This window comes from Pirellula sp. SH-Sr6A (assembly GCF_001610875.1).
Lineage (GTDB): Bacteria > Planctomycetota > Planctomycetia > Pirellulales > Pirellulaceae > JBKCUI01.
In genome coordinates this window covers 3,563,904-3,621,574 of record NZ_CP011272.1, presented here as the reverse complement: position 1 = coordinate 3,621,574, position 57,671 = coordinate 3,563,904, and the positions used below count along the sequence as shown (strand labels likewise).

General features: G+C 54.5%; 43 protein-coding genes, 1 tRNA gene and 1 rRNA gene (2 of these 45 cut by a window edge). 28 read left to right on the top strand and 17 right to left on the bottom strand.

Features of this window, described 5'->3' with window-relative positions; all coding sequences use genetic code 11:
* Both VN12_RS14015 and VN12_RS14010 read left to right on the top strand, forming a co-directional pair.
* Positions 1–1,907, top strand: the 3' portion of a protein-coding gene (locus VN12_RS14015; RefSeq protein ID WP_168164402.1) for a S9 family peptidase. It extends 373 nt beyond the left edge of the window; 1,907 of the gene's 2,280 nt are visible here — the last part of the coding sequence; the start codon falls outside the window, past its left edge; it ends in the stop codon at positions 1,905–1,907.
* Between the two features lie 453 nt (positions 1,908–2,360).
* Positions 2,361–2,546 (top strand): hypothetical protein, encoded by a 186-nt coding sequence (locus VN12_RS14010; protein WP_146677414.1) that lies wholly within the window; start codon positions 2,361–2,363, stop codon positions 2,544–2,546.
* Positions 2,547–2,759: 213 nt separating this feature from the next.
* On the opposite strand, the gene VN12_RS14005 is transcribed toward VN12_RS14010, so the two are convergent.
* Positions 2,760–4,604, bottom strand: a complete 1,845-nt coding sequence (locus tag VN12_RS14005) for an SHD1 domain-containing protein (RefSeq protein WP_146677413.1) — start codon at positions 4,602–4,604, stop codon at positions 2,760–2,762.
* Between the two features lie 611 nt (positions 4,605–5,215).
* Between VN12_RS14005 and VN12_RS14000 the strand changes: the two genes are divergently transcribed.
* The gene (locus VN12_RS14000; protein ID WP_205855044.1) at positions 5,216–5,998 is read left to right on the top strand and encodes a HesA/MoeB/ThiF family protein; all 783 of its coding nucleotides are present in this window, start codon (positions 5,216–5,218) and stop codon (positions 5,996–5,998) included.
* Between the two features lie 11 nt (positions 5,999–6,009).
* Entirely contained in the window at positions 6,010–6,303 is a 294-nt protein-coding gene (locus VN12_RS13995) for a MoaD/ThiS family protein (protein WP_146677412.1), read from the top strand.
* 43 nt (positions 6,304–6,346) lie between these two features.
* Here VN12_RS13995 and VN12_RS13990 read toward each other — a convergent pair whose 3' ends face one another.
* Both VN12_RS13990 and VN12_RS13985 read right to left on the bottom strand, forming a co-directional pair.
* Entirely contained in the window at positions 6,347–10,321 is a 3,975-nt protein-coding gene (locus tag VN12_RS13990) for a PQQ-binding-like beta-propeller repeat protein (protein WP_168164400.1), read from the bottom strand.
* Between the two features lies 1 nt (position 10,322).
* Positions 10,323–11,249 (bottom strand): hypothetical protein, encoded by a 927-nt coding sequence (locus VN12_RS13985; RefSeq protein WP_146677410.1) that lies wholly within the window; start codon positions 11,247–11,249, stop codon positions 10,323–10,325.
* Between VN12_RS13985 and VN12_RS25830 the strand changes: the two genes are divergently transcribed.
* The 5 genes from VN12_RS25830 to VN12_RS26210 all read left to right on the top strand — a co-directional run bounded on the left by VN12_RS25830 (position 11,248) and on the right by VN12_RS26210 (position 15,154).
* On the top strand, positions 11,248–11,400 hold the full coding sequence (locus VN12_RS25830) for a hypothetical protein (protein WP_168164399.1): 153 nt from the start codon (positions 11,248–11,250) through the stop codon (positions 11,398–11,400). The two genes, VN12_RS13985 and VN12_RS25830, sit on opposite strands and share 2 nt — an antisense overlap.
* A 246-nt stretch (positions 11,401–11,646) precedes the next feature.
* On the top strand, positions 11,647–13,245 hold the full coding sequence (gene modA, locus VN12_RS13980) for a molybdate ABC transporter substrate-binding protein (RefSeq protein WP_146677409.1): 1,599 nt from the start codon (positions 11,647–11,649) through the stop codon (positions 13,243–13,245).
* A gap of 126 nt (positions 13,246–13,371) precedes the next feature.
* The gene (locus VN12_RS13975; protein WP_240491148.1) at positions 13,372–14,223 is read left to right on the top strand and encodes an ABC transporter permease; all 852 of its coding nucleotides are present in this window, start codon (positions 13,372–13,374) and stop codon (positions 14,221–14,223) included.
* Positions 14,220–14,858, top strand: coding sequence for an ABC transporter ATP-binding protein (locus VN12_RS13970; protein ID WP_146677408.1), 639 nt, complete (start codon positions 14,220–14,222; stop codon positions 14,856–14,858). Before VN12_RS13975 ends, VN12_RS13970 begins: the two co-directional genes overlap by 4 nt.
* 62 nt (positions 14,859–14,920) lie before the next feature.
* Entirely contained in the window at positions 14,921–15,154 is a 234-nt protein-coding gene (locus tag VN12_RS26210; RefSeq protein ID WP_146677407.1) for a hypothetical protein, read from the top strand.
* A gap of 252 nt (positions 15,155–15,406) precedes the next feature.
* Here VN12_RS26210 and VN12_RS13960 read toward each other — a convergent pair whose 3' ends face one another.
* The 4 genes from VN12_RS13960 to VN12_RS13945 all read right to left on the bottom strand — a co-directional run bounded on the left by VN12_RS13960 (position 15,407) and on the right by VN12_RS13945 (position 20,754).
* Positions 15,407–15,658 carry a hypothetical protein gene (locus tag VN12_RS13960; RefSeq protein WP_146677406.1) on the bottom strand — a complete coding sequence of 84 codons (252 nt, stop codon included), beginning with the start codon at positions 15,656–15,658 and terminating at the stop codon, positions 15,407–15,409.
* A gap of 502 nt (positions 15,659–16,160) precedes the next feature.
* A tRNA-Arg gene (locus tag VN12_RS13955) sits at positions 16,161–16,234 on the bottom strand.
* Between the two features lie 1,236 nt (positions 16,235–17,470).
* A complete protein-coding gene (locus VN12_RS13950; protein WP_146677405.1) occupies positions 17,471–18,250 on the bottom strand; it encodes a sulfite exporter TauE/SafE family protein in 780 nt (259 codons plus the stop codon).
* Complete coding sequence (locus VN12_RS13945; protein WP_168164398.1) at positions 18,247–20,754, bottom strand: DUF1549 domain-containing protein; 2,508 nt, start codon at positions 20,752–20,754, stop codon at positions 18,247–18,249. Before VN12_RS13945 ends, VN12_RS13950 begins: the two co-directional genes overlap by 4 nt.
* A 248-nt stretch (positions 20,755–21,002) precedes the next feature.
* On the opposite strand from VN12_RS13945, the gene VN12_RS13940 reads away from it, so the two are divergent.
* From VN12_RS13940 to VN12_RS13920, 5 genes are all read left to right on the top strand, one after another.
* On the top strand, positions 21,003–22,142 hold the full coding sequence (locus VN12_RS13940) for an aldose epimerase family protein (protein WP_315850169.1): 1,140 nt from the start codon (positions 21,003–21,005) through the stop codon (positions 22,140–22,142).
* A 101-nt stretch (positions 22,143–22,243) separates the two neighbouring features.
* Entirely contained in the window at positions 22,244–22,519 is a 276-nt protein-coding gene (locus VN12_RS13935; RefSeq protein ID WP_146677403.1) for a WXG100 family type VII secretion target, read from the top strand.
* Positions 22,512–22,988, top strand: coding sequence for a hypothetical protein (locus tag VN12_RS13930; protein ID WP_146677402.1), 477 nt, complete (start codon positions 22,512–22,514; stop codon positions 22,986–22,988). Before VN12_RS13935 ends, VN12_RS13930 begins: the two co-directional genes overlap by 8 nt.
* A 196-nt stretch (positions 22,989–23,184) precedes the next feature.
* Positions 23,185–23,571 (top strand): HU family DNA-binding protein, encoded by a 387-nt coding sequence (locus tag VN12_RS13925; protein WP_146677401.1) that lies wholly within the window; start codon positions 23,185–23,187, stop codon positions 23,569–23,571.
* A gap of 54 nt (positions 23,572–23,625) precedes the next feature.
* On the top strand, positions 23,626–23,847 hold the full coding sequence (locus tag VN12_RS13920) for a hypothetical protein (protein WP_146677400.1): 222 nt from the start codon (positions 23,626–23,628) through the stop codon (positions 23,845–23,847).
* Positions 23,848–23,899: 52 nt separating this feature from the next.
* Here the strand turns inward: VN12_RS13920 and VN12_RS13915 are convergent, their stop codons facing one another.
* Complete coding sequence (locus VN12_RS13915) at positions 23,900–25,051, bottom strand: endonuclease/exonuclease/phosphatase family protein (protein ID WP_146677399.1); 1,152 nt, start codon at positions 25,049–25,051, stop codon at positions 23,900–23,902.
* Positions 25,052–25,199: 148 nt separating this feature from the next.
* Positions 25,200–25,667 carry a hypothetical protein gene (locus VN12_RS13910; RefSeq protein ID WP_146677398.1) on the bottom strand — a complete coding sequence of 156 codons (468 nt, stop codon included), beginning with the start codon at positions 25,665–25,667 and terminating at the stop codon, positions 25,200–25,202.
* Positions 25,668–25,728: 61 nt separating this feature from the next.
* Here VN12_RS13910 and VN12_RS13905 point away from each other — a divergent pair, with 61 nt between their 5' ends.
* A complete protein-coding gene (locus tag VN12_RS13905; protein ID WP_146677397.1) occupies positions 25,729–26,946 on the top strand; it encodes a glycosyltransferase family 4 protein in 1,218 nt (405 codons plus the stop codon).
* A gap of 431 nt (positions 26,947–27,377) precedes the next feature.
* The gene (locus VN12_RS13900; protein WP_146677396.1) at positions 27,378–28,844 is read left to right on the top strand and encodes a DUF2156 domain-containing protein; all 1,467 of its coding nucleotides are present in this window, start codon (positions 27,378–27,380) and stop codon (positions 28,842–28,844) included.
* Between the two features lie 475 nt (positions 28,845–29,319).
* On the opposite strand, the gene VN12_RS13895 is transcribed toward VN12_RS13900, so the two are convergent.
* Entirely contained in the window at positions 29,320–30,246 is a 927-nt protein-coding gene (locus VN12_RS13895; RefSeq protein ID WP_168164397.1) for a TraB/GumN family protein, read from the bottom strand.
* Between the two features lie 216 nt (positions 30,247–30,462).
* Between VN12_RS13895 and VN12_RS13890 the strand changes: the two genes are divergently transcribed.
* The 3 genes from VN12_RS13890 to VN12_RS13880 are packed head-to-tail and all read left to right on the top strand — an operon-like array spanning position 30,463 to position 35,523.
* Positions 30,463–31,179 (top strand): TetR/AcrR family transcriptional regulator, encoded by a 717-nt coding sequence (locus VN12_RS13890; protein WP_168164396.1) that lies wholly within the window; start codon positions 30,463–30,465, stop codon positions 31,177–31,179.
* Positions 31,176–32,309 (top strand): efflux RND transporter periplasmic adaptor subunit, encoded by a 1,134-nt coding sequence (locus tag VN12_RS13885; RefSeq protein WP_146677393.1) that lies wholly within the window; start codon positions 31,176–31,178, stop codon positions 32,307–32,309. The genes VN12_RS13890 and VN12_RS13885 overlap by 4 nt, the downstream gene beginning before the upstream one ends.
* Position 32,310: 1 nt before the next feature.
* On the top strand, positions 32,311–35,523 hold the full coding sequence (locus VN12_RS13880; RefSeq protein WP_205855043.1) for an efflux RND transporter permease subunit: 3,213 nt from the start codon (positions 32,311–32,313) through the stop codon (positions 35,521–35,523).
* Between the two features lie 1,213 nt (positions 35,524–36,736).
* Here the strand turns inward: VN12_RS13880 and VN12_RS13875 are convergent.
* Both VN12_RS13875 and VN12_RS13870 read right to left on the bottom strand, forming a co-directional pair.
* On the bottom strand, positions 36,737–37,246 hold the full coding sequence (locus tag VN12_RS13875; protein WP_146677392.1) for an FmdB family zinc ribbon protein: 510 nt from the start codon (positions 37,244–37,246) through the stop codon (positions 36,737–36,739).
* Between the two features lie 86 nt (positions 37,247–37,332).
* Positions 37,333–38,634 carry an MFS transporter gene (locus VN12_RS13870; protein WP_168164395.1) on the bottom strand — a complete coding sequence of 434 codons (1,302 nt, stop codon included), beginning with the start codon at positions 38,632–38,634 and terminating at the stop codon, positions 37,333–37,335.
* 299 nt (positions 38,635–38,933) lie between these two features.
* Between VN12_RS13870 and VN12_RS13865 the strand changes: the two genes are divergently transcribed.
* Positions 38,934–40,232: a PQQ-binding-like beta-propeller repeat protein gene (locus tag VN12_RS13865; protein ID WP_146677390.1), complete on the top strand. Its 1,299-nt coding sequence runs from the start codon at positions 38,934–38,936 to the stop codon at positions 40,230–40,232.
* Between the two features lie 970 nt (positions 40,233–41,202).
* On the opposite strand, the gene VN12_RS13860 is transcribed toward VN12_RS13865, so the two are convergent.
* Positions 41,203–42,703 (bottom strand): 16S ribosomal RNA (locus tag VN12_RS13860).
* 787 nt (positions 42,704–43,490) lie between these two features.
* Here VN12_RS13860 and VN12_RS13855 point away from each other — a divergent pair.
* Positions 43,491–45,032 carry an AAA family ATPase gene (locus VN12_RS13855; protein ID WP_240491147.1) on the top strand — a complete coding sequence of 514 codons (1,542 nt, stop codon included), beginning with the start codon at positions 43,491–43,493 and terminating at the stop codon, positions 45,030–45,032.
* A gap of 30 nt (positions 45,033–45,062) precedes the next feature.
* Here VN12_RS13855 and VN12_RS13850 read toward each other — a convergent pair whose 3' ends face one another.
* Entirely contained in the window at positions 45,063–45,917 is an 855-nt protein-coding gene (locus VN12_RS13850) for a deoxyribonuclease IV (protein WP_146677389.1), read from the bottom strand.
* A gap of 190 nt (positions 45,918–46,107) precedes the next feature.
* Between VN12_RS13850 and VN12_RS13845 the strand changes: the two genes are divergently transcribed.
* From VN12_RS13845 to VN12_RS13815, 7 genes are all read left to right on the top strand, one after another.
* The gene (locus VN12_RS13845) at positions 46,108–46,698 is read left to right on the top strand and encodes a hypothetical protein (protein ID WP_146677388.1); all 591 of its coding nucleotides are present in this window, start codon (positions 46,108–46,110) and stop codon (positions 46,696–46,698) included.
* A gap of 120 nt (positions 46,699–46,818) precedes the next feature.
* The gene (locus tag VN12_RS13840; RefSeq protein WP_146677387.1) at positions 46,819–48,825 is read left to right on the top strand and encodes a DUF4129 domain-containing protein; all 2,007 of its coding nucleotides are present in this window, start codon (positions 46,819–46,821) and stop codon (positions 48,823–48,825) included.
* An 11-nt stretch (positions 48,826–48,836) separates the two neighbouring features.
* On the top strand, positions 48,837–50,279 hold the full coding sequence (locus VN12_RS13835; protein ID WP_146677386.1) for a DUF4350 domain-containing protein: 1,443 nt from the start codon (positions 48,837–48,839) through the stop codon (positions 50,277–50,279).
* Positions 50,280–50,313: 34 nt separating this feature from the next.
* Positions 50,314–51,282, top strand: a complete 969-nt coding sequence (locus tag VN12_RS13830) for an AAA family ATPase (protein WP_240491146.1) — start codon at positions 50,314–50,316, stop codon at positions 51,280–51,282.
* A 42-nt stretch (positions 51,283–51,324) separates the two neighbouring features.
* Entirely contained in the window at positions 51,325–53,178 is a 1,854-nt protein-coding gene (locus VN12_RS13825; protein ID WP_146677385.1) for a DUF58 domain-containing protein, read from the top strand.
* Positions 53,175–53,981 (top strand): hypothetical protein, encoded by an 807-nt coding sequence (locus VN12_RS13820; RefSeq protein WP_146677384.1) that lies wholly within the window; start codon positions 53,175–53,177, stop codon positions 53,979–53,981. Before VN12_RS13825 ends, VN12_RS13820 begins: the two co-directional genes overlap by 4 nt.
* Before the next feature lies 1 nt (position 53,982).
* Entirely contained in the window at positions 53,983–54,207 is a 225-nt protein-coding gene (locus VN12_RS13815) for a hypothetical protein (protein ID WP_146677383.1), read from the top strand.
* A gap of 171 nt (positions 54,208–54,378) precedes the next feature.
* Here the strand turns inward: VN12_RS13815 and VN12_RS13810 are convergent, their stop codons facing one another.
* The 3 genes from VN12_RS13810 to VN12_RS13800 all read right to left on the bottom strand — a co-directional run.
* Complete coding sequence (locus tag VN12_RS13810; protein ID WP_146677382.1) at positions 54,379–54,837, bottom strand: carboxypeptidase-like regulatory domain-containing protein; 459 nt, start codon at positions 54,835–54,837, stop codon at positions 54,379–54,381.
* Positions 54,838–54,850: 13 nt separating this feature from the next.
* Complete coding sequence (locus VN12_RS13805; protein WP_146677381.1) at positions 54,851–55,813, bottom strand: DUF1559 domain-containing protein; 963 nt, start codon at positions 55,811–55,813, stop codon at positions 54,851–54,853.
* Positions 55,814–55,985: 172 nt separating this feature from the next.
* On the bottom strand, positions 55,986–57,671 hold the 3' portion of the coding sequence (locus VN12_RS13800; RefSeq protein ID WP_146677380.1) for a hypothetical protein. Its footprint extends 801 nt past the window's final position; only the last 1,686 of its 2,487 coding nucleotides appear in the window; the start codon falls outside the window, past its right edge; the stop codon is at positions 55,986–55,988.

The window sequence follows — 57,671 nt, the reverse complement described above, 5'->3', positions numbered from 1 at the left end:
TTATTTTTGCAAACACCCAGCGGGTCTGGCGATTGAACACACGCGGTGACTATTGGGTTCTGGATATGAATTCCAAATCGCTAATGCAAATTGGCGGTGATGCCGATGCAGCATCCCTTATGTTTGCCAAGTTCTCCCCGGACGCTAAGAGTGTAGCTTATGTTTACAAGAACGATCTCTACATTCAGAACTTGGATGACCGTTCGATCTCACGTTTAACCGATACGGGAAGCTCTACGACGATCAACGGGACCTTTGACTGGGCTTACGAAGAGGAGTTCTCGATTCGAGATGGTTTCCGTTTTAGCCCCGACGGGAAACACATCGCTTTTTGGGAAATCGATGCATCGGGGATAGAGTTGTTTCCGCTTGTTGACAACACCTCAACACTCTATCCCAAGATTCAGTACATCCCTTATCCCAAAGTGGGCACGACCAACCCCGCAGCGCGAATTGGCGTGATTCGACTGGCCAGTCGCGAAATATCTTGGGTACCGATTCCCGGTAACAAACGGGACAACTATTTGCCTCGCATGGAATGGGTCGATGAGTCTCGACTGGTTATCCAGCAACTGAATCGACTCCAAAACCAGCTTGTCGTCTATGAGGCGGATGTAAACCATGCGAAGGTCGATGCAATCCTGAAGGAAAGCGACGACGCGTGGATCGATGTGGAAGATACACTCTATTGGCTGCCGGATCGGTCGCAGTTCGCTTGGTTGAGTGAACGAGATGGCTGGCGACATATCTACCTCGCGTCCATCCAAGACAAATCACTCCAACCAGTAACGTCAGGTGATTTTGACGTGACGGGAATCCTTGGGGTCGATGGCGAATCGAAGTGGATCTATTTCTACGCATCGCCTTCCAACGCCACCCAGATCTATCTCTATCGTGTGAAGTTCGACGGCAGCGATCTGCAACGCGTTACCCCGGAGACCAAGACCGGTACGCATCGTTATGTCCTTTCTCCCGATTGTAAAAAGGCACTTGTTACGTCCTCCCAGTTCACTTCGCCCCCGATAACAGAGGTGGTACGTCTTACCGATCATGCAACCGAGTTCGTTGCTGAACCAAATTCGAAACTCCGTTCGCGTTTGGAAGGGATTTCGCTGCCTAAAAGCAAGTTCTTTCGCGTCGAGATAGGCGATGGCGTCGAACTGGACGCTTGGTGCATTCTCCCGCCTGATCACGATCCATCGAAGAAGTATCCACTGATCGTTTATGTCTATGGAGAACCCGCTGGACAGACCGTCGTCGACAAGTGGGGGGGAGATCAAATGTTATGGCATAGCATGCTCGCACAACAAGGATACGTCGTGATGAGTTTTGACAACCGAGGCACCCCTGCTCCGAGAGGACGCCAATGGCGAAAAAGTATCTATCGCCAAATCGGTGTGCTCGCGTCGGCCGATCAAGCGGCGGCAGTGAAATCGGTTCTCAAGAAGTTTGCATACCTGGATCCCGAGCGGGTCGGTGTTTGGGGATGGAGCGGTGGCGGATCGATGACCCTCAACGCATTGTTTCGAAACCCGGAGCTATATAAAGCTGGCGTTTCGATCGCTCCTGTCCCCAATCAACTCTACTACGACACTATCTATCAAGAGCGATACATGGGGTTGCCGAGCGACAATTCCGAGGGATACCGATTGGGTTCGCCGATCACTTATGCGAACCAGCTCAAAGGGGAGCTTTTACTGATCCATGGCACCGGCGATGACAATTGCCATTACCAAACGACGGAGTTGTTAATCAACGAGCTGATCAAGCATAATAAATCGTTCTCCATGTTCGCTTATCCGAATCGTACTCACGCGATTCGCGAAGGAGAGAATACGACACGGCACCTTTATCAAATGATCACCAACCACTTTCTGCGCGCGATCCCTCCCGGACCTCAACCTTGAACGGATAAAACGTCTTGCGAGCTTTGACGTTGATGATGTTGAACACAATCGAAAGATTTGGGAAAACTAATTACCACTAATCGAACACTAATATTCAAGGGCAGCATGGACGCGTGAATGCATCTGCGGAATCAGAACCAACGCAGAGGAATTCTCTGTCGTGTCTTGCCCTATTAGTGTTCGATTAGCGAAGATTAGTGTTCCCACTTGGCTTCCTTAGTTCTGGCATGCAGATCATCAACGACGAACCGCCATCTTGTTGGAACATCATAACACTGCACCGCAGAGTCGAAAGATTGGGAACACTAATTACCACTAATCGAACACTAATATTCAAGGGCAGCATGGAGGCGTGAAGGCATTTGCGGAATCAGAACCAACGCGGAGGAATTTGCTATCGAGGTGTCTTGGCTCACCGGCAAGTGGAATTTTCCACCTCTTAGCTAACGTAGTATGAACGCATCCTGCTTGGGGATTTCGCCGCATCGTGCGGCGATGGTTTATCGCATACCCTCAAAGTCGGAATGGATGGGAGCAGCCCATTGTGAAGAGCTGCTCCGCATTCCGACTTCGAACATCACGACGCTCGGGTTGAACCTCTGCAGAGCCCTATCCATCGTGAAGCTCACTTTGTTGTAATCGCCACGAAGAAGCTAGGCAACTTGCTTTGCTGCTGCTCGTTTTTCTTGGCGCAGTTTGCGACATGAATCCACCGTAATTGGTTGAGGTGCCTTCGCGTGCCATTAATAATGGGATGGAACAGGTACTCTCGCAATGGCGATACGAGCCTATCCGAGAACTATCGGCCGCTTTGACGCTGGCTGCGGTTTCCGATGGTTTTCGAAAAGTGTGTTAGGGTTTCGAAGTTGGCTCAAACGGATTGCCTAGACGTTGAGCTTCCTCTATCAGCGTGGCGACATAATGTTGATCGTCGGCGCTCAGTCGAGCCAACGGGACGGAAACCTCCTTGCCATCTTTACGTCGAAGCAACACTTGATCACCCTGTATACCAAGGTACAGAGCTTCCACACGAAACGTACCCGAAACATCGGACCAACTGCGGCTCTTGATGGTTGTTACAATGGTGACACTCGAGACCTGTGGAGCCTGTTCCGGGGCCGTGGCATCAGGTGCTACAGCGAGTGTATCCCTAGCAGCTGGGAGCCGCTGATCGACCTCCGGCGGCGCTAGCTGAATATCAGCACGTCTAAAGGTTCCGCGACGATTGCTTCCCCAACCGCGATAGATAATAGCCACATCCCCACTGTCCATGAGCTCTGCAATTTCTGCGGCAACCCAGCGACCGTGCTCACGGACTTGGATAATCTGGCCAATATAAAGTTTCGTAGACGAATCCACCTTCAAGCCCGTCGACGGTACGGGCGTGGATCGCGAGTACTCATGGTTGACTCGGAACTTCGGGTCATGTTGCAGCAGCAGCCGCTCCGCCAACATGCCGATGCCTCGATCACGATTCAGGAGTTTACGAGCCGCTAGGGCAATGTCGGGGTCAGGTTCCTTGGGTTGGCGTTGCATGAGCAGTATAAGTGTCGAATGCACCTTGAAATGATCGTCCGATGCCAAGGCTGTGAGAGTATCTTTCTTTTCCTGTTCGGTCAGCGGTTTCTCCGCTTCTGCCTTTCGCTTCTCGACTTGGGCTTTATGCTCCGCGGCCATCTTCGCCGACCTTTCTGCGGCATTCTTGCGCTCCACTTCCAATTGTGCAATCCGCTCGGGTGTAAGCAAGCTGAATTTGAGTTCAATAGGATAGGTCGTCGTCGTATTACGATCCTTGATAACCAGAGTGTATTTCATCTCGCTTGAATGTGGGAAGCGTTGCGGATTGCTGAAGTTCCAAGTCCCTTGGCCAGTCATGTGGAACGATTCTCGGTCGCCCGTATCGGGCATCGTCATTTCATAGGTTTTGCGGATAACAGTTAGCGAGTCATTCGATTTTTCACGTTGATAGCGAGTTACCTCAGAGGCCGCTTGTACACTCTCGTGATTGGATGTCCCCAAGGGCCACGAAGGAAAAAAGGGCAAGCGTGATGGTTCACCGCTTTTCGCAATGGAAACTCCTGAATTCGATGACCAATCGTTAGCATCATCAGCCGGTAGCGTTTCGAATGGAATCAACGAGACGTTACCAAGTAGGAAAGGGAGACGTGAACTTCCATCCAGTACCAGGACATATCCTTTACGATTCAAGGTGATTTGGTTCGTGGTTTGCGTTTTACCCAGCATATCCATACGTTCAAAAACCGACGTCGGGTGTGCACGGGACAGATCGCGGGGCCCAAACGGAATGGCTCCACTTTTTCTTGATTCATGAACCTTAATCGACTCAGTCAATCCACCATGGTAGGTCAAGCGGATGTACTGATCATTGACTTCAACGACCGTGTACTGCGTCGTTCCTTTGTAAAATGTCGTTTCATCGGCACCGTGAATGGCAATCTCAAATTCGTAGGAGTATATTTGCCCTGGTTTGGGATCGTAGGACAAGGAGTTAGGGGAAGTAGAATCAGCCGTGGTGGATTCTGAAGGGGGTTCTGCTATCGACTCCGGAGTGGGCGACAACGGTGCGGGAATTGTTTGTGCGCTCGGCTTGTCGCTTGGCGGCTGCGATAGAGAGACGGAATAGGAAAGGAAGAGCGTTGCCAGAGATACTAGTTTGGCCAATGAGCGATTGTGCATGAGTGAGTCTCACCAACCGAGTCGAAGAAGGAGGCTTTTGCGTGGGGATTCCAGTATACTATGGCCGTATCATTTTTGGAGTTACGTCTGTCCGAATGGCCTTCGCCGACTCAATCGAGCATCGCTTTTCGTTGAGTTCGGCCGGAACATTCGCCCCCGCTCGAAAGACCATCTCACCGGGTGCTTGCCCTTGAAAAGCAGAAAGCAACAAGCTTGCGAACCGAACTTGGTATTCGACGCGAAACTTCTCAAATTGATTTTTCCCAAATTGAAAGTCGTAGCATTACTGAGATCCCCGATCGACTCCTACCAAACCGCTGATGATCCCAGGGTCGAGCTTCCAACGAGTGTTCAGGGTTGGGAGGAATATTGCTCTCCCTCTTTCCCAAGCAAAACGCGTGAAGATAAACGCTGCGTCGCTTGTTCGCCCCGGTAAATTTGAGTTCATGTGCGATCGTCCTCGTTAGGTGCCAAACGATTCTAGATCGACTAGGTCGAGCAGCCACCAAAGCACTCTACACGCGTTCCAGTTGTACTCCCAGTCGTGTAGAATGGAGGTGCAACCAAGTTACTAACGTCAGTTTAGCTCTCTACCTAAGAGTTCCGTCGCTGTGAATCGATCCCCAGCCCCCCTCCCTGAGTTGACTGAGCTGGAAAGATCCATCTATGAATGGCAAATGTGGATCGCCGATTTCGGTGAACATGGACAGCGCAAGCTTAAAAATGCTTCCGTGTTGATCTCGAGAGCCGGTGGTGTTGGGGGATTGGTTGCGTTTCAGCTCGCCGCGGCGGGATTTGGTAGGCTCGTGATCGCGCATGCTGGAAATGTTCGACATAGCGACTTGAATCGACAACTGCTAATGACCGATGACGCCGTTGGCAAACCTAGAATTGAGTCGATTCAAAGGACATTGCGTGCGTTGAATCCACGAATGGATTTGGTGGCCGTTAACGCCAATATCGGTCCCGACAACGTCGAGGAACTGATTGCACAAGTTGACTTGGTTGTAGATTGCGCTCCGCTATTCCCTGAGCGATTCGCCATGAATGAACAATGTGTCGCGCAAAAGAAGCCACTCGTCGAGTGCGCGATGTATGAATTAGAAGCACAACTGACCACAATCATTCCGGGAGAGTCTCCCTGTTTAAGGTGCCTATACCCAGATCCACCGGCAAACTGGACTCGACAGTTTCCTGTATTCGGGGCGGTAGCTGGATCCATCGCTTGTCTAGCCGCAGTCGAGGCAATCAAAATAGTTGCAGGAATTGGCGATCCACTGGTCGGTAGAATGCTACGGTGCGACCTGCGGTCGATGGAATTTCGCACGCTACAGATAAAACGCCGCTCAGCCTGTGCTTGCTGCGGTCACTTGAAATCAAACAATGAGCGATAAATCTCGTAAACATGGAATCGAAAATAGCAATCACCTGGAGCATCCCGGCAATGCTCCGACGTCACACCGCTGGAGAATCGTCTCTTCGCGTAGAGCTCCAAGAGCCTGACTTCAAAAATGCGGTGCAAAGGCTTTTAGAGCGGTTCCCCGAGCTTGCGGAGCACTTTGATCTCAACGGAAATGCTCCGCGTGCCAATATGCCAATTTTTCTTAACCATGAACAAATCACGGATTTTTCTTCAATGGCAGTTGTTCTAAGAAATGGCGATGAACTGTTAATGGTCCCAGCATTGGCGGGGGGGTAGGCGAGATGAGCCTATCGTTTTTAGATGGTTGATTTGGCATTCGTTAGTTTTTGATGCGAGACCGCTTTAAGCGCATGCCGCAGAGTGTTGGAGTCCCCTCCGATGCTTTGACTCGCACCTTCAGTGCATCTCCAAAACTAACCCCCTCAAAGAAAGCACGACCATATATTGTTTTGTTTTCGAGGTGGGTAGGCATCAAGATTTTTTGCGTTGGCTCGTGCCCGTCAATGCTCACCTCGATGGAATACTCAGCGTCAGCTTTCGCTGGCTTTGGGGCCAAAAAAACAAGTTCGACATCGTATAATCCGTCGATGGTCAAATCGCTGCTTTGGGTTTTTATTCCTTCCTCGGATTTTGCGGACGAGTCCGTCGAAGCTTTATTCTCTTTTGATTGCGGCAACTGAAACTTCAGGGTCATCTCGGTAACGCCTGAGATTCCGGAGGAAAGAATCCAAGAGACGGGGGAATCCTCGTATCGCGACGAATGATGGCGATAGGTATTCGCTGAGTCGTTAAAGTCAACACTTAATGGGAGAGGCTCGCCTGATTCATTTGGATACTCGATCCAAAGAGTACCGTCAGGGTCGCGACGATCTCCTGGTGCACCGAAGTTGATGCCTAAAGAATCGAGTTGCCGAAGATCCGTTTTGGCGTTCACAATTGGATCCACACTCCAGAGTTCAACATCAGGGATATGAACCAAGGCGAGCGAGGTTTGATTTTGGTAGGAACAGCTGCAAGTTCGTGTGTAATCAGGCGCATTGAGGACACCGTTGGCCGCAACGAGATTCGAGGTACAGCCCGAACGGAAGCCACCAAAATTTCCTGTGCCCGATTCGCTTGCGAGATCGTAATAACCAGCCGCTCCAGATCGGAAGGTAAGCAGATTTTCACTGGCAATGATACTGTTGCAGCCGTAAGCGCGTGTCATCCTCCAGGGCTCTGGCCGTCCCGTAATCGGGTTCTTTGTCATCTTTTGTTGCCCGTTCCGTATGTTGAATGCACCGGCGGAGTCGCTATAAGAATTGGTGTTCGTGATAATGAGATCATTATGCAGTATGCACGGCCCTGAGTATTTCAGCGATTGCTTTTCCCATACGACTTTGCCCGTATCGGCATCGTACACAGCCATTCCCTGTCCTACCTCATCTGCGAGTCGATCGCTTGCGGCGGCCCCCGCCTGCAGCAGCATGTTGTGCTTCGAAGAATAGCCAAGCCATGTGCCGAAGACATTGTTCTTAGACTCCCAGATCGGCGAGCCGGATCGATAGTCCAAGGCTACGATCCGATAAGTATCGGGTGCCTCCAAACCACGGCGTTTCATAGCGTCTTCAACCCGCTTCGGGTTCTTGTCCAGACAATAAATCTTGTCCCCACCGGCCACGATTCCATTATGCCAAAAGCTATGTTTCGAGTCGAAACGCCAAAGCACTTCACCGGTGAACCGATTAAAGCCGACAAGTCCCAGACTGGCCGCGCGATCCAAGCTCTTTGAACCAAAACCTAACTTGGATGGTTTGAGTTCCTTTTCAGACTCAAACTCCAAGCCATGGCGATCGCGGTATTTGGCGAAACCTACTCCACCGATTAATAAGTCTTTATAGACGCCGATGAATCCCCATTCTGATGTCTCGCCGTTGGCGTTGGGAGGTAGACGGATTTCGCCCATATCTTCTCCCGTTTCGGGATTCAGCATTTTGCACGTGTCGCCAATTACCAAATAGATACGCTCCTCAGTGACCACATAATTTGTCCCACGACCATTGGCACCCGGTATATGAACTTGGTTGTATTTTGGGTCGAGCGGAGTGTTTTCGTACGTTTCGTCAAAGTAGACATCGTAGGTCCCCAGGTCTTGGAAGCTGCGTTTCCAAAGGATCCGACCCGTGTAGACATCACGCGCGCTGAGGCTATTGATTCCTTCGATGAATAGACGTCCACCTACAACTTGTTCAGGGGGTCCGTGACCATGGCGAGGTAGGACATCCATATTGCTGCTAGCGCCAAACCACAAAACACCAAGTGGTAGCTTTACTCGGCTATCATTGGATTTGATGCTGTTTGCGATATCACCATTTTGGTGTGTCCAATCGGCCGAACCCGGCAAGGCTCCTTTTCGGCAAACGACGACACCAAACGCCGCCGTTTTTACCTCCGCCTGCTCTAGCTGAAGATCGCTGACAGTTGCCGCCAAAGCAGTGGGATCCCCCTTCGCTAGCAACACCATGACTCCACCGTACGGACGTACGGTTTGGTAGATGCCTCGCAGTGAATCGGCAGGGGCTTTGGTCGAAATTTCCTCGGATACGACAACCAAGTTGCCTGTGAACTGAGGAGCTCGGAAATCGAGAGGGCTACTGGAGAAAACGGGGACTCGTTTGAGTTGCATCCGTTTGTCGATTTCAGAACGCAACTCATTCGCATTCGCCGTTGGGGGCAAGACGATGGACCATTGCTCAAATGGCGAAACCTCGCTGATCGCTGCTGCCTGTTCTGTGCTGCATTGGCCAAACCAGTAGGCATATCCCTGAGGATCGCAATGACCAAGCAATTGGTAGATCCGATGTTTCTCCGGAACGGACGCAGGGCTTACTCGCTCGATGTCTCGTCCCAACGCTAGAGAGGAAGAATCACTTGGTTCAGCGTTATCGTCGACTATGGCTGCATCGGTGAGAGATGCGTCGCTGCTCGGGCTATCCGATGAACCGATGGCCGTTACGCCGCCGAGTTCGTCGACAACAATAAGCGTCCTTTCCGCAACAAGGATCCTCGAAATGGGATATCGAATGGAGATCGTTCTCGTTACCTGTCCTTTGGTCGCTAAACCGGATTCATCGCGGTCCAGCTTCACAATGCTTACCGTATTCTGCCCTGCCGCGACCAAGTGGTCTTTGACGAGAATCAAATCGTGTGTACCGTCCGCCACAATCTCTCCGAGGATGTCCCGGGCCAAATTGGTCGGTTGATTGGATGCGTAAACTCGAATGAGTGCACGATCAGCATCACTCTCCGCAGAATAGATGAGCATATCCGTGATCACAGGTTCGTTAGGCGTAAAGGCTGTCTTCAAACCCGCTTCGAGATCGAAGGCCCTTGTTCCTTTCCGACGTGTATGAACAAAGAAGTGCACGTCGTCGGCAGCGACGAATGCCCCACCGGTTCCTTTCCCTCCGGCATTGAATTCAAAATATTTCTGCTGCCCGGTAGAACGGTCGAAAACAGCAGGGACGCTACGACCTCCGGGAACGACGAGATACTGACTTGTCGCCACCAAAAAGCCTTGCGGGGCCACCCCTGCAAATGCGGGTGCACTGTGAGGTTGTTTGATGTACTGCGAACCGGTGCTATCGTTGATCCATTCGGTTTTGCCCGACTCCGCATCCAGGGCACAAATAAAGGTACCCATGAACGGCCAAATACTGCTTGCAAAATAAACGGTATTGCCATGTACCGTTGGGCCTCCGCGGGCTGGCCATGCAGAGATAACCCGTTGATTTCCAAGAACCTTTTGGGTGCTCGGCGCTGGACTGAATTTCCACAAAACTTTTCCGCTATCGGCAGAGATCGCGTACAGAAAGCCATCATCGCTAACCACGAAAAGGCGATCATTCCATCCGACCGGGGCGAATCGAATCGGACCTTCCGCGTAGAAAGTCCATAATTCTCGGCCTGTTTGGATATCGTAGGCAACCAGCTTGCTGTCATCGTTAAAAGCCAAGAAGAGCGTGCCGTTGAGCACGATGGGTTCAAACTGCTTGTCGTAGCTCATCAAATCCAGGTTCAATGGATCATCCCAGACTTGCACTCGCGGCGCGTGTCGCCTTTCCCAAAGAATCGAGAACGCCTCGGGAAGGGAGTTTGCCGATGCCGCAGTACGCTTGGAATCAAAGCGCCACTGTGGCCAATTCTCCGCAGCAGAAAGTTGGTTTATGCAGGCCGCGACGATCAAAACGCACCGGATAGCAACGTGCATAGGCATGATCATTGCCTTCTCTCGCATAAGGGATTTTGGGGTCATTCTACTTCCTTCGTCCAGGCGGAATTTGCAAGAGCGTGGGTTGCGTTTCTTCAGCCGAGATCGCTTGGCTAATAAGGACATCTCCCAACGCGTCATCCCAGCTGCCTTCGAGCAACAGATCAAAGCCAGGATTCTGTTCTTTCACTTGGCAAGAACAAGGGCCGCAGATGAACGAAGATGCTGCTCGGATCGTTTCGCTGTTAATCCCTTTGCCAACTAACGCATAGAGCACGAGCCCACGACCGAAGACCGGAAAGGCGATCGGCTCGGCAAAGTCGCGAAGATCCTCTTCGCTGTTGAGTAGGCAATCGACTAAGAACCTTTCCTGCGGGTCATCGCGACTGATACTCAAGACAGAAAATGCAACCTTCAGCTTGATCTTAACGCTATTCAGAGTCTCAGACTTGATCTCCATCTCTTCTGGAGTTGGTAGTTTAAGCCACTTCTCGTCCAGTTTCAGTTGCGTCTCGATCGCTTTGACGGCTGCCGTGTCTTTCTCAGGTATTCCGGATGTTACCACCACCCAAACAGCTGATTCTCCGGAGGCTAAACGCGATGCGATTTCCCGGCGTGCCTTCGACTTCAATACCCGTTCAAACGTATCCTCTTTCAATGGCAGCGCGCTCGCAATCTTCCCTCGCAATTCTGATTTTTCTGGGTAGTATGTCAGAACCGTTCCTGCGCCTTTCGGAGAGGTTCGTTCCCAGCTTTCGAGTTCTTCCGGTCTGCGAAGATCGCTCTCGCATTTCCATTGGATCTGCAGCTGATCGTCCAGTCGAAGGGAGCGATCCCCCAACCAATTCTGTTTCTCTCGGGAGCTGCAAGGTGCCTTCGTGATGACGACTACTGGGTACTTCTCCGGAACCCAGCGTTCCAACGCGTATCTGAACACAGGAACTTGGCATGCACATAGAATCGACGCGCTCATGCAGAACAATATCGTCGCAATGATTATCGACCGCTTGTATCGGGCGGGGATCGAATTGTCCTTCATTTTCCGAGTCTCCGAAACGGAACGAATCTACGAGTCATCGGTTGACGCAGTGCTTACCGATTCCGTCGAGCTTGTCACCGAATAGGGCAATACCGCTTCCGGGAAAGGTAACGCATGTGGATTGTAGCATCTCCTGCGGCAACTCATCGCACAATCAAGCGACTTCATCGATACCTCAATCTGCTGCGTTTCCCACAAGAGCGCAATCCTCTACGATAACAGACATTCCGCGGTTTCTCGCGAGGTCAGAACCTTGCTTGTCACTGGAGAAACCCTGAAAAACGCTAACACCTGCCCCCAATCCCACCATCCACCTTCGAAGAGTATTGGAATGAACAAGCCTATCGCCATTCTCACTGGTTCTCTGTTGATTGTCGGCTTGATGATTTACTGGATGGCGATCAATGAACGGTCTGTAAGCCGATCTCGCCTTGCTCTGCCTTCACGAACCGATGCCCAGCCGACCGAGAACGAAAACTCGACTACGGAAGTCATCTTGCTGTGCGCAGCCAGCAATCAAGCAGCGATTGAGGCCATCCGCAAGCAGTACGAGGCTGAATGTGGTCGCAGGGTATCTGTCCAATATGGTAACTCGCAGTCCCTGCTTTCCCAACTCGAGGTCTCGAAGCGAGGAGATCTCTTTTTGCCAGCAGACGACAGTTTTATGGAATTCGCACAGGAAAAGGGTTTAATCGCGGAAAGGCTCCCGGTCGCATCGATGCAAGTTGGATTGGCAGTGGCTAAAGGAAATCCTAAACAGATCAAAGCATTATCCGATCTTACACGCGAAGATGTGCGATTGGTGCAAGCGGCACCGGAAGCGGCTGCGGTGGGTAGGATAACGAAAATTCACTTGGAAAAACTCGGCAAATGGGAGGGGTTGAAGCACGCAACCGAGGCCTTCAGATCGACCGTTTCTGAAGTCGCAACGGACGTGATACTAGGCGCTGCGGACGTTGGAATTGTCTACGACGCTGTGCTTTATCCATTTCCTGAACTGGAGTTTGTCCAGGTCGAAGAATTCTCGAAAGCTGTTTCTCAGGTATCCATCGGGGTTTCGCGAGGAGCCGAGAATTCACCCGCGGCCTTGCATTTCGCCCGATACGTGACGGCCATGGATCGAGGCCTGCAGGTCTATCGCGAACAAGGCTTCAGCGTAGGACAGGGCGATGTCTGGGAAGATGTCCCTGATTTGACCATCTATGCGGGTTCTATGTTGAGGCCTGCCATCGAGGATTCGATCATTGAGTTTGAAAAGCGAGAAGGTGTCAAAGTATCGCGTTCGTACAATGGATGCGGCATCTTGGTAGCCCAGATGAAAGCAGGGCAGATACCTGATGCTTACTTCGCATGCGACAAGGAGTTCATGTCGCAAGTGACCGACGTTTTTCCAGAAGCTACAACGGTATCGCAGAACGAATTGGTAATCCTCGTCCCAAAAGGGAATCCAAACAAGATTACTTCATTGCGAGACTTAACGATGCCCGGGTTGCGAGTGGGGATTGGGCACGAAAAACAATGTGCAATGGGCTGGATTACTCAGAACACACTGCGTGAATCAGGGATTCAGAATGAATTGATGGCCAATGTCACGGTGCAAACTCCGACAGGCGACATGTTGGTAAACCAATTGAGAACAGGATCACTCGACGCCGCGGTGGCTTACCTGAGCAATGCCGCGGGGGCCGCGCAGTACTTGGATGCGATTCAGATCAAGGGAATATCGTGTTCCACGGCCGAACAGCCCTGGGGTGTTGCTAAGACTTCAAAATTTCCGCTTCTTGCCGATCGACTGTTTAAGAGAATCTGCTCCGAAGAGAGTCAAGAGATTTTCATTGCGGAAGGCTTCCGCTGGAATCGTGGAGAGAAGGTATCAAATCAGCCGAAGTTTGTCTCTCCGGCTGCGGCTATCCCAACAGACCAGCCCTAGATTCCCTTGGATCCCATCTAGTGCACTCTTCAGACCGGAAACGCTAATTTTGAAGAGTGCTCTTCATACATCGCATCGATTTGGTTTTCCTCTGAATTTTCTGCAAATACCGAATGGAATTTATTAGTGTTAGCGCACCGTCCCAATAACTACCGAAAGCTGAGCGACGTCATTTTTTTGTTAGTGATGGGAGGTATTTCTTCGACCTTTGTTCTACTGATTGTGCTACTGTTGCTCGCTGATATCGCGTTTACCTCTCTGCAAGATTTCCAAGCTGCATTAGGTAAACCAGAGATTCAAGAGGCATTTAAGCTTACGATCGCCAGTTGTACGGTTGCTGCTCTCCTCTCCGTTTGGGTCGGTACACCTTTAGGCTACATCCTATCTCGCTATCGTTTTTTTGGTCGGCGGCTAATTGACACGATCGTTGACATTCCCATCGTCCTTCCACCCTTGGTGCTTGGGTTGAGTTTGCTCATTCTTTTTCATCAACCCTTTCCAATGACTCACTGGCTTGGAAAGGGCTGGATCTTAGACGACTACTTTCGAAGCATAAAGTTTCCGATCTCATACCGTTGGCCCGCGGTCATTCTTGCTCAATTTACAGTGTCTTGCGCATTTGCGGTGCGAACTATGCGAGTGACGTTTGATCAGGTTAGTTCGCGACCGGAGGAAGTGGCCCGCACGCTGGGAAGTTCTCGAGCGCACGCGTTCCTGTGTGTTGCACTACCGCAAGCTAGCCGAGGAATGCTTGCCGCCGGCACCATAGCGTGGGCAAGAGCGCTCGGGGAATTTGGACCCATTCTGGTTTTTGCCGGTGCAACACGCTTTCGAACGGAGGTGTTATCGACGACCGTTTTCTTGGAATTGAGCGTTGGTCAACTGGATGCTGCTGTCGCCGTATCGCTCTTGATGGTTGCGATGGCCGTGCTTGTTCTCTTGTCACTCCGCATGCTGGGAGCGAGGTTAAGCTCATGATTGAGATCTTAAACCTCGTCGTACGCCAAGGTGCGTTTACTCTTCCTGCGTTTTCCCTGCATGTGGAAAATGGGAGGTACGCTGTGTTGATGGGAAAGACGGGCTCTGGAAAGACCACGATCATGGAGGCCATTTGCGGACTCCGAAGAATTACCAGCGGAAGAATTATGATCGGTGGCGTGGATGTCACGAGATGGTCGCCGTCGGATCGCGATATCGGTTACATGCCGCAGGATCTAGCTCTTTTCCCGACAATGAATGTCAGACAGCACCTCGAGTTCGCCTTGAAGTTGCGTCGTGTGCCGATGGCGAAACGTACCGAACGCCTGACATATCTCGTCGACATGCTGGAGCTGGAGGGGTTATTGAATCGAAACGTTTCGGGCCTTAGCGGTGGGGAAGCACAGCGTGTAGCACTTGGTCGGGCGCTATCGTTCGGGCCTAGTATTCTGTTGCTCGATGAGCCTTTGAGTTCCTTGGATGCGGAAACTCGCTTGAAAGCCCAGAGCATGCTGAAGGAAATTAATCAGAAAACCGGCGTGACGGTACTACATGTGACGCACGATCAGGAGGAAGCGGATGCTCTGGGAGATTCGTGTGCTCGTATACCAACACCTGTGACCTTTCCTCGCTAAAGAAAAGTCGATCGCCGAGAATATCGCGAATCGCAGTTTCGACTGAATGCTTTGTTTTCACCTTGCTGACGAAACCCCTTGGCCTCAAGCCTGAGAACTTGCTCACCTTACGCCTTTTCGCTGTGCATGTCCAACCTGCAATCGCCACAAAGCCAATCGTGTCATTGGGTTGGTTGACTGAGATAGGTATCGCTACGGTCAACCTGTTGCGAATGAATCGACCGCAATTGGTTGAGGTGCTAAGCCAGACACCATTGATGTTCAGCAACGGAATCATGCCGAGTGTAAACGGCTAAAAGACGAACAGAGGTCGCTAGCACGCCAGATGCGAGACGATCATGCCAAGCTCCAAGCGATTGCTTCCAATCCGAACATCGCCAGCAACTTGTCCGGGCTCAGCGAAATCCAGTCGCGGCTCGAAACCGCTGACCGTCGCTCTCAACAGATTACATCGGAGCTTGCAGTGCTCGAAGCCCAAAAGATCGATGACCAGCAAATCACAAACGTCCTGGCTAGCTTCGATGATCTGTGGCAGACGCTATCCGGCCCTAGCTTCCTTGCCGCGCGAGTATCCGTACCTTCACCATACGCATCAAAAGCTCGGCTTGCTCGAATTGATCCAGTTCGTGCTTCAGATCGTCATCCAGTTGGCCAGTGCGGTTCAGCGAGAGAAGCTGCGAGGCTCGCTGGGCGACGTCGGCAGACGGCCGAAAGTTCAAAATCTGTTCATCGGTTGGGCCGGAACCAAACAGATGAGCGATCTCTTCAAAGACTTTCGAAGCGGCTTCCCTTGTCGACACGCTGGACCTGGCTTTGAGAGTCTTCGGACGCCCTTTCGGGTGAGGGGTAGCAGCCAACTCGGTTCGCTACTTTCCGGATCCGCCTTCAGAGTTGATATCACAACATTCTGTTATACCGGTCCTGGCCACATGAATCGAGCTCACCCGAACGGAGAGTTTCCAGCCCGTTTCATTTGGCCGCAATCTCCGGTATCTGCCCCGCTGTTAACCCTGCGGTCTGGTAGCTTGGGGTCCGGTTCGGTGGGGCGGTAGCAAACGGCGTTGCAACAAGCAGCCGCTTATCAACAAGAGAGAGCGATAGTTCGCGGTAGAAAATACCGTTCAGCCGGAAGCAACATTCGGAAAATCCGCTCGCAGTAAGAAAAGCGAGAGCACACCAAGCACAGGCCGGAAAATCAAAAACGCCCAAAACATTGGGGATTTGAGCGACAGAGTCGCCGCTATAGAGTACCTCTCCACCTGCGAACTGGCGGGTAGCCTGAAGTTCGCGAAAGAAAAGGAGTACACCCGATAGGATTCGAACCTATAACCCTCGGTTCCGAAGACCGATGCGCTATCCAGTTGCGCCACGGGTGCGTCTGCGGGGCAGATTATCGCCCCCACTTCCAGGGAGTTTAGCGGATGGTGAGGGGTTTTTGAAGTGCTGTAAGGGGTTTTTTTGACTTGCACGAACCTCGCTCCGCCAGTACCCCTCCCCTCACCCCCAACCCCTCTCCCCGAAGCGGGGCGAGGGGAGAAGATTGGGGAAAGCTAAGGATTTCCTGACGAATGCTGCAAGTTCGAATGGGATAGCTATCTCTGCCGAGCACCGAGTGATCAACGTGTCGACCTATCCGCTCCTTGGTCCTAGGACTTGAGCCATTAGTCGGGAGGTGAGTGTAAGCGACATCACCGGTCGATTTAACAAGGTCAACACATCCCGATGGGATGCAAGACGGATCTTTAATCCCTTCGGGATACGGGAGAGTATGGGACGCAACCGGGGGTGTCGCTGCGCTCAACCCCCGGCTACAAGCTTGGATCCTTTCAGGATCCTTGACGCAAAGAACGACCGCTCGATTCGCAACGCTCTCGCCAGTATCGTTTCTCCAAAACGCCGTCTGAAGGCACACTCGGCTGGACAAGACCGTGAGAAAGGTTTCTTAGTTTGCGCGGCGCGTTAGGCGATGCTGATCTGTTGAGGACAACAGATCGACATGTCGAACGGTCGTCCTCGAACGTTTCAGCGCTATAGACCACCACTCTATCGACCAAACCACCTCTACCCCCAAGCTCTCGGGTCAATCGTCCGGGGGGAAGGTTTCTTAGTTTGCGCGGCGCGTCAGGCGATGCTGATCTGTTGAGGACAACAGATCGACATGTCGAACGGTCGTCCTCGAACGTTCCAGCGCTATAGTCCACCACTCTATCGACCAAACCACCTCTCCCCCCAAGCTCTCTGGTCAATCGTCCGGGGGGAAAGACTCTTAACTGGCGCGGAGCGTTAGGCGATCCAGATCTGTTGAGGACAACAGATCGACATGTCGAACGGTCGTCCTCGAACGTTTCAGCGCTATAGACCACCACTCTATCGACCAAACCACCTCTACCCCCAAGCTCTCGGGCCAATCGTCCGGGGGGGGAAAGATTTTTAACTGGCGCGGCGCGTTAGGCGATGCTGATCTGTTGAGGACAACAGATCGACATGTCGACCGCTCCTCTCTTTTGTCCTGAAAGGACTTGAGCCATTAGCCGGGGGTTGAGCGTAAGCGACACCCCCGGTGGGTTTCCCAAGGTCCATGCATCCCGACGGGATGCCAGCCCCACGCCTCATCACATTGCGCTACGCCACAGATAATACGCGCTCACCGTCAATCCAATCCCAATTACGATGAACCGAACCCAATTGCGATTGAGCTTCCTCGCGATGCGAGCCCCCGCGTAACCTCCAACAATCGCGGAGAAAATCATCGGCAAAGCTAATCTCCAATTCACCAATTCGAACCCGATGAACATCGTGACCGAAATGAAGTTAATTGCAGATGCCAAGCTCGCCTTAAGTGCATTGAGATCGTGTATATCTTGAATACCCAATACCGACAGCGCGGAGAGCATCAGAATGCCAATCCCTGCACCGAAGTATCCACCATAAACGGCAATCGTAAATTGAAACAATACGACGAGGATCTTGCCTCGAATCGTAAGCGATTGAACCGAATCCTTTTTCCTGCTCACGAGTTTGCCAAAGACTGGCTGCAAAATAAACAAAACCGTTGCACCCAAGATCAGCCAGGGCACAAGAGCTTTGAATTCGTCAGGATCTCGCTTCGCGACCAAAATCGTCCCAAGCACCGATCCGGCAAAGGACGGGGCGAGCAAGAGGAGGAGCCAGCCCTTTACGCGGGCTAGCTCCTGACGATACCCCCAAGCCGATGCAACCGACCCAGGAAAAAGGGCCACCGTGCTGGTCGCGTTCGCAATCACACTCCCTTGCGGAACACCCGTGAGTGCCCACAAAAGAGCAGGGAAAGTCAATAGAGTTCCACCGCCAGCTATCGAGTTGACCATACCGCCCAACAAGGCGGAAACGCAAAGGAAGATCCAGGATGTCATCTCAGGAATAGGAATTCCTTGCTGTTGATGAGAGCCCAGGCGAGATCCTCCAAGAGAAGCTTCGCATCCGATTGACGTGCGTACACTCCAACGAAGAATTCTGTTTCCTCCCGACTCGGAAGTCGGCAGAGCACCGAACGATAGAGTGTCGTCACCGCGTTTTCCAACGCTGCCGGATTGCTGACATCGGACGCAATGCGCTGCACGAGGCCTTGCGAATCGAGCAACCGATTTCGAATCTGAGCGTCGTTGAGCAAAAGCAATGATTGACGCAGCGAGCTGTCGGTCGATCGTTCGCAATCGCAGTCGGTCAATCGTTCCGGTTTGCCGAATGCGCGGAGAATATCGTGCTTCTTGGGTACCGATGGGTAGGAAACCGCCCTCGCCACAAATTGCCCCTCCGCCTTCGCCCCCTTGGCTTCGGTTTGGTTATCGAATCGATTGATCGTCAGCGTCGCATCCGCCAATGCGTCTTGTAAGACTTCGGCCATCAATCGACGTGGTGCAAAGCCGGCAAACTGAGCTGCTCTGGCTTCTTCCACCATCGAACCATCCAATGCCAACGGACCTCGACGAAATGCCTGACTGCTGAGCATTTCGCGCATCAGCCAGCGAGTGGAGTATCCATTCTCTCGGTAACGCTGCCGCAATGCCTCCAAAAGCTCGGGGTTGGACGCCGGATTGGTGCTGCGAAAATCATCGATGGGGTCGACGATCCCCCGTCCAAATACGTGCGCCCAGAGACGGTTCACCATGTTCCGTTCGAATTGCTCATTTTCACGGACCAAGGATTCTGCCAGAGATTCCAAAGGATGCCGATCAGGCGCTGCATCCGCCGACGTCGACGACGCGTCATCTGAACTGCTCGTCAGCGGTCGAGCACTGACCATCCGCGCCAACCCAGGGTGATAGATTTCCGGCTTCTTGTCAGACCACGAAATCACTTCATCCCCCGTGATAACGTGAGTGTCGAGCGCATCGCGAGGGTTGTTATCGATCTGCTTGCGGTCGATCGGCACAAAGTAAGCAGAAAGACCGTAATAATCGTCTTGTGTCCAGACATCGAACGGATGGTTATGGCACTTGGCGCATTGCATCCGAATCCCCAAGAAGACTTGCCCGACCGCCTCCGCCGACGCGTTTGGATCTCGGTGCGTTCGGTGGAACGAAGCGGCTGGTGATTCAAAGGTGCTTCCCATCCCAGTTAGCATTTGCTTCATCATCTCGGGGAGCGGAGTATCTTCCTGGAAATGAGTTCTCAGCCAGTCGAACCACAGGGCAACTCCCTTTTCACTCATCGCCTTCGGTTCGTTCCGTAACACATCGCTCCATTTGAGAGCTAAGAGCGAAGCATATTGCGGATCAGCCAGCACGCGATCAATCGCGCGGATGTCTCGATCGTCCGAATTATCGTCGAGATACCCCGATTGTTCCGAAAGAGTTGGCAGCCTTCCCAAAACGGTCAAATACAGTCGCCGAACCCAGAGCTCCGATGCAGCCTCTGGTTCTAGCCGGAGACCGAGCTTCGCGACACGTCTTTCGATCGCTTGATCAACCCAATGAAGGGACGGCGCAGGATCGGATGATGACTCAGAAGCAACTTTGGATTGGCGGGGGTCAACGAAGTTCAATCGGAGGGCTGCATGCTTTCCCAGAAAGAATGCAGTAATCGTGGTGTCCATGGGATGATCGACCCGTACCGTTGCCTCGTCGGATAGATGAGCACCGGAAAGGGATGTGACCTCGAGCTTGGTCCAGTTCGTCACATCGGAGGTGGAACCGTCCTCCCAGTGGGCCAAGCATCGAATCGAAACGATTGCATCGGGATTGGGAATCCAACGCTCATGCACCGCACTGCTAGCCGACACCAATGGGTCATCCGACGCAACCGTTTCATCGCTGTTCTTCACATCGAGATCGATGCGAACCAACCGGTGATTTTTGGGCGCCGTATCCTTGCGTGAGACATCCTCGCGCGCCGCCCCTTCCGCAATCCATCGATGCAGGTTCTCCCATTCGATCGAATCGGGGCGAATCCGCATGCCCCCTTGGTGCGCCACCGAGCCGGCTGGCTTGGCGAGCAACAAGCTTGCCGAGGGATCGGAGAGGTCGATGCGGCGGCCCGATAGGTCCTCCACAATCGATCGGTAATCCAGATCTGGGTCCTGCCCCTTCAAGCTCAGGCGAAACCCGCCCTTGCCAAACAAACTCCCATGGCATGTTCCCGAATTGCATCCCGCTCGCGTCAAAATCGCTGAGACTTCTTCTGCAAACTCAACCCTCTCCCCGACTTGTACGGTACCGGCCGCAGGAGCTGCCTCCGTTTCCTCCGCGTGCACACAGAGATCGGTGCACGAGCCCCCCGGGAAATGAAAACATCCCAGCAAGATCGCCAACCCAAAAGCAAAGCGATGGAGAGCTGACATGAGATAGTCCATCCGTCGAAGGGGGGGAAAGGAAGGTAAAGGAGGTGGGTCATTCAGGCAGGCTAGCGGGATTGTCATTCTAATCCATTCGCTGCCCCCCGTCACGAACATCCGTTTTCCTCTTTGTCACCTACCTTGTCCGTCATCCCTGCCTGAATCTTTCGAATCCGCACTTTTCAATACTCCGACACACTTTCACACGGTCGCAAGTTCGACGCCGCCACACAATCGAAAGGTCGACGCCGCCGGAGCGTGATTCCCGTCGCGGGAGATGCTAAACTGGGAAACATCGCATGAGCCCCCTCTCCATCCGGATGAAAACTTCTATGATCAAGCTTCGTCGACACTTTCTTCTTAGCCAATTCGCATCCATCGCATTGGCCATCCTCCCTTTCTCCGCTTTCGCAAACGAACCGAAGAACGCAATGAGCATCGAGTCCCGTCCCTTTGGCAAAACCCCCGCGGGCGATGCCGTCACGCTCTACACCTTGACCAACGCCGCAGGGAACACGGTCAAAATGATCGACTACGGCGCGATCATCGTCTCGATTGATGTACCGGATCGCTCTGGAAAGAAAGTAAATGTCAACGCTGGGTTTGATTCCATCGACGGGTATATCCAACGCCACCCTTACTTTGGCGCCACGGTCGGTCGGTTCTGCAATCGCATCGCCAAAGGCAAGTTCAGCCTCGATGGCAAGGAATACAGTCTCTTCGTCAACAACGGCCCCAATCACCTACACGGCGGAAAAGTGGGATTCGATCAGTTGATGTGGAAGGCTGAGAAACTACAAACCAATACCAGCGTCGGACTCCGTTTCTCGTTGGTCAGCCCCGACGGACAAGAAGGCTACCCAGGCACCCTCAACGTCACTGCCGATTACGTTTGGGATAACGACAATAAACTGACGATTCGCTTCCAAGCCACCACTGACAGAGCGACCCATGTCAACCTCACCAACCACGCCTACTACAACCTCGGAGGCATCGGTAGCGGCAATGTGTATGGTCATGAGCTCCAACTGAATGCTGCGGAGTACCTCCCCGTTAATGATGACATGATTCCGATCGGAAAAACCGCTCCGGTCAAGGGGACGGCATTGGACTTCACCCAATCCACCAAGATCGGTGACCGGATCCAAACCTTGGAAGCCACCCGTGGCTACGACCATTGCTTCGTCGTCGATGGCAAGCCCGGCTCGCTTCGCCCCGCAGCCTTCGTCGCCGATCCCAAATCGGGTCGCACCATGACTGTCGCGACGACCCAACCGGGGATCCAGCTCTACACGGGCAACTTCCTCGGTGGGGACGCCTCCAACGCGAACTTGAAGCAGCACGAAGCCTACTGTTTGGAAACGCAACACTACCCCGACGCGCCGAACCAACCCGCGTTCCCAACCACGTTGCTTCAACCGGGACAAAAGCTGGACGAGACGACCACGTACCAATTCGGAATCATCCGCTAGCTGAACGGTCACGCGCTCCTTCTAATATAGGACCTATACGACCTATAGGTCCTACGCTACCAATCGGGCTGATCCACTCCCATTGAAGGACTCAATCCACCATGACCCAAGCGATCGTCGACCCCGAGCAGCTTCGCAATTTCGCCATGCAGCTCAAGCGATTCTCGGGGATGCTTTCCGATGCATCCACCAAACTATCGCAGCAAATGCAACACCTCGCAGTTTCATGGCGCGATCAAGAGCATCAAAAGTTCGCGATGGAGTTTGAGCAGGAGCTCAAGCAACTGCACCGGCTGATCGAAAGCAGCGAAAGGCATGTCCCTTACCTGCTTCGCAAAGCCGAACTGATCGACGAGTACCAGCGAGGCCATGGCTGAGGCAAACGTCAAAAACATCGAAGCCATCGAGCTCTTCGCCGAATCGATCGTATCCCTTCGCAACACGACGCGGAAACAAGCCGACGAGATCCGCGAACAGTTCCAACGCATCTCCTCTTGGCTCGATAAGGAACTTCCCGATTATTGGAAGAACGAACATCGCAAGGCGGAGAAGCGATGGATCGAAGCTCGCGAAGAATTGCTGCGGTGCGAATCCAAGACTCGGGCCGATGACGAGCGGTCCTGCTCCGTCCAGCGAAAAATGCTAGCGAAAGCCACCGAACGTCGACAGCTTTGCGAGCAGAGAGTCCGATCGTTGCCATCGCTAGCCATGCAGTGGAACCAGTTCCTGCAGGAGGCATCGACATCCCTGCGGCAGTTGGACGATTTGTCCGAATCCACCCTGCAGACCGCTTTCGAGCGACTGCAGGGAACTCTGGAGACGCTGCGCAAATACCTGGAACGGTAAACTTTGCCAAATCGATTCGACTGGGGTTAAGTTTGCGGGCCGTAACGCCGATACCTGTTTTACGGAATGTGCGGAGCCAATCCCTTTGGATGCGTTGCCTCGACCTTGACGAATGGAGTCAGCAAACCTAGACTCAGAAGTAAACCTAGGTCTATAAAGGACTTAGGTATTCTTTTCGAGCCCTAGGAGGTCAGCCGTGACAAAGAAAGAGATCGTGAAAACGATTTCCGATGAGACCGGTATCAACCAGCAAAAGATCAAGGCGATCGTTCAGAGAACGTTCGATGCGATCGTGAAGACGCTGGAAGAGGAAGGTCGGATTGAACTCCGAAATTTCGGCGTATTCCAAGTTCGAACTCGAGCAGCGCGAAAGGCTCGCAACCCTCGGACAGGCCGCCAGGTGGAGGTCCCCGAGAAGTTTGTGGTGACTTTCAAGCCGGGGAAGATCATGGAGGAGCGAGTTAACGCGATAGAGGGCACTCCACTCGCACAGCGGATTCGAGACGACATTGCGTCGGGGCGGATCGACGTCAGCGACGAGGAACTCGATTCCGACAACGACTCGGATTCCACGCTTTTGTAGACTTGTTCACAAAAGCATTGCGGTGCGAATGCTTATATTCACGGAGGAATGGAAATGAGACGGCAATTGGGATGGTTGCTTTTGGTAGCTTGCACAGCGATGCCTTTGGTTGGTTGCGCGATCCCCATCTATTCAGCCAAGCCTTCTCGACGTGCCCAGCAATTGATCTACACCTCGGATAACTTCCGAGCGATCTTGCAAGAATGGGAACGCTTCTGGTTCTTGGACCAGCCTGACCACATGACTCCCTACCGCGTTCATGGCGGTGTGATCTAACGGCAGGGGGATCGAAAGGCGGTGTGGACGAACGATGGGATGATGGAACCGGCTATCGCATGCCGAGTCCGCCGTCCCCGGCGGCGACGCGCCCACTAGACCCATAGGGCTGCTCGGTGACATAGAATTCAGCCCAAACGGGCAAGTGATCGGAGATTTCTAGAGCTTGCTCCGTTCGCAATCCAAACATTTGATTGAGATCGAGGACGCCCGCTCTTCCGGTGAACTCGCTCGAAGTCATTCGATCGAACAAGATGTTGTCGTAAATCTTGGTACGACGCGTGTTCGTCGGTTCCCGATCAATGACCCAATAGATATCGGGAACTCTTCCCAACTCTCCGAATTGACGCGGTTCGGCATTGAGATCCCCGAGGAGCAAGACATCGTCCTCGCCCGCAGATCGATACTCAAATTCCCGTATCGATTTGAGGACCGTGTGCATCACCGGAATCTCTTGGGCGACTTCATCCGGATCGGTATGAATGTTGACCAGCGTGAAGGAAAAAGGCCGATAGTTAGGCGGAACCCGCGTCAAGAAACGAGCGACATACGGTTCTCGGTGCAAGTAATCCTTCTCCGCATCGTCGACGATGTAGGTCGCATCGGGGGAGCCCACGATGGTCGCAGTGTTATACAGGTAGGCATACTGCTCCTTCGAAACCGTTCGCCCCAAAGGCTGGCTGATGAGGTAGTCATAGCGAACGCCGGTCGCGTTCACAAACCGCTGCAGGATTGGGAGCGTTTCTTGGTCGCGATCCCGAATCTCTTGAATGGCCACGATATCGAACTGTCGGATGATCTCTGCAAGCTTCTCCGCCATGCCCGGTTTGGAGATCTTGGACTTCCCAAGAGTCTGAATATTGAAGCTGGCGATGAGAATGGTTTGCCCGTTGCGCGGAGGAAGCCCCGCGCCGGCGAACTCAGGTGGGCGATTCGACACGAATTGACCGGGTGATTGACCGGGCAATGGCACCGTCTGCCCTCCCATTTGCCCAGCCGATGGCGGTGCAACGCCTTGTCCAGGATAGCCCTGGGGTGGGGCTCCGGTGCCCGGGTAAGGTGATGCCGGGAAGCCTTGATTACCAGTGGGAATCGCTTCGTTGACAACCTGCGCGATCTCGTTCGGTTCGCAGCCGAGCATATAACCGCAAACGGCGATCAACATGCTGACGACAATCGCTTCCCAACTCCATTTGGTTTTCATCCCTCGCCTCCTTGCGCGGGTTTGGTTCGGTATGCCTTTCAAGACCGCTTCGCCTCCTGCGAAGACTGCTCGAAACGCGCTTTTATGTCGTGGACGCCTATTCCTACCTTTGTCCCCTCTGAAAAGGGGCAATGCCTGCGTCCTAGAACTAGGCCTTGCTCAACGCTTCTTCGATCCATCGCTTCAACCGCTCGGACCCAGACTCCGCACAGGATTCCAAGGCGCGGCGGGTTGCAGAATCGATTGCAGGCAATTTGGTAATTGCCCACACGATCCGTTCCTTCGCTGCCATGTCATCGATCGTGGCGGTTCGCCCACCCAGCGCTCGTTCGATCTCGCCAAGCATCTCGCCAGGAATCGTTTCCCGGTGCTCCTCCACCATCCGTCCAATCAACGTCGCAGCCCAGTAAACCTGAAGCGTATGGGGGGCGTTCAAGCTTTCCGCGAGGTGTGCCCAAGCGTCCAGGGGCGGCACTCCGCAATTCTCCAAAGCTTCCACGGCGTATCCAGCCGTCTCTTCGTTCGTGTCCACGAGAAAAGCTAGCACTTCAGGCAGATGTCGAAGGGTGAGTGCCGCATCGTTGCGGTATTTTTCAACCTGGATTGGATCTGCCATGGAAACTCTCCTTGCCTCAGTACAGACTGGAGACCTATAAGGACCGGTTCGAGCCAGGCCGGTGTCAGTCTCCCAGCGGGACATTACAGAATTCCCGGCCGAGGGACAACGCAGCTTTCCTAGCTTTCCCGTTCTGAGTTCCGCAAACTCCCATCCACGAGCAGGCGACGCATTGAAGATCGATTTGATCATCACCGAACTCGAAGTGGGTGGCGCAGAGCGTTGCTGCATGGAGCTCGCGACCTACCTGCACCGCAATTACCATGCGGTCCGGATTATCTCCATCGGTTCCCCTCCAAAGCCTCCGCGCGACGCCTTCCATCGCGAAGTTCGATCGCAAAAAGTCCCGTTTGTGAGCTTGTATGCTGACCGAGCCCTGCAATTCCCTTTGGCTTGGTGGCGACTTCGACGCTTCGTTCGCACCCAGCCACCCGATATCGCGCAATCGTTCCTCTGGCACGCGAATGTTCTCTCGGCGGGCGTTTATCCATCGTTTGGAATTCCCTTGGTGGGGGGAAATCGAGTCACGGAACCACGAACCGGGAGACATCGCTGGGGGAAGTGGGCAGCGAGTCGCATGAAGAAATTGGTTTGTGTCAGCGAAGAAGTCGCGACGTGGACAAGTCAAATCGAGGAGGTGGAAGCATCGAAGCTGCTGGTGATCCCCAATGGCATTTCCCTTTCCCGCTGGGAAGCTTCCAGTCAACGGCCCTGTCTCTGGCCTGATTCATTACCAAAAGATGCACCTGTTTTGTTATTTGTGGGGAGGATTGATTACCAAAAGGGATTCGACGTATTGATCGAGCGTATCCCGAGGATTTTAGGGGCACTGCCGGATCATCATTGGGTTTTGTTGGGGGACGGTCCGGAGCGGGTTACTGCGCAGCGGCAAATCGCGCGGACCGCAGTCGCGGAGCGAGTCCACTGGTTAGGCCAAAGCGAGGAGGTAGCCCAGTGGATGCGTCGCAGTCAGCTGTTAGTGTTGCCGACCCGGTACGAGGGGATGCCCAATGTGGTATTGGAAGCCATGGCATCTTCCCTGCCTGTCGCGACGTTGGAGGTGGAGGGAGTGCGGGAACTGTTGGGGAGCAATACGACGGAACAATCGGTAGGGAAGTCGGATTGGGAGGCTTGGGAGTCGTTGGTCATACGATTAGCGACCGATCGGGACCGAGCCAAGGAGCTGGGAGTGATCAATCGCCAGCGCGTCGAATCGACCTTCGCTCTCCACGAGCAGCTCAAGCAGTACGAAGCCCTCTATCGCACCCTCATCCGCTAGCTCTCCGTCGATCCGTCGTCAATTGTCGATCTGTTGTCCTCAACAGATCAGCATCGCCTAACGCGCCGCGCCAGGTAAGAATCTTCCCCAGACACCTCCTTTCTTTAGGAGGCTATTGGGAGGGGTGGTTTGGTCGATAGAGCGGTGGTCTATAGCGATGAAACGGTCGAGGACGACCGTTCGACATGTCGATCTGTTGTCCTCAACAGATCAGCATCGCCTAACGCGCCGCGCCAGGTAAGAATCTTCCCCAGACACCTCCTTTCTTTAGGAGGCTATTGGGAGGGGTGGGCTAGTCGATAGAGGGGTAGTACTCGGTGCTAAAACGGTCGGGACGACCGTTCGACGATGCATAGTCCGTTGCCGAAAGTTCGAATGCTCGTTCAGTGGGGACTTCGCTGAATGCGGTTCCTTTTGCTATCTTCTAGGATGTGAGTACTGAAACCCGTCAGCGAGCACTTCGATTCATTCAACAATATGGCTGGAACAACACCTCGTTCCAGACGCTCGAACCCTTCTTCGAGTATTGGTTCGATCCCAATGAATTGGGCGTGGTCGCCTATTACAAAGCTTGGGGCACTTGGGTCGCGGCAGGTGCTCCGATTTGCCCCCACGACCAATTGATCCCATGCGCCATGCGGTTCGTGGAGGCGGCCAAGCAAGCAGGATATCAAGTTTGCTTTTTTGGAACCGTACCCCGATTTTCCGACGAGTGCGGCCCCCACGCTACCCATGTCAAGATTGGTGAACAGCCCTGCTGGAATCCCATGCTTTGGCGGAGCGATCCCAAACGGGTTCAATTGGTGGGTTCGCAATGCCGGCGTGCGGAACGGAAAGGAGTGATCGTCCGCCCTGTCCCTTTCCAAGAGATGGCAGACGCCGATTCCCTGTCCCGCCGACAAGCCGAACGGGTCATGCGTCAATGGCAGAGAACGCACCGCATGGCCACCATGAGTTTCCTCGTCCATCTCGAAACCTTTTCGTTCGCGCAGGAACGTCGATACTTTCTAGCACTTCAATCCGTTCCAAACGATGCGAACGAGGAATGGGAGCCAGTCGGCTTTCTGTCCTTGGTTCCCGTCTATGCACGCGATGGGTTCTTTCTGGAAGATCTGATCCGTACCCCCGCTGCTCCGAACGGGACCACCGAAGCGTTGATCGATGCGGCCATGCAATCGCTCGCCGAAGAGAGCAAGCCCTACGCATCGCTCGGACTATCCCCCCTCCGAAATACCGAGCGTTCCCGTTACCCCCAGCCCGGTTGGGCCAAGAACCTTTTCGGCTGGTCCAGACGACTCTCTACCCCCATCTACAATTTCGAAGGACTTTCGGCCTTCAAGTCCAAGTTCCGGCCCGACGAATGGGAAGAGGTCTACGTTACGGGTTTTCCCAAGTTTCAATTCTCAATGCTGATCGCCGTCTTGATGGCTTTCATGCGCTCGTATCCGACGGGCTTTGCCTTCCGATCCTCCATTCGCTTCGCGGCCGCCCACTTTCGGCAAGTCTCCTTCAAGGCTTGGCAGCATTGGATTCACGCACTGGCCATCGCACTCGTCGTGTGGACAGTATTGCTAAGCCGCTGCGATGGCGTGTTCTGGTTCGGTAGCGACGCAATGCTGCGATTTTGGATTGCATTCGATAGCTTGATGGTCGGTGTCCTGTTTGGCGTCGGATACGGCATCCACCGGCGAGCGAAGTTCGTGACTCCGCTGGCTTTCGCAGCCCTCTTGTCAGTTATCGCCGATGGCTGCGCGACGGCCGCACATACGATCATCTTTTTCCGAGCGCATCTTTGGAATTGGCAATATGCTCTGGCATGGTCGGTAGCGCTCGCAGGTCCGGCCATTGCGACGACCGTGCTTGCAGGGTTGCTTATCTCCACGAGGAATCGAAACTGAGATCGAGCGAAATTGGATCCGCGAATCTGTTCGAACCGACTGCTGAAATCGGAGTCCAATCGTCGGATTGATTTCGAGCTTCGCTTCGAAGGACATTGCTCTTTTCACATGGTCACAAACCGATACGAAGAGGCAGAGGCCCCAACGCGAGACACATGTCTTCCAGCTTGGACAAAAGGTGTTGTTACTGCGCGTCGAAACGATTCACGGTTTGAAGGAACGGCCACCTAGCGAATTCATCGACCTTTGAAATACCGAGTACTCGGACCACGTACACCTGCCGATCGATCTTTTTCCCGATGAATCGGTGGTGCTCTTCTTCCAATCCTCTATCGCTTCGAAACCAAGGACTTCACCGAAGTGCACAAGGCTGGAATTCAGAAAGAGAATTCGAGTCTCGAAGCTGATTGGATTCATAGAGTCATTGCGTGAACGTGGGAGAACGCTCACCGGCTGACTGTTAAACGAACGCCGGCTAGCGAAGCGGCCAAGCGTCGACCCACTCGGTGGAAACAGGTTTCGCGTGAAAGTCTCTCAAAAGCCGGTCGTGCATATCGTTCAAGTGGGCCGCTCCGTAGAAGACGGACAGCTTTCGCTTTCCATTTTCCAATTCCGATTGCAGAACTTCAAATGCTTTGCGGTTCCGTTCGGTGAGCAACGTGCTCTTGCCATCCTTATCGGCAAGCCCCGCCATTTGCCCCTCCATGGATTCGAATTGTTCCGCCATCACGCGGCGCAGTCGGATCGGGTCTTTGGAAATCATGGCCGCCATCATATCGGCCTGCTGCTGCTGTCCCTTTTTGCTCGCCTGCACCGCCAACCCGGCTCCCATCATGCGGGCGAACATTCCGAGGAAACCATCTTTTCGCTTCTTCATGTCCTCGCCGAACTCCCCGGGACTCATATCGGCGTGCACAAAGTTGCTCGGGGAATAATCGACCTCATCGAGTTGGAAGCTCAACTCTAACGCTTCCTTCATCCCGGTCTGAAGCCCGCTGATGGGATTAAAGCCCCCTTCAGCCCGCTGATTCGGCTTGTTCACTTCCGGATCCGCGACCAATTCGTAGAGAACGGAATCGTAGTTGCGGAATCGCTGGTTTAGGTCGCTGTAATACTGTTTGGTCCCGACGTGTACCGCGCCGATCAAATCGACTGTCGCGCCTTGGAAAGGCCCGGAGACGATTTCATATTTCGCGATCGCCACTTGCAATGCTCGAGGTTCTTTCCCCTCCTTATCGATCCGGAGAAAGAGCGGCTTTGTTTCCGTTGCGTCCGCCGTCGCTTCCTGGACAGTAGCGGGAGGAGCTTTCTTCCCGTTCTGCTGCTTCGTCTCCTGGGCTTGAACTCCCCCGACACTGCCTACCAACGACGCCGCAACCAGGACCTTGCACCAAAATCGCATCGCCAAATCTCACTCACGTTAAGGGACGACCAACGCCCGCAGGCTGGCCTTCGACCACTTCAAAAACTCCGGGCTCATGCACCAGAGCACCGGATTACACGAAATTCTAGTCCCCGCTCAAGCCCTTGGCCCAAAAGTGCCGAAAAATCCATTGACTTTTGTGACGACTCGTCAAAAAATGACTCCATGGTCGAACTAACTAGAAAACAAAGAGAAATGGAACGTCGCACGGCCGAAATCCTTCGGGTTTCCCGTCCGATCCTGCTTCGGGAGGGGTTTCAGGCCCTCAGCATGGACCGGGTGGCAGCGCAGATGGAGTACGCCAAGGGGACGATCTACAACCACTTTCCCAACAAAGAAGAAATCGTTTTGGCGTTAGCGGTGGAGGCGATGCAGCTGCGGAGAGCGTTGTTCGAAAGAGCGATTGCAACTTCGGCCAGCAGTCGGGTCCGCATGATGGCGGTCGGGGCGGCGTGCGAGTTTTTCACCGAGCAATGCAGCGATGACTTCTTGGTGGAGCAGTGGATCCGCAACAACAACATTTGGGACAAGACCTCTGAGCAGCGGCAGGCATTGATCCGCGAGTGCGAGGGCAATTGCATGGCGCTCGTTTCTTCTGTGGTGGCCGATGGGGTCACCGCCGGAGAGCTAACGGTCCCTGCCCCCCTTTCGCCGCCCGAGTTCGTTTTTGGACTCTGGGCCCTTGTATACGGAAGCCAGATCCTGACTCGATCGAGCCCCTCGCTGGCTTCGATTGGAATTCACGATCCGGTAATTGCCATTCGAGCCCATTGCTTGAATCTTTTGAACGGGTTCGCGTGGCAGCCGCTCATGAACTGGTCCGAGTACCAGTCTCACATGCAAGATTTGCTTGAAAAACTCCTACCCGAATTTCGCTCGATCCAAGCGGAAAGACAAACAGTTGCACCATGAGATTCCATCGCAAACGAATCCTGACAATCGCACTGGGAATCGCAGTCAGCGGAATGGGAGCTGCCTTCGCCTACCACAATTTCAGCCACGGAGATCACCGAATCCCGGCCAAATACGTGAGCGAGTTGGAGCAGAACGGATCGGAGTTGGTCGTGCGTGCTTATCGCATTCCAACCGACGGACCTTCGGATTCCGAAGTCTCTTTCACCGGCTCTGTCCAACCTCGCTACCAAACGTCGGTCGGATTCCGTGTAGCAGGCAAAGTAGCGCAGCGGCACGTCGAGCTCGGGGACTGCGTCCAACAAGGGGACTTGCTATTCAGTTTGGATCCGACCGACTACGACTTGAACCTCCGAGTCGCCGAATCCGAACTTATCTCTGCCCAATCGACGTTCACCCAAGCCGACGCCGAAGAAAAAAGGCTTCTGCAACTTCGCAGTACCGGTGCTGTGAGCCTTTCTGAATACGACCTGAGTTTGGCAGCGCGCGATGTGTCCCAAGCTCGTTTGAATTCCGCCCGTAAGCGACTGGAACTGGCCCAAAATCAGCGCGACTATTGCGAGCTGCGAGCCGATTTCGACGGGCTTGTCACGGCGATTCAGGGAGAGGCGGGACAAGTCGTGAACATCGGACAAACCGTTCTGCAACTCATGCAAGGGGAAGAGCTCGAAGCGGTCATTAGCATTCCGGAGAACCGATTGGAATTGGTCCGTAACCGACGTCCCACCATCTCGATTTGGTCGCAGCCCGACGCACGATTGCCCGCCAAACTCCGTGAGATGTCACCCATCGCCGACCCGATTTCACGGACTTACGACGCCAAATTCACGCTCCTCGCGAGCGCTTCGAATCTATCGATTGGCATGACCGCTACGGTGCATCTTTTTGATTCCAACCAGACCGACATTCCGATCCCTACGGCGGCTATCGGCAATAACTTGGACGAAGCCGTCGTTTGGCGCATCGACGAGCATGACGGAAGTGTCGAAGCGGTTCCCATTGAGGTGGTACAAATTCGAAACGATACCGCGATGGTTCGCGGCCCTCTCCAACCAAACGATCTCGTGGTGAGCGCTGGAGTTCAGCGCATCGATGAAAAGGTAAGAGTTCGAGTCTGGAACTCTCAATAACATGAACACAACCGACGAATCGAAGCGTCCCGGGATATTCAACCTATCCCATTGGGCTGTCACGCACCCCGCTTTTATCTCCTTTCTCATGTTGGCGTTCGGGGCCGCGGGCCTGCAAGCCTATCTGAGCATGGGTCGCGCTGAGGATCCGTCGTTTACGATCAAAACCGGGGTCGTAACCGCCTCCTGGCCAGGAGCGACATCCAAGGAAATGCAGGAGCAAGTCGCCGAGGAAGTCGAAGATAAGCTTCGAGAAACTCCTTATCTCGACTTTCTCCAAACCTACTGCCTGCCCGACCGCATGCAAACGCTGGTTCAACTCAAGGACCATACGCCCCCCAAACAAGTGGCAGATATCTGGTACCAAGTTCGCAAGAAGCTCGGCGACATCGAGTCGCGCATGCCCCAAGGAGTCGTCGGCCCCTATGTCAACGACGAATACGGAGATGTTTACTCCGCCATCTATGCTTTCTATGGAGATGATTTTTCCTATGCGGAACTGAAACGCGTGGCGGAAAGCACGCGTAAACGGCTGCTTCGCGTAGCAGATGTGGAAAAGGTCGATCTCGTCGGTGATCAAGATGAGCGGATCTACATCGAGTTCTCCCACCAAAAGCTCGCGACGCTCGGGGTCTCCCCGCAAGCGATCTTCGATAGTATCCAAAAGCAAAACGCTCTCGTTCGCTCAGGTAGTATTGATACCTCCAATGACCGTATCCACGTGCGCGTTGCTCGGGACTTCGATGGCGTATCTCAGATTCAAGAAGTCCCGGTGCAAGGGAATGGTCGCGTCTTTCGATTGAAGGACATAGCCGAAGTCAAACGAGGCTATGAAGACCCTTCGCTTTTCAAACTTCGCTTCAATAGCCATCCCGCTGTCGCGTTAGGGGTCGTGATGACCAAAGGTGGCAACGTTCTTTCCCTCGGGAAGCAACTGGAAGCCGCGATGGAAGAGATCACCTCCCAACTCCCCGTTGGTATGAACATGGGGAATATCGCGTTCCAACCGCACGTGGTGGAAGAATCGGTTGGGGAATTCACTCAATCCTTCGTCGAAGCACTGGTGATCGTTCTCATCGTGAGCTTTCTCAGCTTGGGCCTGCGCACGGGGATCGTCGTCGCTCTCAGCGTCCCTCTCGTACTGGCGGTCTCGCTGATGATTATGAATGCCATCGGTATGAACCTAGACCGTATCTCTCTCGGAGCATTGATTCTCGCGTTGGGGCTGCTGGTCGATGATGCGATCATCGCGGTGGAGATGATGGCGGTGAAGATGGAAGAGGGGTGGAACCGCGTCGATGCCGCGGGATTCGCATGGCGATCCACCGCTTTTCCCATGCTCTCTGGAACCCTCATTACCATGGCAGGGTTTCTCCCCGTCGGATTCGCACGCTCGGCTGCGGGTGAGTACGCAGGGGGGATCTTCTGGGTGGTCGGAATCACTTTGATTATATCTTGGTTTGTGGCGGTCATCTTTACGCCCCATCTGGGAGTCCAGCTGTTACCCGACTTGAAGAAAGGCGATGGACACGGTGAGCACGTACCCTTTCAAACGCCCTTTCATCGTGCCTTGCGATGGCTTATTCGAGGTTGTGTGAAGCGTCCCTACGCGGTGGTTTCTATCACGGTCATGATGTTCATCGCGGCGCTGTTTGGGTTTACACGGTTGCAGCAGCAGTTCTTTCCACTCTCTTCGCGTACCGAGCTCATGGTCGATGTAAGATTGCATGAGGGCTCCTCGATTCAAGCGACCGAAGAGATGATCCAGTCGGTCGAGCAGCGGATCCGCCCTTTCTTGAACGCCGACGGAGAACACGAGCCGTTGATTCAACATTTCACTAGCTATGTGGGAGCTGGATCTGCCCGATTCTTTCTCGCTCTCAATCCCGATCTGCCCAATCCGAGCTTTGGCAAGATCGTCATCCAAACAACGAGTGTCTACGCGAGAGAAGAGCTGCGAACCCGACTCAAAAAACTGTTTGAACAAGATGGACAATTTGCGGACGCGTCGGTGCGCGTGCTCCGTCTCGAGTTCGGACCGCCGACCGGCTACCCGGTTCAGTTTCGTGTGATTGGTCCAGATCCATCGACCGTTCGGCGGATCGCGAAGGACGTGCGGCAAGTGATGCGGTCCGATCCCGCGGCCATCGACGTGAATTTGGAGTGGGACGAACCTTCCAAGTCGGTGCAGGTAGACATCGATCAAGACCGAGTAAGACTGATGGGCCTAACACCGCAGGAAGTTGAACTCGGCTTGGAAACTCTTCTATCAGGGACCACGGTTTCTCAGTTTCGAGACGGAACAGAAACCATCCCCGTCGTCGCCAGAGCCATCGAATCGGAACGAGCTTCGGTGGAAAAACTGGGCAACCTGACGCTGTTCACCCCCAATGGCAAAGTCGTTCCGATCGAACAAGTAGGAAAAATTCGTCCCAGTTTTGAAGAGCCGATCGTTTGGCGTCGAAATCAAGAACGGATGCTTTCGGTACGATGCGACGTCGCTGATGGATTTCAAGCCCCGGACATTACCAACCGAATGGAAAAGGAATTAGCGGAACTGAAAAGCTCGCTTCCGCCAGGCTATCGAATCGAAGCGGGTGGCGCTGCCGAAGAAAGCGTGAAAGCGAATAAGGCTTTGTTTGCCATGTTCCCTCCTATGATCCTGATCATGCTTACCCTGCTGATGTCTCAGGTTCACTCGTTCAAAAAGATGATCCTGATTTTCGGGATCGCACCGCTAGGACTAATCGGTGCCGTTGCGTCGCTTCACGTTTTCAACGCTCCGTTCGGGTTTGTCGCACTGCTTGGTGTTATTGCGCTGGCGGGAATGGATATGAGGAACTCGGTCATTCTCGTGGATCAGATTGAGCAAGACATCGCGAGCGGATTGAATGAGTGGGATGCTGTCATTGAATCATCGGTCCGCCGCGCACGTCCGGTCATTCTCACAGCGGCTACCGCAATCTTAGCCATGATCCCTCTCACGCGGAGTGTCTTCTGGGGCCCTATGGCGATGGCGATTATGGGCGGGCTGTCGATTGCTACCTTCTTAACCCTCGTCAACTTGCCTGCCCTCTACGTCCTTTTCTTCCGGGTCAAACCCTCCGTCTCGACCGAAGCGTCCACGACACGCAGCGAGAAGGTGCATCCGCATGTTCAGAAAGAGCAAGATTCCGGGACTGACTCCCCTCACCCCACTCCCGCTTTCGGATAGTTCCCAATCCATCCCAATCCTCTTCTTACCCGTTGCGCCCCTGCGCCGTGGCGCCCAACGATCTATCTCAAAGGGGAGGTTTCTCGCAACGGCGCAACGGCGCTAGGGAGTACGGGATCTAGGTGAGGAGATAACTTGCAGGGATCGAAAAGTAATCGACAACCTACTCCATCCACTGCCAATCCCAATCCATCACAATCCTCTTCTTACCCGTTGCGCCCCTGCGCCGTGGCGCGCAACGATCTATCTCAAAGGGGAGGTTTCTCGCAACGGCGCAACGGCGCTAGGGAGTACGGGATCTAGGTGAGGAGATAACTTGCAGGGATCGAAAAGTTACCGACAACCTACTCCATCCACTGCCAATCCCAATCCATCACAATACTCTTCTTACCCGTTGCGCCCCTGCGCCGTGGCGCGCAACGATCTATCTCAAAGGGGAGGTTTCTCGCAACGGCGCTAAGGCGCTAGGGAGTACGGGATCTAGGTGAGGAGATAACTTGCAGGGATTGAAAAGTTATCGACAACCTACTCCATCCACTGCCAATCCCAATCCATCCCAATACTCTTCTTACCCGTTGCGCCCCTGCGCCGTGGCGCGCAACGATCTATCTCAAAGGGGAGGTTTCTCGCAACGGCGCAACGGCGCTAGGGAGTACGGGATCTAGGTGAGGAGATAACTCGCAGGGATTGAAAAGTTATTGACAACCTACTCCATCCACTGCCAATCCCAATCCATCACAATCCTCTTCTTACCCGTTGCGCCCCTGCGCCGTGGCGCGCAACGATCTATCTCAAAGGGGAGGTTTCTCGCAACGGCGCTAAGGCGCTAGGGAGTACGGGATCTAGGTGAGGAGATAACTTGCAGGGATCGAAAAGTAATCGACAACCTACTCCATCCACTGCCAATCCCAATCCATCACAATCCTCTTCTTACCCGTTGCGCCCCTGCGCCGTGGCGCGCAACGATCTATCTCAAAGGGGAGGTTTCTCGAAACGGCGCAACGGCGCTAGGGAGTACGGGATCTAGGTGAGGAGATAACTCGCAGGGATCGAAAAGTTACCGACAACCTACTCCATCCACTGCCAATCCCAATCCATCCCAATACTCTTCTTACCCGTTGCGCCCCTGCGCCGTGGCGCGCAACGATCTATCTCAAAGGGGAGGTTTCTCGCAACGGCGCTAAGGAGTTGAGGAACGAATAGAATGCGATTTTTACATGTCGTATAGTTCGGGATCGACATCCGGGGCCTCGAACATCCGCTTCCATTTTTTGGTTTTGGAATCGGCACCGACGAAAGGATCTCCTTCTCCGTCGAGCGCATCTCCCATCTCTTCGTCGATGCGATCTGGATCTTCACCAGCCTCCATTCTTCGGATGGCTTCCAACATCGGTTCGTTGGGTTGCATGCCCGTGACGTCGAACATCTTTTTCATGAGGGCTGCCATCTGACGAGGATCCTCGGGTCCTTCACTGTTCTCATCTAAATGGGGAGCCATTTCCATCATGAGCTGCTCCATCTTGGCCTCATCGACATTTTCGAACGGATCTTTCGTCGCGTCCGACTCTTTAAGGCCTTTCGAAATTGCGAAGCGCGAGATCTTTTTTTCCAGTTTCTTTCTCCCGCATTTGGGGCACTCCGGAACCTTGGTATTCTGCATGGACCGGGAGAGGAAACTGAATACGGTATGGCAAACTGGGCAATAGAACTCGTAGATAGGCATCGAACAAAATCCTTTTCCGTTTCTTAAAACGGCGCGGGACCAACCATGTCATCGCGCCGCTGTGAATGACCACAAAACCCCATCGATCACGCAGCCGATTCCGTGCGCGTTGGCTTGAACAACACGAGGAAGGCTGCCAAAGCAACAAACAACACGATGCTTGGGATGATCCAGAATCCAAACCAGTTGATGTTTTCACCGTCCTTGTACATCGCATTCAACACCCCGCAAGCGATGGTGCCCAACCACGTTCCCAAGCCGTAGACCAAGACACCGAGAAGGGACTGCGCACTGGCTCGCAAATCGCGTGGAGCAGTCTTGTCGACATGGATGAATCCGGCTGCAAAGAAAAAGTCGAAACAGAATCCATGCAGCGCGACACCCACGATGGCGAACCAAAGTCCAATCCCCTCTGGTCCCCCGTGCGCGAACAGCAGGTAACGCAGTGCCCAACAAAAGAGACCGACCGCCATCACCAATTTGATTCCGAATCGCTTCAGGAAGAAAGGCAGTAGGACGAGGAGGAGCAATTCGACCATTTGCCCGATGGCCAAAGTGGATCCGACTTTTTCAACACCGGCTCCCTTTCCGAGGAAGTCCCCTGCGGAATTGAAGTACATGCCCATCGCAATCGAAGCGAGCAACGTGATGACGAAGAATACTGCAAAAGAAAAATCCTTAAGCATCGCGAGGGCGCGCAGAAAGTCGAGGGCACCGGCTCCACTGCCCGTTGGCGGGGTCTTGGGGAGCATGACCAAGCAGTAGATTCCGAAGATCGCAGAGATCACTGCCGCCTGGTAAAGAGGTCCCGGCGTCGCAATGGTATTCGGAATCAATGTTCCATCCGCCATCGCGGTCTTGCCCGAGAAAATGTTATCGATCAAGAACCCGGCGCAAATCCAGCCGATGGTCCCGAGCACCCGCAGACCGGGAAAGTCGCGCTCTCCATCGGGAACGTTGCGGAACGTAAGCGAATTGATGACGGAAAGAGTCGGATTGAAGACCAGCGAGTAGACAAAGGTCACGATGAACAATGCAAAGTATTGATCTGGCGATGTCAGGAGAGTCATCGCATAAAGCAATCCCGCTCCCACCAAATGGCAGATCCCCATCAATCGCTCACTATTGATCCAACGGTCGGCCAAGTACCCTGCGAACAAGGTCGAGATAATCGCACCGACAAACATATTGCCCGTGATCGAGGTCGCTTGTGCGGGCGTGAACCCGCGATTGGTCAAGAACGGGTAATAAACAATGACCCATGACCCCCAAATCGCGAACTGGAGGAACATCATCACCGACAAGACGACGCGATGATGCATTGAAAGGGGTGGTGCCTTGGAAGAAGCCGCCGATTCGCTTGGCATCGCGCGAGCGGGCTTATCCATGTTTGTGGGACTCTTATAGGGATTGGATGAGTCCGACGGTTCGCTTGGGATCATTCGAGGGGGTCGCTTTCGACTCTAAAAGAAGACTGGGTGGGGTAGTTCTCAAGCGGATCAGCCAGAGGGGCTACGGACTCCGCAAGACGAGCGCCGCTCTAGTCTTGCAAATCCCAGGGTATCCCGCAAGAAGTCTAAAGCCCCCTCGGCCGGTTTCCCAACCAATCACGCATCCTCTACAATACCGCGTTGTTACTGCAGATCATCCCTCGATTGTCCCCGAATAGTCCCCCCGTGGAGCACGTATGAACACAAAGAAGAGCCAACTGTCTCGCAAGTTTCTTGGATGGGTACTTAGCATTGGGCTGGCCGGCCAAGCATTTGCAGCCGACGGCGATTGGCCACAATGGCGAGGCCCCAATCGCGATGGCCGTTCCGCCTCCGCGAACCTCTTGAAAGAGTGGCCTGAGCCAGGTCCCAAATTGGCTTGGTCCTACGCAGATACCGGTATGGGATACTCTTCCGTCGCCGTTGCGGGTGGCAAAGTGTACACGCTTGGGAAAATCGACAATCGCGCGGTCGCAATCTGCTTGGACTCCAAGACAGGTCAAAAGGTTTGGAGCACCGACTTTGCGAACGGCAAAGTGGAAAAGGAATACAACACCAACTGGGGTGACGGCCCGCGCAGCACTCCCACCATCGATGGCGACCATGTCTACTGCCTGAGCGATCTCGGCGTCCTGGCATGTTTGGACCGCAACACCGGCAAAGTGGTGTGGAGCAAGGATTTTGTCGCCGAGTTCGGCAGCAAGCATCCCACCTGGGGATTTAGCGAATCGGTTTTGATCGATGGCGACAAAGTCATCGCGACTCCTGGCGGAAAAGCTTTTCTCGTCGGCTTCGATAAAAAGACCGGCGAGAAAGTTTGGGAGTCGAAGAACGCATACGACGCCCAGTACGTTTCCATCATCAAAGCGGACTTCGACGGAATCCCGACCTACGTCACGGCCGCCAAGGAAGGACTCATCGGAACACATGCTGTCACCGGGGAAGAGTTGTTCAAAAGTGCGAAGACCGGAAACCCAACCGCAGTCATCCCAACCCCGATTGTTCAAGGGAACCGCATCTACCACTCGTCAGGCTATGGCGCCGGAAATGTCGCGTTGGATATCCAGCGCGACGGGGACAAATTGGTCGCCAACCAAGCTTACGCGGCTAACAAAGAAAGCATGGAAAACCATCACGGTGGTTATGTTCTTCACGATGGAACCATTTTCGGCTTCTCGCGTGCCTACCGCGGTGTCTGGATGGCTCAAGATTTCAAGACTGGCGATGTTCTCTGGTACAAGAAAGTGGGAGCAGGCCGTTCGGGCTCAATCGGATTCGCCGACGGGATGCTCTATTGCTATGACGACGGCGACGGAATTTGTTACCTCGCGAAGCCTTCGAAGGAAGGCTGGGAATCGGTGGGCCAAGTGAAGTTGCCCGAAACCACCTCCCTGGATCGTAAGCAAGGGGCCATCTGGGCTCACCCCGTGATCGCCGATGGCAAGCTCTTCATTCGCGACTTGGAAAAACTCTTCGTCTTCGACATTGCCAAGTAGATTGCCCCTAGCGGGCGTCGTCGAAAAAATAGTCCGAACTGACTAGCATCTTTTTTCAAGCAACCGATGCGTTGTTTTCTACTCCCCGTCCCAATTCGAAGAGGGGCGGGGGATTCGGGGTTCGCAAACTGCTAAATCTCTCCCCACTCCGGAATCCGCTACTGGGCTCGTGACGCCACAAGCTCCCAACTGAGCGAAAATTCTTGGCCACTTCGACGCCTATCAACTTTCTATCCGCCGGTCGCTTTGCGGATCTCTCTTATTGGGGAACCGTTTCGACGCGCCACCAGCTCGCCATACGTTCGCCGAAATCCCGCGTGTGACTTTGCGATCTAGGAAAAAAGCCAAAATGTCGGGAGTTAGTGCAGCATGAGAAATGTACGTCCGGCATGGCGATGGGACTTTCGTTTTGCATTCGAGGGAACCAAGACTGCCAACGATCAACAATTGCTCGCGATTAACGCGTGCTCGGTTCCTCAGCGGTCCGGTGCGAACGAGAGAACAGAGAGTGTGTGGGGTCGACCAGCAGCAGAATTCGATTTTGCTTTGCGGCCCGAATGCATCATTGATGCCTACCCCACGTTGAACGTGCTGCAGAATCTGGCCAGACGGAGGAAAACAAATCCCAAACATGTAGGTGATGATGGACCTGCAACCAGGCGCCCCGGGGTAGAAACGTGGCGGCTGCAAGGTGCGGTCGGCGATCTCACGCGGTCAGCAAGAGCTTTTCGTTCATGCGAGAGCGAAAAGAGTGGTAGAAGGGCATAGCTCGCCGGTTGAAACAGCCTTGCTTTGTGTTCGGAAAAGGCAATAAAAAAACCCAGTTCAATCTTGCGACTGAACTGGGCCTCTAATTTGAAATCCGGTGTTTTTCGCCATCAACGTGAGGTTGACGGTTAGACGAGTTTGATCTTCTCGAGGGTTTGTGCTCACTTATGTGCTCGGTACGAGACCGAACATAAATCCTTAGAAAGGAGGTGATCCAGCCGCAGGTTCCCCTACGGCTACCTTGTTACGACTTAGTCCCAATCATCAAGTTGACCTTCGGCGCCTGCGTCCTTACGGTTCGCTCAGCGACTTCGGGCCCCCCCAATTCTCGTGGCTTGACGGGCGGTGTGTACAAGGCTCAGGAACACATTCACCGCGGTATGCTGACCCGCGATTACTAGCGATTCCAGCTTCATGCAGGCGAGTTGCAGCCTGCAATCCGAACTGAGCAACACTTTTTGAGATTTCCTCGATCTCGCGATTTTGGTTCCCTTTGTATGTTGCATTGTAGGACGTGTGCAGCCCTAGTCATAAAGGCCATGAGGACTTGACGTCATCCCCACCTTCCTCCGGTTTAACACCGGCAGTCTCTCTAGAGTCCCCGCCATAACGCGCTGGCAACTAGAGATAGGGGTTTCGCTCGTTAAGGGACTTAACCCGACATCTCACGACACGAGCTGACGACAGCCATGCAGCACCTGTGCAAAAGCTCCCTTGCGGGCACCCCAACCTTTCAGTCAGGTTCTTAAGCATGTCAAGACTAGGATAAGGTTCTTCGCGTAGCCTCGAATTAAGCCACATCCTCCACCGCTTGTGTGAGCCCCCGTCAATTCCTTTGAGTTTCAGCCTTGCGACCATACTCCCCAGGCGGAGCACTTAACACTTTCGCTACGTCCGAAAGACTGTGAGAGTCCTTCAGACTAGTGCTCATCGTTTACGGCTAGGACTACCGGGGTATCTAATCCCGTTCGCTACCCTAGCTTTCGTTCCTCAGCGTCAGAAAATATCCAGTAAGCCGCTTTCGCCACCGGTGTTCCAGATGATATCAATGCATTTCACCGCTCCACCATCTGTTCCGCTTACCCCTATATCCCTCAAGCCCTACGGTTTGGGGCGCAATTCCTCGGTTGAGCCGAGGGCTTTCACACCCCACCTACAAAGCCGCCTACGAACTCTTTAAGCCCAGTGATACCGAATAACGTTTGGAGAGCTCGTCTTACCGCGGCTGCTGGCACGAGCTTAGCCTCTCCTTCCTCCAGGGTTCATTCAAGTTGCCCTTAATCCCCCTCGACAGCGGTTTACAACCCGAAGGCCTTCATCCCGCACGCGGCGTCGCTCGGTCAGACTTTCGTCCATTGCCGAAGATTCTCGACTGCAGCCACCCGTAGGTGTCTGGCCAGTGTCTCAGTGCCAGTGAGGCTGGTCGTGCTCTCACACCAGCTACCCATCATCGCCTTGGTGGTCTATTACACCGCCAACAAGCTAATGGGGCATGGGCTCATCCAGGGGCAGTAAACCTTTGGTCCGTAGACCTTATCGGGTATTACCTACAGTTTCCCGTAGCTATCCCCGACCCCCGGGCAGATTCCCATGTTGTCCTCTCCCTTTCGCCGCTTTCCTGTATTGCTACATTCTCGCGCGACTCGCATGCCTAATCCACGCCGCCAACGTTCATTCTGAGCCAGGATCAAACCCTTCACTTGTGTATGCTTAGACTACCCAGTATTGCTACCAAACAGCCTTGTCAAACTAGTTGCGGCTTTGAAACCGGTCGGTGGTTTTGGTCATTTACCACCATTTTTAAAATTTCACAAAACTTCTCAAGAAGTGACGTTTGCTAAAAACATCTATCAAACTCATCCACCGGATTGTCAAAGATCAATTTATCCAACTCACCAACGTTTTCGCTGACACAACTCACTCTTCCGAGCTCGCGACCAGCTAGTCGTCGTTTTGTTGGGCTCAACATGGTAACCGCTGTTATCGGTTCGTGTCAAGCGTCCTCACTACTTTTTTTGAATCAACTTTTTATCGTCGAGTCGCTTTAAGTTTCGGCGACCGGAGTCGTCCGCAGCGAGGAGGCGAAAAGATACGGGCACCCCCGATTTATTGCAAGTGGTTGGATCTCTTTTCTTGGAAGTTTTTTTGCTAACCTTCGAAAACCTATGTTTTTCATGGGTTTTGAGCGAATCCCCTCCCTTCCATTTCGCCCTGGACAACCGCTTCCCGGAAGCATTTCTCCCCCTCCCGCTCCTTACCCCTAGTGGCTCTATGCCCACTCACCCCCCAACGATTGCTCAGAACATGCGAGTTCTGACGTTTCGCTCCCCACATCCCTACTCCTTGAAGGGGGAATTGACCAAGCATCGGTGCGAATTTGACCGATGCTTACCCCGTGGAGCATTGGTTTTCCGCGCCCCACGGGTTTCCCAATGCCCGCCGTGGAGGCCCGCACGTTGTCGCATGAACAGCTTCCCCCTCGTTTCTCCAATGAATTCGCACTCTGATATGAACGCTCCCAACCTGAACTCCCCCCCAACCACCAACCGCGCCACCAGCTCGCTCGAAGAAGCCCTTGAACGGATCAACCGGCTGGCGAACCAATCCCTGCCAGGCCCCTCGGCCCCGATCGCCCCCCAATCGGACGCTTCCCCAGCCTCCGATCCGGCTGCGACTCCCTCGCCGGCCGTCCCGTCCGTCCCTGCTCCTGTCCTTCCATCGAAGCTATCCGGGGAAGGGCACCCGCTGCTCAAAGTCACTCACAACCCCTGCGAACCCCTGCTCCCCCTCGAGCCCACGTCGCTCGAACAAGCGGGATTGAACGGCCAAACGATTGAAGAACTGGTCATGCGATACCTTCTCAATCGCGGGGAAGCACCCGGTCGAACCATCGCCGATCAACTCAAACTCCCCTTCCGGCTGGTCGAACCCACCCTCACCAAGCTCAAAGCGCAACAGCTGAGCTGCTACCTGGGCTCCACAGCCGTCAATGACTACATCCACTCCCTCACCGACGCCGGGCGGGACCGCGCACGCCGCCACATGCTCAAAACAACCTATTTCGGCGCGGCCCCGGTCCCGCTCTCCCATTACATCCAATCGGTCCGACTCCAATCGGTCGAACACCAACACCCCACTCACGAAGATCTTCGCAAAGCGTTCTCCGACCTCCTCATCGCCCCCCAGCTCCTCGCCCGACTCGGTCCCGCGGTCAACAGCGGCCGCGGTATGTTCCTCTACGGCTACCCTGGGAACGGGAAAACAAGCATCGCGGAACGGATCACCCGCGCCTTTGGCGAATACGTCTGGATCCCTCGCGCGATCAACGTCGACGGCGATCTCATGCGTATCTTCGATCCCCTCAATCACGAAGAACACCCCCACCAACCCTCCGATGGTCTCCTTCGCGATACCCAAATCGACCAACGCTGGGTCCGCATCCGACGACCTACCATCGTCGCCGGTGGTGAATTGACCATGTCGATGCTCGAGGTCTCCCGCAACCCGGAAACGAACATCAGCGACGCACCTCTGCAAATGAAAAGCAACTGCGGCGTTCTCCTTATCGACGACTTCGGCCGCCAACGAATGAGCGTCGACGAACTGCTCAACCGCTGGATCGTCCCCCTCGAAAAGCGCTACGACTACATCAGCATCAGCAGTGGTAAGAAAGTCCAAGTCCCGTTCGATCAGCTCGTGATCTTTAGCACCAACCTCGAACCCAAAGACCTCGTCGACGACGCCTTCCTCCGCCGGATCCCTTACAAAATCGAAGTTCTCAACCCCGAGGAAACGGCGTTTCGCAAACTCTTTGAGATCATGTGCAAATCGCTCAACATCCCGCACCGTCCCGAGATCATCGACTACTTGATCGAAAAGCACTACAAGCCCATCGGCAGACCGATGCGCAATTGCCACCCACGCGACTTGCTTCTCCAAGTCCGCGCGTACTGCTACTTCAACTCCTCACCACTCGAATTGAAGAAGGAGTACATCGACTTTGCCGTCGAGAACTACTTCTCCATCATGTAGCCCCATTCACCCATCGCGGGAAAGGATCCGCTAGATCAACGATCGAAGCACGCGCACATTGACGCCATCCCAGTCCTCTCCCTCCTCGTTGGTCCCCTTCTCGGTTTCCAAATACATCGGGCATTGACTGAGATCAGGGTGGTGTAGGACTCGCTCAAACCCTTTCAGACCAATCGTCCCCAATCCGATGTGCTCGTGGCGATCCACCCGCGAGCCACACCCTTTCTTGCTGTCGTTGACATGCAATGCCCGGATCGCCCCCCAAACACCTTCCTCGCGTGCCTCTCTCTCGAGCCGCTCCAATCCCTCTGCCGCCGCCATGTCGTAGCCCGCAGCGTGGGCGTGACAAGTGTCCAAACAAACCCCCACGCGTTTGGCCGCACCCGAGCGAGCCAGCAACCAACCGAGCTGCTCCATATTCCACCCCAAACAAGACCCCTGCCCAGCGGTATTCTCTAGTAATAACCAAGCCTTTCCCGCTCCAACCTTATCAAACACACGATCGATCCCCTGGGCAATCCGCTCCAGTCCCGCCTCGGGGCTGGAGTCCACATACGCCCCCGGATGCATCACCACTCCATCCAAACCGAGCTGCTCAGCCCTCTGCCATTCGATCACCATGGCATCGATCGACTTGAGCCACAATTCTTCCTTGGGCGACCCCAAGTTGATTAGATATGATGCGTGCGCCAAAGGATTTTGAATCCCGGTCCGCCGAAGCGACTCGGAAAAATGGGCCTCGTCCTCAGTCGAAATCGGCTTAGCCGCCCACTGGTTGTTGTTCTTCGTAAAGATCTGAACCACATCCATATCCAGTGCCTTCGCAGCGTCAACGGCTTTGTAATAACCGCCTGCAATACTCATGTGCGCCCCGATTTTTACCATCGCAAACCACCCGCTTTACCTATTGCCCCAAACCTTGTCCCAAACCCTCTTGATCCTCGTGTCGCCGAATCGCTACAAGGCAGAGTGGAACGGGACAGTGTAAAAGCCTGGAATCGATCCCGACAGTCCCTTTCGATATCCCCTAATTTTGATCCTCGCAGGATCCCCCGTAGGAACAAGGTGATTTGCCATGCTATCCAACCGCAACTCGTATCGATCCGCCTCCACCTGCGCGGCGCTCGTACTCAGTTTCGTAACCACTGGATGCACCGGACTAAACAACTCGCTGCCCCAGGCCTTGGGGGTCAATAGCGCATCGCGCGTCCCCGCACCTGCCACCGGCTCCTTCGCGACTCCCAACTCCTACAATGGCACGGGAAGCAATCCAGCGCCGAGCGGAGCACCTCCCGTTACCAGCAGCAACCCTGCGGGCATAAAGACGTCGCAAGCCTCCCCGCTGGAACAGCCGACCAGCCAGCTTCTTTCCTCGCTTCACCAAGCCCAATCGCAACTAAACTCGGCGACCTCGCAAGCGCGGGATACGATCAATCAATCCGCCGAAAACTTGAACGCCTCGGTTTCGTCCGCCACCCAGCGCATCGACCGCCTTGGACAAGGCGTGATCCAAGCGTCCGCAATCCTCTCCGATGCGGCCAAGGAATCGATCGGCTCCGGTGTCGCACCGATAACCCCCTCGCCCACCAACGCCCCCGTCGGCCCCGAGGAAGAAACCGCCACTCTCGATCCCAACGCAGCTTGGCGCCGCCCCACTCCCCGCTAGCCTGACTACACGCGGACGTGCAAGCGAGAAGCCGGCAGGTAAAAAACTTCGACACGGTCTATCCTGCACCGGTACAATAGGTCTCCTTCTCGACGGGACCTTACCTCCTCGGCTTCCAAGATGCACAACGCGACGAAACTTATTCGAACGGCAGCTTGCGTGGCTCTGTGTTGGTTCGCTCCCGCCGGCCCCCTTCTCGCACAAAACAGCTTGCCCGCCCCGAACAATCAGGACGCGCGCCCCCTCCCCCTCCCCGGACGCTCCGCACCCACCAGTCGCGAAACGGAATACCAACGCTGGATCCCGCTCGACGCTTCCCAAGGCCAAAGCCCGAACCCGCTCGAACTGTTGGCACGCCTCCAAAGACCAAACAAACCTTCGTCGGATCCCTTCTCCTGGAAACAGCTTCAAAAGGCGTTCCAAGACAACCCCGGGCTGGCCGATCAACTCCAAAATCTCTCACCCTCCCAGCGCGAACAACTGAAGCAGCTGGCCGAATCGTTCAGCCAACAGGCATTTCCGAATGGCTCCCCCAAGAGTTTGGACGATCTCCCACCAGCTTTGCGACAGCAGATGGAGAGCTCTCCCGAACTCAAAATGCTTGCTGAGGAGATCGCAAGATCGGCCGAACGGACCGACCCTCCCAGAGAGGGTTACCCAAGAGAACGGCAACGCGGTGACGGGCAGCGAGTGGACGGGCAACGCGGTGCGTCGCCTTCGGACGACCCTTTCGATTCGGCAGACTCTCCCGAGCCGTCCCCTGACGATTTAGAGCGTCAACTGCAAGATCTCCTGGAGAATCGCACCGGCGGTGCCAACGATCCCAATGCCTACCGCCGATCCACCACTCCCAATTCTGACGAATCCACGCCACGCCCATCCTCCAGGTCGCCCTCCTCAAACCCAGGGGACGCTTCCAATGGACGGCGTAGGAGCGACGATGCGGCCACCGCCCCGCCCCTGGGCGACTCGCAAACTCTCGACCCGTCGAGACGAAACAATCCGTCGGGCACCCATCCTTCGACGAGCAATCCGCAACCGGATTTTCCGTTAGCAGCGAGTCCCGATGGATCGGGGGCGGATGGGGTCTCGGAGGAAGCATGGCAACGCGCGGAACTGGAGCGGATCCAGAAGCGATGGGATGAAATCCAAAGTCAGCGTGCGTTGGCCGAGCAACGCATGCAACAACGTCATCAAGCCTTGTCCCGAAACGCGTCTCGAAACGCCAATGAAGCCGGCCTCCAACCCTCGAACAGTGCGTCCGGCGAATCCTCGCTCGATAAAATTCGACGCAAACTCCGCGAACTGGGGCTCAGTTCCTTTCTCCAACAAATCGCAAAGGAAGCGGTAGGGGTCGAACAAAAGCAACTCGATCCCGCTCAGGATTTCAACCGGGAATCGGACAAGCTCGCTACGTCCTCGGCCGCCAAACCTTCGAATTCGCTTGCCCCAAGCCTTGCATCGAAGCCCCCCAATCCGTCTCGTTCGAACGATTCGAATTCTGTTGGCCAAGCGTTCAACGAAAACAGCAACCGCTGGGGCGAAGGGATCCCAAGCGAGGATAAAGACAACGGGTCTCGCATGGGCTGGTTCACCGATAGCAACTCCCTCGCCGGCGGCACGCGATCGTCCGCACCACAAAACAAGCAAAACGATGCACCTGAGAAGGCGGAGGAATCCCCGTTTTCTGTTCCGAGCCTGGGGGACTTTCCCAGCCTTCCGGCATGGTTTTGGCTCGTCCCCTTATTGTTTGCTCTACTCCTTGCGACGGTTTATCTGCTTCCCCGATCTCGGGCCATGCTGGACCGGATCACGGGACGCGCGGCCGCCGCGGCGAACCGGGCCGAATCCCAGCTGGGTGATATCCAAGGTCGCGAAGACGCCGTCCGCGCCTTTCATTGGATTCTGGAGAGAAAAGTGCGTGGCTTCGAATCTTGGTGGACCTCGCGACGGGTAGTCGAACATGTCCGACACCGAAGGGAACCGTTGCAGCCTCAAGTCGCCGAGGCAGCCAACCTTTACGACTTGGCTCGCTATACGCCCGAGACCTATCGATTGGACTCGAACGAACTGGAACGCATGCGGCAAGCCATTCGGGCTTGCGCTTCCGCCGAGACGATCGGTTGAGAGGTAAACGCATGGGAGCCGGTCCATTCCTGCCGCGAGGGTTCTTCGCAATCGGTATCTTCGTCCTCGGAGCCTTCCTCGCAGGCGCTCCCTCCCGAGGACAGTCCACTCCCAGCATCGATACCAACGATCCCGCGTGGAGTTTCCGATACGAGCTGCTACAAATCTTGCTCCAGCAAAAGGGTCTGGATGCGGAGCCGAAACTCTCCAGCACCTTAGCCAATCCCACCAGCCATTCGCTCCTCATCCTCGGCGACACCAGCGCCCTTACAGACCGGTTTTGGGAAAGCTGCGACTCTTACGTCGCATCGGGGGGACGGCTCTTGATCGCGGTCGACTCGCTGAGGAATTCGTCACTGGCTCAAATCGACCGAGGCCCCGCGCTGACCGAAAATCCCGCCGATCGGCTCCGCGGATTCGGTGACTGCATCCTTTTGCGGAACTTGGCGGTCCGGCACCCCTTAACCGAATCCCTCACCTCGATCGCCACAAATCGCACAGGTTGGATCGTCCGTCGAAGCAACCGGTACAGCTGGCAAAACCTGATGACGTTGCCCGAAAACATCCGGCCCAGTGCCGCCGAACGCAAACCGGTAGGCATCGTAGGAACCCTGGAACGCAACCTCAATTCGGAACGCAGCGATGCACCCGAGTCGGTTTTACCAGCGGGGGATATCGTTATCCTGTCGGACCCGAGCATCCTGTCCAATGGCATGTTGTGGTACGAGGACAATGGGGCGTTTGCGGCGAAGCTGGCGGACTGGCTTTCGGAGGACAATCGCAGCGCTTTTACCATGATGGTTAGCCAGGAAACGCAAGAACAGTTTCCGATCGAGGCTCTACTACCACCGGAACCTCCCGACGACATGGTTCCACCCACCCCTCCCATGCCTCGCATGGAAACGCTTTTGGCGGTCGCCAATCGAGCCTTGGCAGATTCCGCACAACCCGATCGGATCAATCGTCGTTTGCGAGATCAACCGCGAGGTTATTCACCGGAACGTTACGCGCGATGGGTATGGCAGGCCCTAGGATGGCTGCTGGCCGCCGGGATCCTTTGGATGTTGCTCCGCCGGGCCCCTTATTTCCGTCCGATGCCCCCTACCAAACTTCCGCGAACGGCTCGGCAAATGCTTCTGCAGTCGCAGCCGCTCGAGATTCAAAATAAAATCGCGGCGGAATCCCTCGCACGCGAATTCTCGCGAGAATGGTCAGGATCAGAAACTCTCGCCGAATGGAGACGATGCTTGGATGAGATCAAGGATCTGCCTCACGAGAGCTTGTCGCACGAAGACCGTATCCACATCGAATCGATTCTCGCCACGGCAGTCTTCGGGGGTCGAACCACCACCTCCGACGGAGATCTGGAGAATCTTTCCTTTTGGATTCGGGATCTTCTCGAACGCCATCGCCCAAGGCAGAAATTGGCCTCCCCCAACTTGGCGCCTTCCTAGTCGAGCAACCGCTCCCAACCCTACAAAAAAATACGTGAACAGCTCGCCTCTTCCTTTTCCTCCCTCCGCCATTCGCGATCTTCGACTCCGGTTGCAGGAATCGATCGGACAAATCGTTGTCGGACAAGCGAACGTTGTGGACCAAATGCTGATGGCCTTGCTCGCATCGGGCCACGTGCTACTGGAAGGAGTTCCCGGTACGGCCAAAACAACGTTATGCCGCAGTTTCTCCGCCGCGCTCGGACTCGACTTCGAGAGAATTCAATTCACACCCGACTTGCTACCAGCCGACGTGACCGGAACGCAAGTGCTCGATCGCCAAACGTCGAACTTCGTCCTCCGCAAAGGGCCCGTCTTCTGCCAACTGCTCCTCGCCGACGAGCTCAATCGAGCACCAGCTCGAACGCAGTCGTCGCTACTGGAAGCGATGCAGGAGAAGCAAGTGACGATCGAAGGGAAAACTCTGCCACTCCCCGAACCATTCATGGTCCTGGCAACCCAAAACCCCATCGAGCAAGAAGGAGTCTATCGCTTGCCGGAAGCACAGCTGGATCGTTTCCTCTTCCGAATTCTCGTCGGCTACCCGGATCGCGATCAAGAAATATCGATGTTGGAAGTCCACTCGAAACCTGTCTCGAAGCCGTCTCCGATCTGCACAGGCGAGCAAGTTCTGATGTTCCAAAAAGGAATCGACCAAGTCTTTTGCGCGAAAGAGCTGAAGGAATACGTGATTGATCTCGTGCGCACCAGCCGCACCCACCCCGACTTGGTACTAGGAGCGAGCCCTCGCGCCGCCATCTACCTTCTCAAGGCGGCACGAGTCCATGCCCTCTTGGAGGGGAGATCGTTTGTGACCCATGCCGATGTCCAAGCCCAATTGCTTCCCGTACTCGGACATCGCGTCATCTTGCGTCCTGAATCGGAGATGGATGGGCAGACCGTTTCTTCGATTGTGCAGCGACTTGTTCAAACCGTTCCCGTCGTTCCAACCTCGTCTTCCTAAGCCTCCAGATTCTTTCGTCCGAAAGAGAAACCAGGTCGCACCATGACGACAAAGGGGAAATGGGTCGCACTGATGAGCTTCTGCGGGCTTCTGCTCGCGCTGTGGGATCAACATCTACAACTGGCGATTCTCGCAGGGATGATGTTGCTTTGGATGCTCGTTGCTTATCTTTTCTTTCGCATCCAATGCGCTTGGTTTCGCTGGGGCTTACAGGCGACGCGCCGGATCCAAGAGCGTGAGGGGGATTCCGGTTTTCTCTGGGCTGGTCGGCAAATTCCGGTGGAACTGATTCTCGAAAGCCGAGGTCGGATCCCCAAGCGGATTGTGATACGGGACCAAGTTCCTCCGTTGTTCGCAGCGTCCACACGCGATCCCTCCAACAAGAACAAGATCGATGCGGATTCGTCCCATTCTGTGGCTGGCGAGTCTTCGATCCGATCCACGACGAAGATTCCATTCGTTTTGAGATGCCTGCGAAGCGTGAACCAATGGATCACGTCGGTCCCTGATCGCGACCATCCGCCCGTCGAAGACTACACGGTCACCGACTCCAAACGTCGGGTCATCCGCTATTGGGTGCGCCCACTCGCGGCTGGACATGCGATTCTGCCGGGAGTGCGATTGGAGCTCCGCGACGCTTGGGGTTGGTATCGGTACGACGATACCCTCGAATGCCGACAGCGGATTCACGTGCTGCCTGCTTACCGCGAAGGTCCCGAGCTGAGATCGCTGCTCAAGAACCAAAACGCCATCCCCCACCATGGTATCCACCGGCAGCGAAGACCCGGAATGGGATTCGAACTCCTCGAGCTCCGCGAGTATCGCGATGGCGATCCACCCAAATCGATCGCCTGGAAGGCCTCGGCACGCCGCGAAACATGGATGACTCGGCAATACGAAACCGAGATCCCTATTCGCATCCATTTGATCGTGGAGGGAACGATCGCGACTCGAATCGGCAGTTTTGGCCATCGAACGCTAGACCAAATCAACGGCGTCGCGGCCAGCATTGCCCGCATCGCTACCCAACACGGGGATTGGATCGGTGCTTGCCTTCTCGATGGCGAGCAAGAACTCATGCTGCCCGCTGCGGCGGGTGACAAGGGCTTTTATCGGATCGCGCAGAACCTTTCCCGATTCTCAAGCCAAGCCTTCCCGCAAAAAGTCCGGTGGAGCGAATCCTTACAAGCGACAGCCTTCGCATTTGCCAGCGAATACTACCCCCGGTGGATACGACCTGCCATCAATCCAACGGGCCTTTCTTGGCTCGACGGTCTCGGTTCCGCCACCCGTCGTCAACACGTCCAATTGGCGAATCTACTCGCTCATCGCTATCGGCTATCGATCCACGAGCACGCCGCCATGCTAGCCGATACGCAAGCCCTCGCGCATCAGCTCCAAAGGTTTCTCATGGAGCATGGACACGAATGGCAATCCCCGATGATCGCAGCCAGCGATATCCAGGACTCGTTCGCCCATAGCGATTGGCGTCCTATCGCCAATGCGATCCAAAGATCAGTGTTGCGAGCCAAGGACAACGAGGTTTACGTGCTTTTCGTGGACATGCTCGGAAGCTATCGCCCACTTCCCGAATTGCTCGATGCCCTCAAGATGGCCAAAGCGAGGCATCATCGCGTGGTGGTCATCTCGACCTCCCCTCATTTCGAACGCCCCGAGTCGATCGCGAATCGCTCTCTCCCCTCGACCGCGGAGGAACTGCGACAGTTCTCGGACCGAGTCCGCTCTGCGGAAACGGCGGAAACAGTTCGAAGATCGATGAGGGAACTCGGTATTCCATTCTCCATTAGTGCGACCGAAGAAACGATCGGCTGGATCCTGGCTGAAGTCGAGCTCGCCCGATCCGGGCGATTCACACCAACGGGAGCGAGATCATGACCCCCACTCCCACCCCTCGGACTTTCCCACCCTCGGATATTCGCTCGATCTCCCTACCACTCGCGACCCATACAGCAGTGGCGATCGCGCAGTTAGTCCTGTTCTCCTTCGCCATGTACGGCTGGATCCTCAACATCGCACCCGTTTTGGGCCCGATCGCTCTTCTCATCGCAGGATTCCTGGCTTGGGCATCGCTGCGGGTTCACTCGACGTGGTTTTTGCTCTTCTTGCTGGCCATCTCGTGGTGCACGCAGGGCACCCCTGGTCGAAGCCAAGCCTGGTTTGAGTCCGTTCAACTCGCAGCATGGGCTGGTTGCCTCTTCGCTTGGCGCACACATTACCACTCGCTGCACCAAAGTGTCGTCCGTCGGATTCTCCGATCCCCCTCTGCAGGGTCAGCCAAGGGAAATTCGTTGGCCACTTTTCTCCTTCAACTTATCCTGCGAGGCGCGTTCACGCTTCTCCTCGCGATCGGTCTGGCGGTCCTCTCGGCTGTTCTTCTCGGAAAGAACCCGATGCTAGAGGGGAGGCGAGGCTGGAGCCGGTGGGTGCAAGGATTGGAGGGGACCCTATGGCCTACACCTGAAATTCTCGTGACATGCCTCGCCATCGCTATCCTCCTCCGGGAATGGGAGTGGCGGCGACTGCGCCCCGAGGAGGCGAGCATCGCGATTCGCGCGCAGGCCATGCGGTGGCTCTACCCGGATATGAAACGAATCGTCGTTTTGTCGCGGCGCGCTCGATCGAAGCGAGAGGCCGAAACGACCACTCTCCATTCCAACCCTTCGTCAACGGAAGTTTGATATGTTTTTTTGGCTTCGTGAAATCGCCGGCTGGGCCATGGTGGGACTGGCTCTCTATATGCTCTGGATCGGATTGGGATTCCTATCGGATCTATCCAATCCCAAGATCATCGAATCCTCTGTCCTCAACTTAGCAGGACTCGGAGTGCTCAAAGCTGGCTTGACGTTGATACGACTATCGACGACCGCAAGGATCGCTCTCAAGCTTTCCAGGAGCGAGCGATAACGCCCACCCGAGAGCGGGACGTTGTTCACTGGCATATTCCATTCCGATTCCTCATTCTCGCTCACCGATCGGCGATCGGATCGGTGAGCGAAGACAGATCGGTCCTGCGAAGTGGGATGGGTCCGAAAATGCATTCGAGAATAAACTCGAGTATACATTCGCGTACGAAAACTAAGTGCTCTTCAGATCGAAATCGAACCGCACGGATCCCTTGGACACCTCGACTTCCAATATCGACTTCTTGTTGTACTTCTCCGGTACACGTTCTTGATCGGATCGCTTGGCGTCCGGATCCCCACCTTCGCTAGCAGGAGCTGTGTTTAACCCGAGAATCTTTTTGGTGGTGCTGATACGAACGACCTTCTTGCCGGTCTTGACTCCCTTCATCTCGGAATCGAACTGCAAGACATAGTTGCCTGCCGCGTCGGTGAGGGCGTAGGAGAATGTATCATCGTTCCGATCTTCAAAGGTCACCACAGCGCCCGCGAGCGGGGCACCATCCATCGTCACCGTTCCACTGGCGGTGACCAGCTCCACCATGCTGTAGTCGGCGACTGGTCCGCCGCATCCTAGACTCAAGAGCATGCCTAAGGCGGGTAGAAGCCATTTCCAACGATTGGTTGATGTCATGTGTTCGTTCCCCCTATTCATTGCTGTTGATCACTTCGCCCCGATGGCGTGTCGCCATGGCTTGGTAGGTGACCAAATCGAGGGATTGTGGCAGGAAGCGAACCGAGCCATCGGAGTAGACAAAGGACGCGCCGCCGGTGTGGTAACTACCGAAGCTCATCTCCATCAAGACACCGTGGATGGTGGGATTCTTTCTCGCATTGATTTGTACAACGGCGGACCCTAGACCTTCGCTGTGCTCCGTTCCGGTCAAACGGCCGGCCTTCCAAAGTCCCATTTGTGGGCTGAAGAATGCAAAGTAGTCCATTCCTTGATTGTCCTTCACGAAGTCACAGTCGGTGTACGATTCGCCGATTAGCAGGGTATTGGAAGTCCCATCGGCGATATCACCGAATCGAACGCGACTAGCGCCGTACAGAACGCCGTCCAAGTTGATTTGTTCGAGTGCAGTGAACTCGGCCGTGTTGAATCCGGCAGGTCGAGTGCTGGCATCGTCTGACGCAACCCGAGCACCCGCGACACCTCGATAGCTTACTGGCACGCGGCGAGCAATGGAGTTGTAATTTATGTACGTATCCTGCGCCATGCTGGGACAGCGAAAAGTAGGAACCAGCGTTTCGCACGCCGTCCGATTCGGGGAATGGAAGTTGGTCCAGTCGGTGCCCCAAGCTGGATTCGTATACGCCGAGTTGGCCCACACCAATGAGTTGAAAAGATTCCCCTGTTCCAATTGGGGGAGTATTTGTGAGCTCCAGAACTCTTGGTTCTCCCCGAAGCCTGCAGGGAAAACTCGGAATGCATCGTGATAGTTGTGCATGGCCAAGCCGAGTTGCTTCAGGTTATTGCTGCAACTCATTCTTCGAGCCGCCTCACGGGCCGCTTGAACAGCTGGCAACAGAAGGCCGACTAGGATTCCGATAATGGCAATGACCACCAACAATTCAACAAGCGTAAACGCAGATCTGCGCACTCTCATGATCTCATGTGCTCCTTAGGAGAGAATTCCAACAACGCGAATGGGCATAATCAGCGTGGGGCGTGATTTGCACAATCAATCTGAACTGCTCTTAACACATGCGGCCCGTACAACATCATGCAACGAGGCCGCATTGAAATTTCAATCGACACGTCCTTCTTACGAAGGAACCTTACTCAACATTCGATTCACCAAAACGTAACTCCGTCTTTGCCTCCTTATCTCCCTGTAGCCGGACTACGGTTACATCTTTGATTCGAATCTTCGGTGCGTTCTGGGATGGGGAGACTCGGCTCGCCGCAACCCATGGACGACTGATGGAAATACGTTTGGGTATCTCCGAATGAATCTTGGAATTCGCGATAATCTCGCCATTCACATAGCCTACACAGTGGGTGGACCAGACTTCGATCGCCAGCTGAAACGGGGCACCGTTTGGATTCTGAACGGCTACCGATTCGTTCACTGTTTCGAAACGCTCATTCGGCCGAAAGCTCCATTCAACGGCGCTTCGAAATGGGACAAAACGGATCACCGCGCTGGTTTCGCCGCGGTTCAGTCCACTGCCCCCGACATGCAAAGCCATCCCTTGCTCGTCCGAGACGTCGACTAGATTCTGGACACTTATTTCCACGCGAAACGGTATCTCGATCTGCACTCGTGGGGTCAGATAGAAACCGCCCCCGTTGGAGTCGCACTCGTATTCCAGGGTGGATTCGTTGCTCGGCTTCAAACGTTCGCTTGCAATCCAAAGTGCGCCCTCTGCGTCAAAGGGGATCCGAGTCGGCTTTCCCGAGAGGAACGATTGATTAACCGACAAAATCGATCGGGAGATCGCAATGGCTTCGCGTGTCGAATCCTCGAGAGCATCCTTCTCCAATTTCGCAACCATGGCTTCCGTTTCGACAAACTCATCCGGTGCAAGAGCGTCTTTTGAACGTATCAATCGTTCTGCGAGAGTCTTCCATTCCGGTAAGGGCTTGGCGTCGTAAGCGTTGGAGTAGGCACGCAGATGCACAGGGCTCATCTCGTAGTCGCAGAAACTTTCTTCCGTGCACAAGTCCGCATATTGCTTCATCAACCAACTTAGATTTTCAAAGTGCCCCTCCCCCCATAGCAGGGAACAGAACAATGCAATCCCCTTCGGATTGACCCCGTCGAATTTAGGAGCAGGGTTTTGGGACTGCATGAACTGCACCAACTTTTGAACCGATTTAACCATGGCGGTTTTCAGCGACTCGTCTTCCAAGGCTTCTTCATCCGTTGCGATGCTCAACGGATTCCACGCGTAAAGAGGCACTTTAGAATCCGGATTGGTTTCCAACGTGTTGATCATCATGGATGCGAGCCAAACCAACTTTCGATTCGACCCTCCCCATCGCGACATACAGGAAGTGAGATAGCTGTTATAGAAACTCACATTATCGAATTCGATGGACAACGCGTGGCGAAACCATACATCCATCGGACGCCCCGTGGCCCCGGAGATAAGCTGAGAACTCATCAATTGTCGCAGAACATCAGGATGGTTTGGATTCAACGTCCATGTTTTCACGATGATGCGCGTATTCAAGTCCGAGAATCGCTCGAAGACTTCCAACTCAAGGGGCGGGATTTCAGAGTAGGGGCGGCTCGCTCGATACTTCTCAGAAATCATCTCAAACAGAAGGCTCAACGAGAAGGTTTGAGACCACGGACGGCAAGCAGGTTCTTTGCGAGCTAGGATTTCCCTGCAAACATCCGAGTAGCCGGCCGCTGTAACGATTTCGGAACATTGTGCCAACAATCCCAAAGTCGAGAACAACAATCCGTCCGAAGATTGTGGGTCGGAAAAGATGTCGGCATAACTCGCTGCAAG

Excerpts from the sequence above, each read along its gene's own strand:
- VN12_RS14010 (WP_146677414.1), top strand. The coding sequence starts at position 2,361 with ATGAACGCATCCTGCTTGGGGATTTCGCCGCATCGTGCGGCGATGGTT.
- VN12_RS14005 (WP_146677413.1), bottom strand. The coding sequence starts at position 4,604 with ATGCACAATCGCTCATTGGCCAAACTAGTATCTCTGGCAACGCTCTTC.
- VN12_RS13995 (WP_146677412.1), top strand. The coding sequence starts at position 6,010 with ATGGAATCGAAAATAGCAATCACCTGGAGCATCCCGGCAATGCTCCGA.
- VN12_RS13990 (WP_168164400.1), bottom strand. The coding sequence starts at position 10,321 with ATGACCCCAAAATCCCTTATGCGAGAGAAGGCAATGATCATGCCTATG.
- VN12_RS25830 (WP_168164399.1), top strand. The coding sequence starts at position 11,248 with ATGCAGAACAATATCGTCGCAATGATTATCGACCGCTTGTATCGGGCG.
- VN12_RS13985 (WP_146677410.1), bottom strand. The coding sequence starts at position 11,249 with ATGAGCGCGTCGATTCTATGTGCATGCCAAGTTCCTGTGTTCAGATAC.
- modA (WP_146677409.1), top strand. The coding sequence starts at position 11,647 with ATGAACAAGCCTATCGCCATTCTCACTGGTTCTCTGTTGATTGTCGGC.
- VN12_RS13970 (WP_146677408.1), top strand. The coding sequence starts at position 14,220 with ATGATTGAGATCTTAAACCTCGTCGTACGCCAAGGTGCGTTTACTCTT.
- VN12_RS13950 (WP_146677405.1), bottom strand. The coding sequence starts at position 18,250 with ATGACATCCTGGATCTTCCTTTGCGTTTCCGCCTTGTTGGGCGGTATG.
- VN12_RS13945 (WP_168164398.1), bottom strand. The coding sequence starts at position 20,754 with ATGACAATCCCGCTAGCCTGCCTGAATGACCCACCTCCTTTACCTTCC.
- VN12_RS13940 (WP_315850169.1), top strand. The coding sequence starts at position 21,003 with ATGATCAAGCTTCGTCGACACTTTCTTCTTAGCCAATTCGCATCCATC.
- VN12_RS13935 (WP_146677403.1), top strand. The coding sequence starts at position 22,244 with ATGACCCAAGCGATCGTCGACCCCGAGCAGCTTCGCAATTTCGCCATG.
- VN12_RS13930 (WP_146677402.1), top strand. The coding sequence starts at position 22,512 with ATGGCTGAGGCAAACGTCAAAAACATCGAAGCCATCGAGCTCTTCGCC.
- VN12_RS13920 (WP_146677400.1), top strand. The coding sequence starts at position 23,626 with ATGAGACGGCAATTGGGATGGTTGCTTTTGGTAGCTTGCACAGCGATG.
- VN12_RS13915 (WP_146677399.1), bottom strand. The coding sequence starts at position 25,051 with ATGAAAACCAAATGGAGTTGGGAAGCGATTGTCGTCAGCATGTTGATC.
- VN12_RS13910 (WP_146677398.1), bottom strand. The coding sequence starts at position 25,667 with ATGGCAGATCCAATCCAGGTTGAAAAATACCGCAACGATGCGGCACTC.
- VN12_RS13895 (WP_168164397.1), bottom strand. The coding sequence starts at position 30,246 with ATGCGATTTTGGTGCAAGGTCCTGGTTGCGGCGTCGTTGGTAGGCAGT.
- VN12_RS13890 (WP_168164396.1), top strand. The coding sequence starts at position 30,463 with ATGGAACGTCGCACGGCCGAAATCCTTCGGGTTTCCCGTCCGATCCTG.
- VN12_RS13885 (WP_146677393.1), top strand. The coding sequence starts at position 31,176 with ATGAGATTCCATCGCAAACGAATCCTGACAATCGCACTGGGAATCGCA.
- VN12_RS13880 (WP_205855043.1), top strand. The coding sequence starts at position 32,311 with ATGAACACAACCGACGAATCGAAGCGTCCCGGGATATTCAACCTATCC.
- VN12_RS13875 (WP_146677392.1), bottom strand. The coding sequence starts at position 37,246 with ATGCCTATCTACGAGTTCTATTGCCCAGTTTGCCATACCGTATTCAGT.
- VN12_RS13870 (WP_168164395.1), bottom strand. The coding sequence starts at position 38,634 with ATGGATAAGCCCGCTCGCGCGATGCCAAGCGAATCGGCGGCTTCTTCC.
- VN12_RS13865 (WP_146677390.1), top strand. The coding sequence starts at position 38,934 with ATGAACACAAAGAAGAGCCAACTGTCTCGCAAGTTTCTTGGATGGGTA.
- VN12_RS13855 (WP_240491147.1), top strand. The coding sequence starts at position 43,491 with ATGAATTCGCACTCTGATATGAACGCTCCCAACCTGAACTCCCCCCCA.
- VN12_RS13850 (WP_146677389.1), bottom strand. The coding sequence starts at position 45,917 with ATGGTAAAAATCGGGGCGCACATGAGTATTGCAGGCGGTTATTACAAA.
- VN12_RS13845 (WP_146677388.1), top strand. The coding sequence starts at position 46,108 with ATGCTATCCAACCGCAACTCGTATCGATCCGCCTCCACCTGCGCGGCG.
- VN12_RS13840 (WP_146677387.1), top strand. The coding sequence starts at position 46,819 with ATGCACAACGCGACGAAACTTATTCGAACGGCAGCTTGCGTGGCTCTG.
- VN12_RS13835 (WP_146677386.1), top strand. The coding sequence starts at position 48,837 with ATGGGAGCCGGTCCATTCCTGCCGCGAGGGTTCTTCGCAATCGGTATC.
- VN12_RS13825 (WP_146677385.1), top strand. The coding sequence starts at position 51,325 with ATGACGACAAAGGGGAAATGGGTCGCACTGATGAGCTTCTGCGGGCTT.
- VN12_RS13820 (WP_146677384.1), top strand. The coding sequence starts at position 53,175 with ATGACCCCCACTCCCACCCCTCGGACTTTCCCACCCTCGGATATTCGC.
- VN12_RS13815 (WP_146677383.1), top strand. The coding sequence starts at position 53,983 with ATGTTTTTTTGGCTTCGTGAAATCGCCGGCTGGGCCATGGTGGGACTG.
- VN12_RS13810 (WP_146677382.1), bottom strand. The coding sequence starts at position 54,837 with ATGACATCAACCAATCGTTGGAAATGGCTTCTACCCGCCTTAGGCATG.
- VN12_RS13805 (WP_146677381.1), bottom strand. The coding sequence starts at position 55,813 with ATGAGAGTGCGCAGATCTGCGTTTACGCTTGTTGAATTGTTGGTGGTC.